Origin of the sequence: Nodosilinea nodulosa PCC 7104 (genome assembly GCF_000309385.1) — a bacterium.
Classification (GTDB): domain Bacteria; phylum Cyanobacteriota; class Cyanobacteriia; order Phormidesmidales; family Phormidesmidaceae; genus Nodosilinea; species Nodosilinea nodulosa.
The window spans coordinates 3,716,507-3,774,177 of record NZ_JH976537.1; the positions used below are offsets into that span (position 1 = coordinate 3,716,507).

At 56.6% G+C, this 57,671-nt stretch carries 47 protein-coding genes, 1 tRNA gene and 2 pseudogenes (1 of these 50 cut by a window edge); 22 read left to right on the forward strand and 28 right to left on the reverse strand.

Annotation, left to right across the window (positions count from 1 at the left end; genetic code table 11):
• On the forward strand, positions 1-919 hold a 919-nt coding region (locus tag LEPTO7104_RS34295; protein WP_040695516.1), incomplete at its 5' end, for a CHAT domain-containing protein.
• Positions 920-945: 26 nt separating this feature from the next.
• Here LEPTO7104_RS34295 and LEPTO7104_RS43675 read toward each other — a convergent pair.
• Entirely contained in the window at positions 946-1,401 is a 456-nt protein-coding gene (locus LEPTO7104_RS43675; RefSeq protein WP_017299815.1) for a helix-turn-helix domain-containing protein, read from the reverse strand.
• A gap of 144 nt (positions 1,402-1,545) precedes the next feature.
• Here LEPTO7104_RS43675 and LEPTO7104_RS0117180 point away from each other — a divergent pair.
• The 3 genes and pseudogenes from LEPTO7104_RS0117180 to LEPTO7104_RS43680 all read left to right on the forward strand — a co-directional run.
• Positions 1,546-2,987, forward strand: a protein-coding gene (locus LEPTO7104_RS0117180) for an IS3 family transposase (protein WP_225887004.1) whose coding sequence is annotated in 2 segments (ribosomal slippage) — positions 1,546-1,924 and positions 1,924-2,987 — 1,443 coding nt in all. Because the reading frame shifts where the segments join, the coding sequence is not laid out codon by codon here.
• 79 nt (positions 2,988-3,066) lie between these two features.
• The gene (locus LEPTO7104_RS0117185; RefSeq protein ID WP_026072801.1) at positions 3,067-3,981 is read left to right on the forward strand and encodes a tyrosine-type recombinase/integrase; all 915 of its coding nucleotides are present in this window, start codon (positions 3,067-3,069) and stop codon (positions 3,979-3,981) included.
• A gap of 101 nt (positions 3,982-4,082) precedes the next feature.
• Positions 4,083-4,235: pseudogene (locus LEPTO7104_RS43680) on the forward strand (dihydrofolate reductase family protein); the annotation flags it as partial.
• 524 nt (positions 4,236-4,759) lie between these two features.
• Here LEPTO7104_RS43680 and LEPTO7104_RS38435 read toward each other — a convergent pair.
• The 4 genes and pseudogenes from LEPTO7104_RS38435 to LEPTO7104_RS0117225 form a co-directional block, all read right to left on the reverse strand.
• Positions 4,760-5,359 carry a hypothetical protein gene (locus tag LEPTO7104_RS38435; protein ID WP_071527274.1) on the reverse strand — a complete coding sequence of 200 codons (600 nt, stop codon included), beginning with the start codon at positions 5,357-5,359 and terminating at the stop codon, positions 4,760-4,762.
• A 21-nt stretch (positions 5,360-5,380) separates the two neighbouring features.
• Positions 5,381-9,691 carry an RHS repeat domain-containing protein gene (locus LEPTO7104_RS38440; protein WP_083887087.1) on the reverse strand — a complete coding sequence of 1,437 codons (4,311 nt, stop codon included), beginning with the start codon at positions 9,689-9,691 and terminating at the stop codon, positions 5,381-5,383.
• Between the two features lie 431 nt (positions 9,692-10,122).
• A pseudogene (locus LEPTO7104_RS40215) lies at positions 10,123-10,218 on the reverse strand (IS5/IS1182 family transposase); the annotation flags it as partial.
• A 255-nt stretch (positions 10,219-10,473) separates the two neighbouring features.
• Positions 10,474-10,854, reverse strand: a complete 381-nt coding sequence (locus tag LEPTO7104_RS0117225; RefSeq protein WP_225887005.1) for a DUF6876 family protein — start codon at positions 10,852-10,854, stop codon at positions 10,474-10,476.
• 224 nt (positions 10,855-11,078) lie between these two features.
• Here LEPTO7104_RS0117225 and LEPTO7104_RS0117230 point away from each other — a divergent pair, with 224 nt between their 5' ends.
• From LEPTO7104_RS0117230 to LEPTO7104_RS40220, 3 genes are all read left to right on the forward strand, one after another.
• Positions 11,079-11,672, forward strand: a complete 594-nt coding sequence (locus LEPTO7104_RS0117230; protein ID WP_017299827.1) for a hypothetical protein — start codon at positions 11,079-11,081, stop codon at positions 11,670-11,672.
• A 410-nt stretch (positions 11,673-12,082) separates the two neighbouring features.
• Positions 12,083-12,265, forward strand: a complete 183-nt coding sequence (locus LEPTO7104_RS0117235; protein ID WP_155523675.1) for a hypothetical protein — start codon at positions 12,083-12,085, stop codon at positions 12,263-12,265.
• Between the two features lie 137 nt (positions 12,266-12,402).
• Entirely contained in the window at positions 12,403-12,771 is a 369-nt protein-coding gene (locus LEPTO7104_RS40220) for a hypothetical protein (protein WP_155523676.1), read from the forward strand.
• A gap of 98 nt (positions 12,772-12,869) precedes the next feature.
• Here the strand turns inward: LEPTO7104_RS40220 and LEPTO7104_RS0117245 are convergent, their stop codons facing one another.
• The 8 genes from LEPTO7104_RS0117245 to LEPTO7104_RS34305 all read right to left on the reverse strand — a co-directional run bounded on the left by LEPTO7104_RS0117245 (position 12,870) and on the right by LEPTO7104_RS34305 (position 23,693).
• Positions 12,870-14,024, reverse strand: a complete 1,155-nt coding sequence (locus LEPTO7104_RS0117245) for a site-specific integrase (RefSeq protein ID WP_017299830.1) — start codon at positions 14,022-14,024, stop codon at positions 12,870-12,872.
• A gap of 178 nt (positions 14,025-14,202) precedes the next feature.
• Positions 14,203-14,275: transfer RNA gene (locus LEPTO7104_RS0117250), tRNA-Thr, on the reverse strand.
• A 46-nt stretch (positions 14,276-14,321) separates the two neighbouring features.
• A complete protein-coding gene (locus LEPTO7104_RS0117255; protein WP_083887088.1) occupies positions 14,322-15,788 on the reverse strand; it encodes a cation:proton antiporter in 1,467 nt (488 codons plus the stop codon).
• Between the two features lie 102 nt (positions 15,789-15,890).
• Complete coding sequence (locus LEPTO7104_RS0117260) at positions 15,891-16,703, reverse strand: carbon-nitrogen hydrolase family protein (protein WP_026072803.1); 813 nt, start codon at positions 16,701-16,703, stop codon at positions 15,891-15,893.
• Between the two features lie 121 nt (positions 16,704-16,824).
• The gene (locus tag LEPTO7104_RS37095; RefSeq protein ID WP_017299833.1) at positions 16,825-17,577 is read right to left on the reverse strand and encodes a hypothetical protein; all 753 of its coding nucleotides are present in this window, start codon (positions 17,575-17,577) and stop codon (positions 16,825-16,827) included.
• Positions 17,578-17,712: 135 nt separating this feature from the next.
• Positions 17,713-19,350: an acetolactate synthase large subunit gene (locus LEPTO7104_RS0117270; RefSeq protein WP_017299834.1), complete on the reverse strand. Its 1,638-nt coding sequence runs from the start codon at positions 19,348-19,350 to the stop codon at positions 17,713-17,715.
• A gap of 92 nt (positions 19,351-19,442) precedes the next feature.
• Positions 19,443-20,834 carry an NAD-dependent succinate-semialdehyde dehydrogenase gene (locus tag LEPTO7104_RS0117275; protein ID WP_017299835.1) on the reverse strand — a complete coding sequence of 464 codons (1,392 nt, stop codon included), beginning with the start codon at positions 20,832-20,834 and terminating at the stop codon, positions 19,443-19,445.
• Between the two features lie 303 nt (positions 20,835-21,137).
• Positions 21,138-23,693, reverse strand: coding sequence for a putative bifunctional diguanylate cyclase/phosphodiesterase (locus LEPTO7104_RS34305; RefSeq protein ID WP_017299836.1), 2,556 nt, complete (start codon positions 23,691-23,693; stop codon positions 21,138-21,140).
• 1,104 nt (positions 23,694-24,797) lie between these two features.
• Between LEPTO7104_RS34305 and LEPTO7104_RS37100 the strand changes: the two genes are divergently transcribed.
• Positions 24,798-25,841 (forward strand): septal ring lytic transglycosylase RlpA family protein, encoded by a 1,044-nt coding sequence (locus LEPTO7104_RS37100; protein WP_017299837.1) that lies wholly within the window; start codon positions 24,798-24,800, stop codon positions 25,839-25,841.
• 71 nt (positions 25,842-25,912) lie between these two features.
• Here LEPTO7104_RS37100 and LEPTO7104_RS0117290 read toward each other — a convergent pair whose 3' ends face one another.
• Complete coding sequence (locus LEPTO7104_RS0117290) at positions 25,913-26,965, reverse strand: Rieske 2Fe-2S domain-containing protein (protein ID WP_017299838.1); 1,053 nt, start codon at positions 26,963-26,965, stop codon at positions 25,913-25,915.
• A 170-nt stretch (positions 26,966-27,135) separates the two neighbouring features.
• On the opposite strand from LEPTO7104_RS0117290, the gene LEPTO7104_RS0117295 reads away from it, so the two are divergent.
• Complete coding sequence (locus LEPTO7104_RS0117295) at positions 27,136-27,444, forward strand: hypothetical protein (RefSeq protein WP_017299839.1); 309 nt, start codon at positions 27,136-27,138, stop codon at positions 27,442-27,444.
• 24 nt (positions 27,445-27,468) lie between these two features.
• A complete protein-coding gene (locus LEPTO7104_RS0117300; protein ID WP_017299840.1) occupies positions 27,469-27,672 on the forward strand; it encodes a hypothetical protein in 204 nt (67 codons plus the stop codon).
• 105 nt (positions 27,673-27,777) lie between these two features.
• Here the strand turns inward: LEPTO7104_RS0117300 and ftsH are convergent, their stop codons facing one another.
• The 6 genes from ftsH to LEPTO7104_RS42395 all read right to left on the reverse strand — a co-directional run bounded on the left by ftsH (position 27,778) and on the right by LEPTO7104_RS42395 (position 35,028).
• Positions 27,778-29,646: an ATP-dependent zinc metalloprotease FtsH gene (gene ftsH, locus LEPTO7104_RS0117305; RefSeq protein ID WP_026072804.1), complete on the reverse strand. Its 1,869-nt coding sequence runs from the start codon at positions 29,644-29,646 to the stop codon at positions 27,778-27,780.
• 153 nt (positions 29,647-29,799) lie between these two features.
• The gene (locus tag LEPTO7104_RS0117310; RefSeq protein ID WP_017299842.1) at positions 29,800-30,090 is read right to left on the reverse strand and encodes a YkvA family protein; all 291 of its coding nucleotides are present in this window, start codon (positions 30,088-30,090) and stop codon (positions 29,800-29,802) included.
• Between the two features lie 196 nt (positions 30,091-30,286).
• A complete protein-coding gene (locus LEPTO7104_RS0117315; RefSeq protein WP_017299843.1) occupies positions 30,287-31,687 on the reverse strand; it encodes an aldehyde dehydrogenase family protein in 1,401 nt (466 codons plus the stop codon).
• Positions 31,688-32,014: 327 nt separating this feature from the next.
• The gene (locus LEPTO7104_RS0117320) at positions 32,015-33,199 is read right to left on the reverse strand and encodes an iron-containing alcohol dehydrogenase (RefSeq protein ID WP_017299844.1); all 1,185 of its coding nucleotides are present in this window, start codon (positions 33,197-33,199) and stop codon (positions 32,015-32,017) included.
• 351 nt (positions 33,200-33,550) lie between these two features.
• Positions 33,551-34,876 carry a type III glutamate--ammonia ligase gene (glnT, locus tag LEPTO7104_RS0117325; RefSeq protein WP_017299845.1) on the reverse strand — a complete coding sequence of 442 codons (1,326 nt, stop codon included), beginning with the start codon at positions 34,874-34,876 and terminating at the stop codon, positions 33,551-33,553.
• A gap of 23 nt (positions 34,877-34,899) precedes the next feature.
• Complete coding sequence (locus tag LEPTO7104_RS42395) at positions 34,900-35,028, reverse strand: hypothetical protein (RefSeq protein WP_017299846.1); 129 nt, start codon at positions 35,026-35,028, stop codon at positions 34,900-34,902.
• A gap of 294 nt (positions 35,029-35,322) precedes the next feature.
• On the opposite strand from LEPTO7104_RS42395, the gene LEPTO7104_RS34315 reads away from it, so the two are divergent.
• From LEPTO7104_RS34315 to LEPTO7104_RS37105, 4 genes are all read left to right on the forward strand, one after another.
• Positions 35,323-36,051 carry a type 1 glutamine amidotransferase gene (locus LEPTO7104_RS34315; protein ID WP_017299847.1) on the forward strand — a complete coding sequence of 243 codons (729 nt, stop codon included), beginning with the start codon at positions 35,323-35,325 and terminating at the stop codon, positions 36,049-36,051.
• A gap of 105 nt (positions 36,052-36,156) precedes the next feature.
• The gene (gene glnT / locus LEPTO7104_RS0117340) at positions 36,157-37,521 is read left to right on the forward strand and encodes a type III glutamate--ammonia ligase (RefSeq protein ID WP_017299848.1); all 1,365 of its coding nucleotides are present in this window, start codon (positions 36,157-36,159) and stop codon (positions 37,519-37,521) included.
• A gap of 223 nt (positions 37,522-37,744) precedes the next feature.
• Positions 37,745-38,503 (forward strand): FecR family protein, encoded by a 759-nt coding sequence (locus LEPTO7104_RS0117345; protein WP_225887006.1) that lies wholly within the window; start codon positions 37,745-37,747, stop codon positions 38,501-38,503.
• Entirely contained in the window at positions 38,484-41,606 is a 3,123-nt protein-coding gene (locus LEPTO7104_RS37105; RefSeq protein ID WP_017299850.1) for an EAL domain-containing protein, read from the forward strand. The genes LEPTO7104_RS0117345 and LEPTO7104_RS37105 overlap by 20 nt, the downstream gene beginning before the upstream one ends.
• A 313-nt stretch (positions 41,607-41,919) precedes the next feature.
• Here the strand turns inward: LEPTO7104_RS37105 and LEPTO7104_RS0117355 are convergent, their stop codons facing one another.
• The 4 genes from LEPTO7104_RS0117355 to LEPTO7104_RS0117370 all read right to left on the reverse strand — a co-directional run bounded on the left by LEPTO7104_RS0117355 (position 41,920) and on the right by LEPTO7104_RS0117370 (position 45,862).
• Positions 41,920-43,263: an acetamidase/formamidase family protein gene (locus LEPTO7104_RS0117355; RefSeq protein WP_017299851.1), complete on the reverse strand. Its 1,344-nt coding sequence runs from the start codon at positions 43,261-43,263 to the stop codon at positions 41,920-41,922.
• A 219-nt stretch (positions 43,264-43,482) separates the two neighbouring features.
• On the reverse strand, positions 43,483-44,982 hold the full coding sequence (locus tag LEPTO7104_RS0117360; protein WP_017299852.1) for a glutamine synthetase family protein: 1,500 nt from the start codon (positions 44,980-44,982) through the stop codon (positions 43,483-43,485).
• A 113-nt stretch (positions 44,983-45,095) separates the two neighbouring features.
• Complete coding sequence (locus LEPTO7104_RS0117365; protein WP_017299853.1) at positions 45,096-45,581, reverse strand: PIN domain-containing protein; 486 nt, start codon at positions 45,579-45,581, stop codon at positions 45,096-45,098.
• The gene (locus tag LEPTO7104_RS0117370) at positions 45,578-45,862 is read right to left on the reverse strand and encodes a UPF0175 family protein (protein ID WP_017299854.1); all 285 of its coding nucleotides are present in this window, start codon (positions 45,860-45,862) and stop codon (positions 45,578-45,580) included. The genes LEPTO7104_RS0117365 and LEPTO7104_RS0117370 overlap by 4 nt, the downstream gene beginning before the upstream one ends.
• Positions 45,863-45,949: 87 nt before the next feature.
• Between LEPTO7104_RS0117370 and LEPTO7104_RS0117375 the strand changes: the two genes are divergently transcribed.
• Positions 45,950-46,543 (forward strand): hypothetical protein, encoded by a 594-nt coding sequence (locus tag LEPTO7104_RS0117375; protein ID WP_155523679.1) that lies wholly within the window; start codon positions 45,950-45,952, stop codon positions 46,541-46,543.
• Positions 46,544-46,594: 51 nt separating this feature from the next.
• On the opposite strand, the gene LEPTO7104_RS0117380 is transcribed toward LEPTO7104_RS0117375, so the two are convergent.
• Complete coding sequence (locus LEPTO7104_RS0117380) at positions 46,595-46,966, reverse strand: XRE family transcriptional regulator (RefSeq protein WP_026072807.1); 372 nt, start codon at positions 46,964-46,966, stop codon at positions 46,595-46,597.
• Positions 46,967-47,304: 338 nt separating this feature from the next.
• Between LEPTO7104_RS0117380 and LEPTO7104_RS0117385 the strand changes: the two genes are divergently transcribed.
• Both LEPTO7104_RS0117385 and LEPTO7104_RS0117390 read left to right on the forward strand, forming a co-directional pair.
• Positions 47,305-48,978: a peroxidase family protein gene (locus LEPTO7104_RS0117385; protein ID WP_017299857.1), complete on the forward strand. Its 1,674-nt coding sequence runs from the start codon at positions 47,305-47,307 to the stop codon at positions 48,976-48,978.
• 210 nt (positions 48,979-49,188) lie between these two features.
• A complete protein-coding gene (locus tag LEPTO7104_RS0117390) occupies positions 49,189-49,569 on the forward strand; it encodes a DoxX family protein (RefSeq protein ID WP_017299858.1) in 381 nt (126 codons plus the stop codon).
• Positions 49,570-49,608: 39 nt separating this feature from the next.
• Here the strand turns inward: LEPTO7104_RS0117390 and LEPTO7104_RS0117395 are convergent, their stop codons facing one another.
• A complete protein-coding gene (locus tag LEPTO7104_RS0117395; RefSeq protein WP_026072808.1) occupies positions 49,609-50,322 on the reverse strand; it encodes a substrate-binding periplasmic protein in 714 nt (237 codons plus the stop codon).
• Between the two features lie 173 nt (positions 50,323-50,495).
• On the opposite strand from LEPTO7104_RS0117395, the gene LEPTO7104_RS0117400 reads away from it, so the two are divergent.
• The 5 genes from LEPTO7104_RS0117400 (at position 50,496) to LEPTO7104_RS0117420 (ending at position 56,794) form a co-directional block, all read left to right on the forward strand.
• A complete protein-coding gene (locus LEPTO7104_RS0117400) occupies positions 50,496-51,392 on the forward strand; it encodes a phytanoyl-CoA dioxygenase family protein (RefSeq protein ID WP_017299860.1) in 897 nt (298 codons plus the stop codon).
• A 327-nt stretch (positions 51,393-51,719) separates the two neighbouring features.
• Positions 51,720-53,144 carry an acyl-CoA dehydrogenase family protein gene (locus LEPTO7104_RS0117405; protein ID WP_017299861.1) on the forward strand — a complete coding sequence of 475 codons (1,425 nt, stop codon included), beginning with the start codon at positions 51,720-51,722 and terminating at the stop codon, positions 53,142-53,144.
• Positions 53,145-53,496: 352 nt separating this feature from the next.
• Entirely contained in the window at positions 53,497-54,495 is a 999-nt protein-coding gene (locus LEPTO7104_RS0117410; RefSeq protein ID WP_017298187.1) for an IS110 family transposase, read from the forward strand.
• Positions 54,496-54,572: 77 nt separating this feature from the next.
• Positions 54,573-56,501, forward strand: coding sequence for a primary-amine oxidase (locus LEPTO7104_RS0117415; RefSeq protein ID WP_017299862.1), 1,929 nt, complete (start codon positions 54,573-54,575; stop codon positions 56,499-56,501).
• Positions 56,502-56,578: 77 nt separating this feature from the next.
• The gene (locus tag LEPTO7104_RS0117420) at positions 56,579-56,794 is read left to right on the forward strand and encodes a ssr2422 family thylakoid membrane protein (RefSeq protein ID WP_017299863.1); all 216 of its coding nucleotides are present in this window, start codon (positions 56,579-56,581) and stop codon (positions 56,792-56,794) included.
• A gap of 35 nt (positions 56,795-56,829) precedes the next feature.
• Here LEPTO7104_RS0117420 and LEPTO7104_RS0117425 read toward each other — a convergent pair whose 3' ends face one another.
• Together LEPTO7104_RS0117425 and LEPTO7104_RS0117430 are read right to left on the reverse strand one after the other, a co-directional pair.
• On the reverse strand, positions 56,830-57,291 hold the full coding sequence (locus tag LEPTO7104_RS0117425; protein ID WP_017299864.1) for a TspO/MBR family protein: 462 nt from the start codon (positions 57,289-57,291) through the stop codon (positions 56,830-56,832).
• Positions 57,292-57,497: 206 nt separating this feature from the next.
• Positions 57,498-57,671 carry the final stretch of a heavy metal-binding domain-containing protein gene (locus LEPTO7104_RS0117430; RefSeq protein WP_026072809.1) on the reverse strand. Its footprint extends 648 nt past the window's final position, so 174 of the gene's 822 nt are visible here — the last part of the coding sequence; its start codon lies beyond the right edge, outside the window — the gene reads right to left on this strand; its stop codon occupies positions 57,498-57,500.

Genomic DNA, 57,671 nt, shown 5'->3' on the forward strand with positions numbered 1-57,671 from the left:
CCAGGCACTCGATGCGCTGGTGATGGCCCCGGTGCGAGCGGCACTGGGCAGTACTACAACGGTGTTTCTCTCCCCTGACGGTGCCCTCAGCCTGATTCCCTTTGAAGCCCTGGTGGATGAATCTAACCAGTACCTGGTTGAGACCTACCAGTTCCGCTACCTCACCTCGGGACGTGACCTGATGCGGATAGCCAATACGGCGGCCAGCGACAACCTGGCGGTGCTGATGGGCAACCCCACCTATGGAGTTGCCGGAGCCCTAGTGGCCCAGGCCGATACCGATGACGACCCCACCCGCGCCATTGATTTTGAGAACCGTATTTTTCCGGCGCTACCGGGCACTCAGGTAGAGGTAGAGCTGATTGCACCCCTACTCCCCAGCCCCTTAGTTTATACCCAAACCAATGCCACCGAAGCGGCCATCAAGCAGCAGGCTGAGCCCAGCATCTTGCACATCGCCACCCATGGCTTCTTTGAACCTACCGAGGACGCTGCTAATCCGCTGCTGCAATCGGGGCTAATTTTGGCCGGGGCTGCTGATGGTCAGAGTGGGCCTGACCAAGACGGCATTCTCACCGCCCTGGAGGTGACGGGGTTGAACCTGCGAGGGACTCAACTGGTGGTGCTCTCAGCCTGCCAGACCGGGCTGGGAGCACTCTCGACGGGGGAGGGGCTGTACGGCTTGCGGCGGGCTTTGGTGCTGGCCGGTGCTCAGAGCCAGGTGATCAGCCTGTGGAAGGTGAGCGATGACGCGACCCAAAAGCTGATGGTGGCGTACTACCAGATATTACTCTCGGACACCCCCCGTGATGTCGCGTTGAGGGAAACCCAGTTGGCGTTTTTACATAGTGAAGACTACAGTCATCCCTACTACTGGGCGGCCTTCATTGGCTCCGGCGACTGGCGGCCTTTGGAGTAAAAGGCGCTCGACAGTGCAACCCATGATTAGTGTCCACAATATCCTTTCCCACACTCCGGACAAAACTTTGCCCGGAGCAGCACCAGCTCACCACAAGCACAAGTACTCACCAGCCCCTCCCCGCACCGCAGACAGAACTTCGCATCAGCAAACCCCCATCGACTATCGGGTGAAGTGCCTGGCACCCAGCACCGGAGACAGATCTTGTTTGACTGTGACATTTCGATCGCAGTCCCCGAACCAGCAGCCCGGAGATACTCAACCGGCACCTGAAGCGCCGTGGCGATCCGAGCCAGCACCAAGCCTTTCAGCTTCTGTCCCTTTACCTGACCGCTCTCCAGTCGAAGGATCGTAGTGAGATGCACCTGGGCGCGGCGGGCAAGCTCAGTCTTGTTCATGCGCCTGGCCTCCCGCACTCGCGCCATATACTCACCGAGTGGTTCCCCCTGGGGGCTGATATCGAGAGGCGATGATGCTGCCATGGCGGTGGGAGAGTTAGAACGCCAGGCGCGGAGTAATTCCGCTTTCTACTCCGCTCTACATACCCACTGTGACAACAATAGATGAGACAGCTTAGCCAGTCCCAATTAGAGTAGAAGGAACGGTTATCCCGCATGTCAGACTCTATGCAATCGCAGCTCTTGAATCCTGAAAACAATGGGAAAGCCGCCCGTCTAGATCCCGAAGTTCTAGAAAAACCTGTCCGCCGTCAATTCACCGCCGCTTATAAGCTCGAGATGGTACAAGCTGCAGATCGGTGCACTGAGCTGGGTCAAATCGGGGCCTTACTGCGACGAGAAGGGCTGTACTCATCGCAGTTGAGTACCTGGCGCAACCAGCGACAACAGGGGCAACTGCAAGCGCTGGCCGATAATAAGCGGGGCTGCAAAGCCACAATTCCGCATCCGGTTCAACAAGAGCTGGCGCAATTGCGCCGAGAGAATCAACAGCTGCGCCACAAAATGCAGCAGGCCGAACTGATCATCGATATCCAAAAAAAAGCTTCGCAGTTAATGGGGATCTCTCTGAGTCCTATCCATTGCGACGAGCCCGACTGAACCGTGCTGCTGAGACCCTGGCGCTCGACGTGGGCGTTGCCCCGGCTTGCCTGGCGTTAGGCGTCAGTCGAGCCACCCTGTATCGTCAGCGTAGCCCGTCCACGCCGTCTGCCCCTAAGGTTCGACCTAAACCGCAGCGCTCCCTGTCTGTGGCAGAACAGCAGCAGGTGTTAGCCTGGCTCAATTCAGAACGATTTATGGATTGTTCGGTGGCTGAGGTCTACGCCACGCTCTTGGATGAAGGCATCTACCTCTGTTCGATACGGACCATGTATCGACTGTTGGCCGCTGATGGCGAGACCCAAGACCGGCGTCAGCAACGCCAGCATCCCACGTATACCAAGCCAGAACTGTTGGCCACCGCGCCCAATCAACTCTGGTCTTGGGACATCACAAAGCTCCGTAGCCACCAAAAATGGACGTACTTTCAGCTCTATGTGATTCTCGATGTCTTCAGTCGCTATGTCGTCGGCTGGATGGTGGCGCATCGCGAATCGGGCGCGTTGGCCGAGCGCTTGATTCGACTCACCTGTCAGAAGCAGGCCATTGAGCCGGGGCAGTTGACGCTCCATGCTGACCGGGGTACGTCAATGACCTCGAAGACGGTCGCGTTCCTGCTCTCTGATCTGGGCGTGACCAAGAGCCATAGCCGTCCCCAGGTGTCCAATGACAATCCGTTTTCGGAGGCGCAATTCAAAACCTTGAAATATCAGCCCACGTTTCCCACACAGTTTGGCTGTATCGAAGATGCCAGGGCCTTTTGCCAACACTTCTTTGCCTGGTATAACCAAGTCCATCATCATGGGGGCATTGGTCTATTGACCCCTGAGGTGATGCATTCAGGCCAAGCTGACGTCGTCACTCAGCAACGACAAGCCGTTTTAAACACGGCTTATCTCGCCCATCCTGAGCGCTTTGTCCATCATCCGCCCACTCCACCCGTGGTGCCCAATGCCGTTTGGATCAATCCACCGATAGCAGCTCCTAACAGCCAGGCGGTTCCACACTAATTTGTTTTTAGTTTCTGTCTCATTTTTGTTGACACATTCCGCATACGGCATAGTGATGCCGCTAGCAATAGGGATGTATATGGCCACACTTCACACCTTGGCGCGGGTCGCCAGTGAGCTGCTCGACAGCCCCGATCTCTCCCCAAGGACTAAAAAGCTCTACGAAGGAATCCTTACTGGGTTTGTCGCCCAGTGCGGCAGCACCTGGGTGGAGCAGGCGAGCCGCCAGCAGGTTGAGGCGTACTTGAGGGGCCTCAACCACCTAAGCTTTCGCACCCACCAACTGCACCAGACCGTTATTCACCGGCTGTTTCGCTTTGCCATGGAGAGACAATACACGGACAGAAACCCGGTAGCACTTATCAAGCGCCGCAAGCCGGATCCGGCTAAGGACGAGCACAAAAGCGACGAGGCTGTGAAATACCTAACCCAGGAGCAGCTCCGCACCCTGATGCGTGCTGCAAGCACCAATCCTCGACTCAATGCGCTCCTGTGGCTTCTTTATGAAAGTGGTGCTCGAATTGCGGAAATTCTGGCGTTAAAGCTCAAAGACATAGACCTGGTGGAGCGCCAATTTCAGGTCATCGGCAAGGGCAACAAAAAACGGCTGTGCTTCTTTGGGGAACTGGCAGCCGGTGCGCTCAAAGACTATATCGAGCAGCACCGCCAGAGCCCCTACCCTGCGCTATTCACCGAACGACTTACGCGATCATGCCAGGTGCGTCCCCTTTCCTACGCCATGGCGTACCGAGACTTAAGAGAGGCGATCGACCAGTACAAGTCACTCACAGGCACCCGATTCCACGACCTACGCCACACCTTTGCCACCGAGCGAGCCCAGATTGTCCCACTGGAAGTCTTACGGGCACTGCTCGGCCACGAGAAGATTCAGACGACGCTCCTGTACCAAAAAATCACTTCGCGGGTGGCCAGAGAAAGCGCCCAGGAGGCGCTCGACCACCTAGCGAAATCATGGAGCGGTAACGCCGCCTAATGTTGCGTTGTTAGGGCCGCCTGCAGGACGTTCAAGACTATGGCCAATAGTCTACAAAGTAGAAAGTAGGTAAGTCCGGTGTCTGCCATTAACAGTTACCGTTGACCTTTAGCACCAACGTCACCTTTGGCGGTTGCGTCGACCACCAAGAGGGAATCGCCGACGACGAGACACATGCTTTCTTGACCTGCCTTATGGACGAGAGATGGGGAATACTGTGCGGCCACGTCACCTACGAGATGATGGAGAGCTACTAGACGGCGGTCGCCCCCTGGCCTTATCTGCTGCACCTCCAAAAGCGCAGAAGCACCGTTCATCAAAGAACTCAACACCTACAAAGTAAACTCCCAAACCAAAAAGAGGCATCACTACGGCTGGATAGAAGAATTCATTTATGCGTTTCTAGCCATTGCGACTGGAAACGCTTGTATATGGAATTAGGGGCCTATGCTCAGCAGCGATATACGGTCGGAGAAGAAGAAAGGATATATCTTGCTGGATAAGCGAAGACTGGGCAAGGGTAGATTATGAGTAACGATAGTCTTGTGTATTCCAGTCCCTAAAATCATTTTATATCTAGGATCCTATAAGGGCATTACTACTTCGATAGAGAGCTTTAAGTTCGTCACTATTGAAATAATTTTCAAGATGTATCATGATTACCATTCCTCTATCCTACAGTGCTGCTTCACGGCCAAATTCTGTATGAGACCTATGCCACTTTATGATCAACAAAATATTGAGTGAATTTAATTACGATATTCTTTGGCTTGAACACTTAGAAGGCTATAAAACGTACTAAGAGCAAGCAGTAATGAAAATCTTGAAGAACTTTCCATGCTACTTCATACTCACCTGAGTCAACTTTGCAGCATAACCTATTTCCAATGAAAGCATTCTTTTTAATTCCATAAGGTTCGGTCAAATCATCGCTTCCATTTGAGGCGGCGTGAATAAGGTTCAATCGCTTATTTTCTGTATTAAATCTTCCAAGTGAGAACCACCCTTCACTTTGATCAACTTCGGCGTTTAGAAATTCTTGTGATGGCGCTAGGTCTAAGCTGTAAACACCAAGAAAGAGTATTTTTCTGTTATACAGTAAAGGTACCCATCTACTGGAGGGGACATCCTCATCTGCTCCAATTACAAGTCCCCAAGAGCTATCAATATCTAATGGTGAGACTGTATCTTCCGTTTGACAAGCCACGTCGTAATCAGTTTGTGAATATCGGCCCGTAGCCGCTATCAATTCACTCCTTGCTTGTGCACTAGATCGAGCATCGCCTCCCTTCCAAAGTCTTAGTGCTTCATCAGGCAGAATCAATAATGGCCCACCGTCATTGACAAACCGCATGTATTGATAAAGCCAAAAGTCCATAACAAGTCTTCCTTTGAAGTTTCAAATAACTTCGCAGATTTTAGGATTCTGTGCACAACGAGCTTGCTGCATTATCTGCTCAACTTCATCAAATATGTTATCTGATGAAAGAATACATCCTAATATGCCGAACAATCCAGATCCACGCTTTATGATCTGGCGAACATACCCTCCTTGAATACGGCTACAGTTCAAACATTGAGGGTACAATCTTTGAGGTCCATGTCTGGCTGGATCGTAAACTTGACTGGGAGGCTGATGATCGGGAATGAAGCTCCCTTGCTTGGTTCCTGGAGTTTTAGACCCGCAAGTATGACAACCTGATTTTCGTCCAATTTCATTAATTTGGCGTCGCTGTTCAGTCGTAAAATCCCTTGAAGTATCAGGGGCTGGAATAGAATCCTGTGCAAAAGTGCCTGGCTTGAGATATTTGTTTGGATCCCTTGGTTCATCTCCGAGATCATCAAAGAAACTAATTGGATTAGCATCTACATAAGAATATAAGTTCTTACTTCCTTCATATCCCAGTGGATCACGGCTTAACCACCGTTTTACCTCTGTCTCATACCATCGCTGCCCGCAAAGCATAATCTGTTGGTCAGTGTAACAGCCAAACTGTCCAACAAATTTAAAGGGGTTGCCTATGCTTTCTGTTTCCTTTGTAATTTTCCCGTACGCCTCATACTGATAAGCTGCAACAACTTTTCCTCGTCGGTCAGTCACCATCGCAGATTCTGCGCGTGGTCCACTCCCTACCCAGTAGCTCTGCTTCTCAGGCAAGTGTCTTAAAGAAACAAGCCCATTGGCACCCCAGGTGTAAATACGTTGAGGCACTCCTTCCTTGGTTACTTCACCAAGCAGAAGATCACCGAAAAATACAAAGAAGCGTTTCTGATTTCCCTCCTCCCGCGAAATCCGTAAGCCGTCCTCGTTATAGCCATACCGGATAACCTGGTTCTCAATGGTTCGCTGTATCAGCTTGCTTTTGGAATCCCAAACAAACTGTTCGTCTTGCAGTTGGGTCAGGTTGCCATCAGCATCATAGGCAACTGTTGCACCAGCCAGGTTAGAGATTTTGTTAGCAGCGTCGTAGACGGCAAAGGGTTGCCCATCAAGTGTTGTCAGGTTTCCAGCGAGATCATACCCGTAGCTACGGGTTCCTGCTGGTCCCTCTTCACGCGTCACTCGGTAAAGTTCATCGTATTGATAGCGAATCGAGGAAGAACCCGGTGATTGCACCTCAGTGATTTTTCCGGTTTTGTCTCGCTGCATTGAGAATGAGAGGGGCTGAGCTGCTTCACCTCCAGGAAGTTGATGAATAATGGAACTTAGCCAGCTACGTTGTGGATCATATGTATAAGTTGTGACCGTCTTGTTCTGGTTTTTCTGCTCGCTCAATCTTTTTTTACTGTCATACTTGAAGCGAGTAGATTCGTTAAAATTGTTAGTGACCCTGGTAAGCCTTCCTGCTCCGTCGTACTGATAGAGCCAGGAAGCCGCAATCGCATTTCCACTTTTCCAGATGAGTTCCTGGAGTAAGCCATCTGGGAAGTATTTTGCCTCCAGTACCTGGGGAATTGTCAAACCAGATGTTGTGTAATCGTAGGTAAGAGAGGTAATACGACGGGACGCGTCATAGCCGTAGCGTGTAGTGCCAGTTAGATCTGTAACTGACTCAACTAACCCGTCAGCCGCATATCTGAACGTTGTGGTCCCTTCAGGACGATTGATAGTTTTCACTTGCCCCAAAGCATCATACGTATACGCCGTCACCTGCCCTCGGCTATTGGTGACAGAACGAATACGTCCTGCCTTATCGTAGGCATAGGTTTCTTCAGAGCCGTCTGGGTAAATCATTCGAGCAAGTTCACGGGCTGAACCAAAGCCATAGCGTGTCTCGTTACCTCTCGCATCGATAAATTTGGTTACATCGTCATCGCTATCTCGAAGGAACGAGAGTGACCATCCCAGCGGTCCTGAGATCCGTTTCAATCCTCCACATGCCTTACAGAACTCATAGGCATAGCGAGTCCCCAGCTCATCAATAGTTTGATCAAGGTCTTGCCCCTGATAAAGCCGTTGATAGGAACTTCCATCTCCAAAAGTACGCGCTATTTCTCGGTGAAGTGCATCAATTTTGGAGGATACGGTTGGGCTTTCAGTGGTATCTCTCCAGATGAGGAGGTCGCCAAGCTTTGAATAACTGTCAAACAACGTGGCCTTACCACTGCCATCGGTTACTCGTCGTGGTAACCCAAGGAATGTTCCTCGTTCGTTATAGTCAATCCGTGTTACTCCTTGAGCTGAACCGTTTGGTGGACGAACTTCTGTTACTTGCCCAAACTTGTTATAGGTAAATTGCCACGACGCACCAGAGCCATCGGTGATCTTGGTAGGGTTATGAGGAAAAGCGGCATTTTCGTAGGCGTATTGAAAAAGGATCCCACGATTGTCTTCAATCCGAAGCGGATTAACTCCTTGGTATGTAAACCGTTGGAATGCGCCTCCTTGCGATACTTCAGTAATTAGCCCGAGGTCGTTGTAGGTAAAGATGGTTGTTGTGGCACCATCTGAAATACGGGTTGGATTATGTTTATTGTCGTACTCAAGGGTGAAGACTGATGGTTCTCCTGCTCCTGCGAAAGAAGGAGTGATGATTCGTCCTACATCTCCCTTTGCTGTGAAGTCAAAGAAAGTAGTTCCTCCTTTCGCGTTCGTTTGAATAGTTCGACGGGCATAGCCGTCAGAAGCAGTTTGGTTGTACCTAAGCCCCGTTGTCTTCGTTCGAGTTGTAATGTTTGCTAAGGGAACGTCGATATCAAGGTTATTAGACCGACCTATGTCATAGGAGAATGACAAGGTTGAATCGGGGTTTTCATCCTCAACGATCGCGGTTAATAAGCCGCGAGCATCATAGGAAAATCCAATCACGCTTGCCCGACTCCCATCACTATTTCTCGCATCAATTTTGGCAAGAAGGCCTTGAGGAGTGTATGAGAGTCTAGTAATAGCACCTCCACCATTCTCATTCACCTCGACGATCTTGTTACCCTGCCAGCTAAATTGAACTTGCCTCTTGGTGTTGGTATCGGCAACATTGCTCAGCTGATTGTTGGTGTAGTTTAGAACCTGTTCATTACCTGCGGGATCTACAATTTTCTGAAGGTTTCCAGACTTACCAAACCTATAGGTGAAATTTCCTGCACGTTCTACATTGTCAGGAGCTCCAGCATTACGTAGTTCATATTTCTCACCAACTTTGATCAGTTGTCCATAAGCGTCTGTGGGTGGTGCAAGGGAGCCGCCCGGATCACCATAGTCGAGCCGAGAGCCGTCTCCATCTATTAAGAGAAGATGCTGTGTGCGATCGCGCCATGTCTCATTACGTAGATGTATATCGTAGGAGAATGTCGCATTCCCCATAGGACGATCGCTTTCAACTACCTGCGTGTTGAGATGAATATCGTTTCGCAGTGGATACCCACGAGTCGCTATTGGGTCAGGCCAGTTGTACTTGTAGTTGCCTGTTCGCCGATCAGGAGCTTCTAGGCAATCCTCGGCACCTGGCTCTGGCTCTCGGCTTTGGAATGAAACTTGAACAACAACTTTTGATTCAGTAAGCACAGAACCACGAACATCGGAACCATAGCAGAATGGGTAGTAAAAGTCAGAGCCAGATCCCGCAAAATAGTTAGCTACTTTGCAATAGTGAGCACCAGGATACTCAGGAAATGTTATGGAACATTTCCCTTGAATTTCTCCTTCATATACACGTTTATAACTCCAACTTGATTCCCCATATTCTTGCTGGTTTCGCCCATCTTTCTGAAAATAGCTAGAATTGTTGGTTCCCGTACCAAATACCCTTCCTGAAACATCAACCGTGTGACGTGCTTGATGTTCTTGTGTAACAGAATACTTGCCGATTCCATCGAGTAAAAACACGTCTACAGCGTCATTAACACCAACTTTCCAGAACCAATCCCCACCGGTGCAAACAAAATAATCGAGGAAAGAACCACCTTCATCAAGTACCTTTGCTTTTTGCGAAAGTTCGTAGGAATTTTCAGACACCTGCACTATGGAGGAGGCTTGTCGAAACGGTTCTTCAAAGAGATTGCTCTCTCCATCTCCTGGAGCAAGAAGGCGATCATAGGAGCGTGTAGCTTCTTTAGGAGAAGGTCTTAAATCGAAGCTACCTTGGACTCGGTAAAGAACTTTTGGCGGAGCTACCTCTATGGCTATTGCTGGCTTAGAAAAAGCAACCATCGGCAATAGCGTAGCAAGGGAAAGCACAATGAGTGCGAGAAATGCTGTAAGGAAACGCTTCATGATGAGAGGCTAGCGCAGGTTTATCATATCAATGATTATCAGTCGAATACGACTGCACCCCCTTAGTGGTGTAGAAAACTCCTGAAATCCTTATGGATAAAGGATTTTCGCCGAGACAGCAGATTTGGGATTTCTCAAGAGATCGAACGAAGGCAATGGGTTTCAGAGGCCATTTTGGCCGCATGTGCCGTCCATCATGAGACTCAAAAAAGTTTTCTGCACCACTAAGCTGTACCCCAGACACTTCCCACCTCATACGAATCATATCAGTTGAAAATGAATTTGCATCAACTAGAGAAATCCCCTTAGGGCAAATTGGCATTAATAGGATGGGTTTTCTGGGTTTAGTTAAGTCTGCTTGAAATGAAGCTGTTATAAAATTCAATTAGGCTGAGAGCTGATTTCTGAAGCAGATCTTAAGCTGCTTTGCGTCATAGCATGAGACGAATGAGTGCCCCATAAATCATGGCTTCGCTGGTCTCGGTGTAAACCTCATAGTCCTTATTCAACCGTCGATAGCGGTTCAACTTACAGCAGCTGGTCTAGGTACCCTAGGTTTTTCTGAACCCAGTTAAGCGCTTCACTCATAAGCACAGGGCACCAGGGGATATATAATCCCTCGTACGTTTGAGCACCGCTCGCCTGGCCTTCCATTGCTTGGCTTGCTCTGTAACTGCTCAAAAAGCCAACATGAACATAGTACAAATCATGCAGGGGTCACGTCCGAAAACCTTCCGTCCATGCCCCTACACATCTCGATACACCCTGACAAAGCCTCGCAGCTAATATTCAGATGGTAGCAAGAGCACTCCTCCGTGACAGTAGATAGTAACTGATTGGAGCGGAAAATCTGTAAATGGGATCTCCTGAGTGACAGCTACATCATCTGAATCGCGCTCGCAGATGAGTAGTGCCGAGCGATCTAGATTTACCGCCAGCTTCCAGAACTGAATCTGCTGAAGCATGCGATCATCCCTGATTCGCGGATCGAACTGCCAAGATGCGATCGCATCCAGCAACCAGTAAGCACCTCCCCGCTCAGCCAGGTACAACACTCCATCTGTATACAAAAGCCCCAGTGGATGAGGGTACCACTGAGATGTTCCGGTGAACTGATAGAGATCGCTCTCAGTCAGTCGATACTCACTTTCGCCTTGGGTCACGGGAAAACTTCCTCCGTAGATATCAACGTCCACAGAGGGCATGGAGAACCTTTGGTTAAAACCGTTGGCACTTGCCCTGCATGGTTTCTGCCCCATGCATAAGCACCGTCTACCCATGGCTATCGGTTTCGGGAGAAAGCATACGAACCGACAAGACCTGGGTTCAAGAGATTTTTTATTGACGCATCAACTCATTGATCTACCTTTGAGGCCAAGAACGCTCTATGACCAGAACGAGCATAATGAGCAGTGGTATCGAACCCGGCATCTTGGCTGACCTACTTATGGTGGCGATCACATTCATTGCCACAGTGGCGAATATCCTATTGTGGTTTACGACTCGGGCCACTCTGAAAATCTTAGTGGAGCAGGTTCAGCATCAAGCTGCCAATAGCTACAGCGTGGCCCAAGGAGATATCGTCAGTGCCCATCGGGAGCTTTTCTTCGGCATCCTCAACAACCCACCGCTATTGGAGAGTTTCACCAGGGCCAACAGTCTCGATAGGAAGACATGGGAAATTGAGAAAATCTCAGAGTTTCTGATCAACCAAGTGCTGATCGGTTACATCAATTTCAAGAACAGAATTATCAGCGATACCCATTTTGAGGGATTTAAGCGCGATGCGCGATCGCTGTTTCGCTACCGGACCGTGTGCCAACACTGGGCGCGAGTTAGCGACGTTCATTCAGAAGACTTTCGCCAATTTGTAGAAGCAGAGTTACTTCCGCCAGCGAGCACCGCCCAAGAAAAAGTGGCCCCCCAGAGTAATGGGGAGCCACCCGACAATCAGGGCTTTTCAAACATTAACCACGAATAAACGCAATGAGCTCTGGGGTTAGTTCAACCACATCCTCATGGTCAGCGAGGGTGACACCGTCTCGGGCTACACCGCTTAGGCGACTACCTTGGACGAACATCCGGCCTTGCTCATCGCTGTAGAGCGCTGGGCACATGCCACTGTTGCACGGAACAAAAAGCGTTGAGAGCTGCTGGGAACCAGACATGGGAATTCCTCCTGGAAAAACGTGGGAATGACAAACGAACACAGGATCCCGAACTGGCCTATTTCTCCTCACCCATGGCCAGAGGTTAAGGCGTATCGCCTTGCGCGTCATGATAACATAGTGGCATCAATTGGATGCCAAGTGATTCTATCGGCATCAAACGCTTTCCTCTCATAGCCCAGGGATACCATGGGGGGTAGAGCCGTACTAGGGTTGATGCTTTGTGAGCCAGCGCGATCGCATCTCTGTTGATGTCAGCGATATTCGAGAACGAGTCGAGACCTGCCGGGATGATGTGGCTTGGACAGAGCTACCGCTTGCAGCAAAACTCCGCGTTCTCATTCGAGAACGGCTGGAGCAACTTGAAGAAGGGAATGAAACTAAAGATTCAAAGGCTCAAAGCTAAGTTCAGCGAGCCCTGTTCTCGGTGGTTGTGATCTACGAACTTAAAATCTTTACTGAAAGCTAAGAAGTCCTCAGGGTACCCTGTGAACAGGATCGAGCTTAGACCTATACCAGCGTGACCAGGGGAGAATAGGTAAAATGACTGATGATGAGTTTCACCGTGACCTAAAAGAGGTTATCTACGGCCCCAACGAGCCAACTGATTATGAAGATTTCCCTGAAGATGATGGCGCGGTTGCTGAGTATGAAGAAAGGAAAAGAAGATTGGAACGCGATGAGCGAGAGCATCTGCCAATAATGCTTGGTTCAGTCTCGTCAGACCTGCGAACAATAGCATCTTCGCTCGATAAAAATGGTGACGATGTCAATCGGAAAGAGATATTAGAAATATCAGAGAGATTAGATGAAATTGCCAGTGTTATGGGAGAAAGAATAAGAGGCGAGGAAGTTCCACCTCCTCCAGTCACGACTCAATCCAATCCAACCTATGGAGATATTCCTTTCTAACTTTTATCTACAGAGAAAGGTTATTGGATTATCAATATCTCTTTCTCTGGATGTTGTCATTGATTAAGCCCGAATCCTTCCAACTTTCACATATTAGGTCACAGCTCAGGCACCTGGATATGGTCAGTTGGTTTTGCGTAAACGCGATCAATCATCTCAGCTGAATTTCCTACCCACTTCGCGATCTGGATGCTGGGGATGTCAGCCTCCCGGCACAAACTACAGAAGGTGTGTCTTGTCTGGTACGGGTTTCGATATTCAATATCGGGCAGAGTAGCCAGGACAGCCGCCCACCCTCTTGTGGTGAAGTTACCCCAGTCGATGTACTTCCCTTTGGGGCTGGGGAACACCAGCTCCTTGGGCTTTGCCCCATCTGGCTTGATCCCCTCCAGCAGCGACTGAAGCTGGGCGTTAATGGGGAATTTTCGGGCCTTCTGGGTTTTAAGCCCTTCTTTTAAGACGAGGCCTCTGCCGTCGTAGATGAGCGCCTGCTCAAAGGTAATCATTGATTTCCCGATATGCTTCCAGTAGAGGGCGAGTGCTTCAGATGGACGGCACCCAGTGAGAAATAGGAACTGCATCAGGGGAGCGTAGTAACTGTAGTAACGGTTTGTCTCAAAGGCAGCAATGATGCGGTTGCGCTCATCACGGGTAAAAGGGTTTATCTCTTCTTCCTCAGTGCCCGCTTTTTTAAGTTTCACCTCAGCCTGCATTCCATCAAAAGGATCAGCCAGATTTAGGAGTCCAGCTTTTTTGGCCCATCGACAGCACGATGACAGGTGCATCATGAGACGCTTTGTGGAGTCGGCAGGCACGTGCCCATTCATCCAGTCAAAGATGAGCTGCGACTCCTCAGGATGTTTATGCGGGCACCGGTCGAGATGATTAGCGACCCAGCCGTACATACGGATGGTGGCTGGAGACTTCCCCTTCTCCCTCGCTGCTACATACTGCTGCCAGAGGGCTGAGAGTTTGGGTGTAAGAACGGGTGTAATGTCTGGTGAGTCGATGCTCAACGACGGCCCGGCCTTGTACTTCGCCAGAGATTCATCGAAGTGCCCGGAGAGCATATCCAGCTCCATCTCGCGAGCCTTCATTTCTGCGAGCTTTCGGTTTGTGGGGGTATCGGACAAGCCAATGGAGACATAGTGCCGCTTGGCACCAAAGCGGAATCGGAGCTGTAGCCGGTTGTGGGAACTAATGACCTTAACCGAACCCTTGGAAGCCTTACCAGTGGGGGTACTGGAGTACATGGGAGACACCTCGCCAGAACAGTGGTTGTCTTACACCCGATTTACACCCAATTTACACCCAAACTTGGCTAACCCTCCCCGATCTTTACATATTTTTAGTACATGGGTTCCCCCTCAGGCGGCTTGCCTGAAAAAGCAAACCCCCTGAAACCAAGCAGTTTCAGGGGGTTTGGGGATAAGCTGGTGACAAGACTCGAACTTGCGACCGGCTGATTACAAATCAGCTGCTCTACCAACTGAGCTACACCAGCAAAGGCATACTCAGTATAGCAATGTCGCTGCCCTGCTTTATAATCTTCAAGACGCCTCTGGGGTAGACTCTACCTCCTCAGCAGTGGCGATCTCAGCCGCAGGCTTAAGCGCATCTTCGTCATCTTTAAACACTACTCGCAGCAAAGGCGGGGCCAAGAACGTGGTGAAAATGACCATGACAATGATGGCTGCATCAAGAGATTCAGTGAGTACCCCACTAGCAGCCCCCACCCCGGCGAACACTAAGCCTACCTCGCCCCGTGGAATCATGCCGACCCCGACCGCCAGGCGGTTTATGCCAGGTTGACCAAAGATGGCAAAACCCGCTACTACCTTGCCCAAAATGGCCACCACCACCAAGAATGAGGCAATGATTAGCCCAGCCCGGTTGGCCGGTTCCAGGGGATTGAGCACGCTTAAATCAGTGCGCGCTCCTACGGTAATAAAAAAGATCGGCACTAGCATGTCAGCAATGGGGCTGATTTGCTCTTCCAGCTCCTTATGCTTTGTGGTTTCGGCTAAAATGAGGCCCGCCGCAAAGGCACCCAAAATGGCCTCAAGCTGAATGGCTGCGGCGATGTAGGCCAGCACAAAGGCAAAAATCAGCGAGCTGATGAGTACCTGCCCACGGGTATTCATCTGATCGACCACCATGACAAAGTAGGGGCTAAGCAGGCGGCCAACCAGAATTGAACCCACCAAAAATGCCGCTGCCCCAGCGATCAGGTACACCACATTGAGGATTTCGATTTCGCCAGTTTTAGCTAGGCTGGCAACCACGGCCAGCACAATGATGCCGAGCACGTCGTCGAGCACGGCAGCGCCAATGATAATTTGGCCTTCCTTAGAGCTAAGCTGCTGCATTTCTGCCAGCACCTTGGCGGTAATGCCAATACTGGTAGCGGTTAACGCGGCTCCAGCAAACACGGCCGGGATAGTGTCGATGCCGAAGATCGCAATCAGCCCCGCAGTGCCAGCGGCAAAGGGAACTACGACCCCCACAACGGCTACCATGGCGGCCTGGGGACCCACGCGAATCAGCTCTTTGAGGTCAGATTCTAGGCCGATTTCAAACAGCAGGATAATCACCCCCAGCTCAGCCAGGATGGAAATGACCTCGCTCTCCCCCTGAAAGACCTTCAGCAAGCCCTCCGGCGACTGGCCAGCCGTCATGCCTACCAGATTCATCAGGAGCGACTGCACTTCGCTGCCACCCTCGGGAAACACAATCAGGTGCATGGCCGAGACGCCGACAATCACGCCTCCCACCAGCTCTCCTAGTACGGCGGGCAGGTTGATGCGGGTACAGAGCTCACCGCCAATCTTAGCGGCTAGGTATATCACAATCAGGCTCAGCAGCACGCTGGCCAGCACCAGGGGCTCTAGCTCCGCATCTGCGTCTGCTTCCGACACTTGCGCAAGCCACGGTATAAGGCCAGATGTGAAGGGAGACAAAGGGATTGAAAGATTAATCAGGTCGCTGCCGATGAGGGCACTCATCCAATATGCCATGCAGACCGCTACAACTCGTCCCATACAATGTACATGAGATTTCTCCCCGTAAAGAGTTCAGGAGGATCGTTCCAGCTATCCTTTTAGTCTCTGTCAGTTGCCCTAGGGAAAGACCCGGTGGGCTAAAGACGGCATCTGGCGGCGCACCTGGGCGATGCGGTCGGGATTGATTTCGGCGATCGCGACGCCTTTTTCAACCCCAGCATCGGCCAGTACCATGCCCCAGGGATCAATAATCATGGCGTGCCCGTGGGACTGACGGCGAGAGTTGTGGAAGCCGGTTTGGGCCGGGGCAATCACGTAGCAGGTATTTTCGATGGCGCGGGCCTGCAGCAGCACCTGCCAGTGGTCTTTGCCGGTGAACTCGGTAAAGGCGGCGGGCACGACTAAAACCTCGGCCCCCTGCTGCGACAGGTGGCGGTACAGCTCTGGAAAGCGCACGTCGTAGCACACCGATAGCCCCAAAATGCCAAAGGGCTTGGAGGGAAACACATCGGGCAATAGGTGGCCAGAAATAACCGTGTTTGACTCGCGGTAGGTGTTGCCGTCGGGCAGATTGACATCGAACAGGTGAACTTTTTCGTAGCGCAATAGCTCCTGGCCTTCGGGGGAGACCAGCAGCGCGGTGTTAAAGACTTTGCCTTCCTTGGCCGGAACCGGATAGCCGCCGCCAATCAGGGTGACCTGGTAGCGCTGGGCCATGGTTTTGAGAAAGGCCTCGCTGGCCTGGCTAATGATGTCGGCCTGGGCAATTTTGGCCGCTTCGTCGCCCAAAAACGAGAAATTTTCGGGCAGGCTGACCAGTTCTGCTCCCTGGCGCGTGGCTAGGTCAATTAGCTCTTCGGCCTGGGCCAAGTTTTTGGCCAAATCTGGCACACTGGTCATCTGTACGGCGGCGGCCCGATACGCTCTCATAAATTACCTGACTGGAGATGGAGAAACCTGGAACGGCTACGTTCCCTACGCTTTAATTTTATTCGCTCGGGGGAACGGTTTACCTGGTCGGGCCAAAACAGTCTGGGCAACGCCGAGCGCTCTAAGGCTCTGTGACAACGCTGATGGAAAGGGCCTCAGGATCGGTGCTGAGGGTGATGGGAGCACTGGCGGGCAGGGGGCGGGGGCGATCGCTCTGGGCGGCCCGCAAACCCTCCAGCAGCCACGGCTGAGCCGCTGCCTCTGGGGCGGTCAGGGCCAAAAACTGGCTGGCGTAGACCACCTGGGCCATAGTCAGAGAAGTACTATTTGCGCGGCGGGGTAACACCAGGGTGGCCCGATCGCCCGTCAGCTCCACGGTGGCTAGGCCATCGGCGGAGTGCCCTACGGTGCGGTTGGCGGGTCCGGGGGTAAAGGTAAAAGCCGATTCGCTGGCGGCCAGCGCTGTTTGCAGATCGCTGGCGGTAGGGGGCTTAGGGGTAGAATTGGCCTTGGCCTGGCGATCGCTGGCGATCGCCCGATTGCCGCGATAGTCCTGGGCTTTGGCCTGGGCCTCGGCGTAGTTGGGGGCATCGGTGGGGATGCGCTCTAGGGCGGCGATCGCCTGCCCCCACAGGTCGGCTACCCGCTGCCAGTCGACTTTGGTTTGGGCCGTTTGGGCCGCCACCGCCGCCTGCCAGCCCAGGTCGGTGCCCTGCTGCCACGGCGACGCCAAACTGTGGCTAGGGGCTGGCTCAGATTCAGGCACAGAGGCGCTGCCCTGGCGCAAGTAGGAGAGGCCAATCAGGGCGATCGCGATCGCCCCCACGCCGCCAATACTCCAGGCCAACGGCGATTTCGCTAAATTGAGCACCATAAAAACCTCGCGCCTCAGCGTAGACACTTAGGTTTTCAGGGTTGCTGCCCCATCAACCGGGCAATTTTGGAATGGGTTTAGGCCCAGCCCGATGAGCGCTGGGCCAGGCAAGGCTGCCTTCAACCGCAAAACGACCTAGATCAGACAGCTCAGATCGCCCGCCTTCTGGCTAAACAGCAGGTTTTCGCGGTAGTCCACGGGGCAGTCGATCACGGCGGGCACATTGTCCTCCAGAGCCGTTTTCAGGGTGGGGATAAAGTCTTCGGTTGCCTCAATGCGGTAGCCCTTCAGGCCCATGGCCTCGGCCAGTTTGACAAAGTCGGGGTTGGTGAAGTGAATATAGGTTGACTCGCCGTAGTAGTTCATCTGCTTCCACTCGATCAGCCCGTAGCCGCCGTCATTGAAGATGATGGTGACAAAGGGCGTGCCCACCCGCAGGGCCGTTTCTAGCTCCTGGCAGTTCATCATAAAGCCGCCGTCGCCCGTGACCGCCACCACCTTGCGGTTGGGGTGCACCAGCTTAGCCGCCAGCGCCCCCGGCAGGGCAATGCCCATGGCCGCAAAGCCGTTGGAAATCAGGCAGGTGTTAGGGCGCAGACAGTGGTAGTTGCGGGCCATCCACATCTTGTGGGCCCCCACGTCAGAAATCACAATGTCTTCGGGGGCCAGCACCTGGCGCAGGTCGTAGATCAGCTTTTGGGGCTTGATTGGAAAGCCGTAGTCGTCGGCGTACTGCTCGTAGTCGGCGCGAATTTCGTCCCGCACCTTGAGGCTAATGGGTTCGGGGTGGCCCTGGCGCTTCACCCGCTTGAGAATTTCCTCCAGGGAGTCAGAAATGTCGCCAATTACTTCCACCTTGGGAATGTAGCTGCTGTCGATTTCGGCCTGGGTGAGGTTGATGTGCAGAATGGGCAGCTTGCCGTCGGGGTTCCACTTCTTGGGCGAATATTCAATCAGGTCGTAGCCCACCGCAATGATCAGATCGGTCTGCTCCATGGCGCAGGTGATGTAGTCGCGCTGCTGTAGGCCCAGCGACCACAGCGCCAGGGGGTGGGTATAGGGAATCACGCCCTTGCCCATGAAGGTATTGGCGACCGGAATGTTGAGCTGAGTGGCAAACTCGGTCAGGGCCTCGCTGGCGCTGGCGCGAATGGCCCCGTTGCCGACCAAAATCATCGGGTTGCTGGCCTGGGAAATGGCGATCGCCGCCTGCTGAATGCTCTGGAGAGAGGCGTAGGTCTTTTCTTTGCTGTCTTTGCGCAGGGCCAGGCCCGTCACCTCCATTTCGGCAATGTTTTCGGGCAGGTCGATGTGGACGGCGCCGGGCTTTTCAGACTGGGCCAGCTTGAAGGCCTTGCGGACAATTTCGGGGGTGTTGCTGGGCCGCACAATCTGGGCGTTCCACTTGGTAACGGGGGCAAACATCGCCACCAGGTCGAGGTACTGGTGCGACTCAATGTGCATGCGATCGGTGCCCACCTGGCCAGTAATGGCGACTAGCGGAGCGCGATCGAGGGTGGCGTCGGCTACGCCGGTCATTAAATTTGTCGCCCCTGGCCCCAGGGTTGATAGGCACACCCCAGCCTTGCCGGTCAGCCGCCCGTAGACATCGGCCATAAAGGCCGCCCCCTGCTCGTGGCGGGTGGTGATGAACTGAATGGAGGAGCGCTTGAGGGCCTGGAGGAGCTGGAGGTTTTCTTCTCCCGGCAGACCAAAGATATATTCGACGCCTTCATTCTCAAGGCACTGGACAAGCAATTCGGCGGTATTCATAGCGTGATTTGGGGGTGTAGATAGTCGAGAAACAGAGGTGAATGGCAGGCGATCAAACGGTTTATCAGGTAGAAATCAGGTGATCTAGCGGGCTATTTAACCCACACACTTTTGACGTTGACAAACTCGTGAATGCCCTGGCGACCTAGCTCTCTTCCGTATCCTGAGCGCTTGATTCCGCCAAAGGGTAGGCGTGGGTCAGACTTCACTAAACCGTTAATAAAGACTGCCCCGGCCTCTAGCTCGGCCATCATCCGTTCCTGCTCGGCAGCATCCTGGCTCCAGCCGCTGGCCCCCAGCCCAAAGGGAATGTCATTGGCCCGCTGAATCGCCTCGTCGAGATTGGCGACTCGGAACACCAGCGCCACCGGGCCGAAGAACTCCTCCTGGTCGGCGGGGGTGCCGGGGGGCAGGGCGGCGAGAATAGTGGGCGGAAACCAGTTGCCATCTTGCAGCTCAGCAGGCAGCTGGGCCTTGAGGGCGGCGGTGTTGCCACCAATTAAGGCGGTTCCCCCCGCTGCCAGGCAGGCGCTGACCTGCTGCTCTAGCTCGGCGGCAATGTCGGGGGTGGACATCGGCCCCACGGTAACGCCCTCGTCGAGGGGGTTGCCGACGACGAGGGCGGCAAATTTTTCGGTCAGGCCCTGCTCAAACCGCTCGGCAATGGATTCGTGGACGATAAATCGCTTGGCGGCAATGCACGACTGGCCGTTGTTGAGCATGCGGGCGGTGGCGGCGGTGGCGATCGCCCCCTCCAGATCGGCGCTGGGCATGACGATAAACGGATCGCTGCCGCCCAGCTCCAGCACCGTTTTTTTGATCTGCTGACCGCAGGCGGCGGCCAGGCTGGCTCCGGCGGGCTCGCTGCCGGTCAGGGTGGCGGCTTTGATGCGGTCGTCGGTAACCAGCTGGGCAATGCGATCGCCGCCAATCAGCAGGGTTTGAAACGCCCCCTTCGGCAGCCCCGCCTTCTGAAAAATTTCCTCGATCGCCAGGGCGCACTGGGGCACGTTGGAGGCGTGCTTGAGCAGCCCCACATTGCCCGCCATCAGCGCCGGAGCAGCAAAGCGAAACACCTGCCAAAACGGAAAGTTCCACGGCATTACCGCCAGCACTGGCCCCAGGGGCTGGTAGCGCACAAAGCTGCGGCTGGCGTCTGTACTGGCGGGTTCGTCGGCCAAAAACTCGGCTCCATGGTCGGCGTAGTAGCGGCACACCAGGGCGCTTTTTTCCACTTCAGCCACGGCCCCCGCCAGGGGTTTGCCCATCTCCAGGGTCATCATTTTGGCGTAGGCGGCTTTGTTGTCGTCCAGCACCTGGGCGGCCTGGCGCAGCCAGGTGGCCCGCTGGTCAAAGGTTGTCTGCCGATAGGCGGCGAAGGTTTGAGCGGCCAGGGCGAGCTTTTGCTCAATTTCGGCCTCGCTGAGGGCTTCAAACTCCTTCAGCACCGCTCCGGTGGCGGGGTTAATACTGGCTATGGGCATGATTTGACCTCCTGTTGGTCAGCTGAGGTCGGCGGCTCGCCCGATCGCACCACAGCCAAACTACCCCAGAGCGCGGCGGTAACGCTGCGCCTGTAGATAAACCAGCTGGGTCTAAATCTCGACAACCCAGACTTGTCGGCTAGTGGAATGTGTTAGCTCTTGGCACGAGCGTAGCTTTGGTCGCCAACCTCTAAAACTAAGTCTCTTCTAACTGTGCCCTGAAGCACAAAAGGCTATTCTCCTATCCTATTACTTCTGCACAAAACATAGTGTTATGTAACGATGACCAAACATCGCCGATTTTCAAGCTTTTTGAGCCTCGCCCGGCATGCTCCTTCCAGGCCAGGGCGAGGGATTGGCCAACAGCGCTGTGGCCGCCTCTCGCCCCAGCGGCTGAGAAAATAGGTATCCCTGCCCCCGCCTGCAGCCCATCGCCCGCAGCCGATTGAGCTGGTTTTGGGTTTCAATGCCCTCGGCGACTAGATCCATGCCGAGGTTGTGGCCCAGGGTAACGATGGTCTGCACGATTTCGCGATCGTCGTCGCTCTCATCCATCCGGCCCACAAAGGATTGATCAATTTTGAGGGTATCGGTGGGAAAGCGGTGCAGGTAGCTCAGCGAGGAGTAGCCGGTGCCAAAGTCGTCAATGGCCAGCTTTAGCCCCAGCTGCTTGAGCCGATGCATCAGGTCTACGGCGCCATCCACATCGCGCATGATCATGCTTTCGGTAATTTCGAGCTGTACCCGACTGCCGACCAAGGCCAGCTCCCGCAGGGTGTCGCCAAACTGGTCGACTAAATCGGCCTGGTGAAACTGTCGCCGCGACAGGTTAATGCTCATGGTCAGCGGCTGGTCAGGAAACTGCTGCTGCCAGGCTTTGAGCTGGGTGCAGGCGGCCCGAAAAATCCACTGGCCCAGGTGCACAATTAGCCCAGTTTCTTCGGTGACCTGGATAAACTGCCCTGGGGACACAAAGCCCTCCTCCGGTCGGTACCAGCGCACCAGGGCCTCAAACCCGGCGATGCGTCCGCTCTGAAGGCAGACGATGGGCTGAAAGTGGAGCAAAAACTCATTGTTCTCGAAGGCGTTGAGCAGGTGGCTCTCCAGCTCCAGACGGCGCACCGCCTCTTCGTGCATGGTGCTGGCAAATACCTCGTGGCGGTACTCGTGTAGCGCCTTAGCCCGGTACATGGCAGTGTGGGCATCGCGCAGCAGGTCCTGGGCGGTGGGTGGGTGATCTCTATGGGCCATTGCCACCCCCATGGAGCTGGTCACCGAGAGCCGCCGCCGGGCAATGGAAAAGGGAATCGATAGCTCGGTTTGCAGTCGGCTGAGCCACTGGTCGACGCTGGGCTGGTCGTGCACCGGCAGCAAAAAGGCAAACTCGTCGCCGCCCACCCGCGCTAGCTGAGCCGAAGGGGGCAGAAACTGCCGCAGCCGCTGGCCGATGGTCTGCAGCACGCGATCGCCCATCAAATGCCCAAAGGACTGATTAATTAGCTTGAAGCGATCGATATCTAAAAACACCACCGTGATCGCGGTGCCGGGATAGTGCTGCAATGCCCGCTGCACTTGCAGCAAAAATATGTCGCGCCCCGGCAGCAGGGTGAGCTGGTCGTAGCTGCTGCGGTACAGCGCCTTTTGGGTCAATACCAGCCCCATCGCCAGCAGAAAGGCGGCTACCGGCTCTACGGTGGGCACCCAGACCAATTGGGCCAGGGCTAAGCTGCTGAGGCCCCAAATGCCCACCACGGTGGCTCCGCTCAGCATTAGCAGTATCGTTGGACGGCGCACGGTCCAACCCACGACCCCGGCCAGCAGCGTCCAGCCCAGCAGCCAGAGAAACTCGCCCCACTGGGGCAAAAATCGGTAGAGGGCGGGCTGCCCTGCGATCGCGTCGAGCATCTGGCTAATGCTCTGGGCATGCACTTCAACCCCAGACATAACAAACTGCGACGACTGATCCTGGCTAAATGGGGTAAAAAACTCGTCCTTGAGGCTAGAGGCCGTAGAGCCAATTAGCACAATTTTGCCCCGCACCCAGTCCGGGGGAACGGCCCCAGCCAGCACCTGGGTAATGGTCAAACTCGGAGCTGGCTGGTAGGGGGTGCGATACTTCATCAGCACTTGATAGCCCCGGTTGTCGATGTTGACGTAACCGCCATCGGCCGCCATCAGAGCCGGAAATTCAGCCTTGCCGATGCGCAGCAAATCGTCCTGGCGATCGACCTGAAACGCTAGGTCAGAGTGGTAAGCCAGCACCACCCGGAGGGGAAACGAATAAAACGGATTTTCTGGGTCTGAGACGTAAAGCAGGCTGCGGCGCAGGACGCCATCCGGGTCAATCGCCAAATCGTTGAACCCTGTCTGGTCCGGAGGCCAGGTGGCGGGGGCCGGGACCTCAATGCCATCGCCCTGCTCACCCACGTTGAAAATGCCAATCACGTTGGGAGCCGTGAAGGCCTGGGCTAAAGCCGCCTGCCCAGGCATATCCTGGGGGGTGTTGCGATAGAGGTCTAAGCCCACCACCGCAGGTTTGTAGCGCTGTACCTCTGCGATGATATTGGCCACAACCTGGTCAGAGAGGGGCCAGCCGTAGGCCTCCAGATCGGCCTCGGTAACTTCTACCAGCAGCAGCCTCGAGTCTGGAGATCCCTGGGTCTGGAGCCGGGTGAGCAGGTCAAAGCTCGACATTTCGAGGGTTTCAAACAGCTGTAGCCGCTTACCCGCAGACACCATTGCCAGAGCCAGCAGGCTAGAAACCAGCACCGCTCGACTGCCAAAGTTAATCGGTTTTGAAAAAAAGGAAACCCACTGATTAAACTTCTGCCCAAAGGGCCAAATCCGGAAATGCACCATGGATGAAACCGGCGACGGTAGAGGTGACAATGGCAGGCATTGACTTAAATCCCTGAATACACAGCTATACAGGGCATAATCAACGCTATCCGGAAATCGCCAGCGATCAGATTGTCTCTAGCTTCCTCCACAGACCGCTAGGCCTGCCAAAGCCACAGGCTTTAAGCCATAGTGTCATTGTGTGGCTCGTTCACCCAGTGGGTGCCGCCCCCTCTCCGCTGCCCCGGAAACTCATCGCGGGAACCGTTGGCCTGGCAGTCGTTCCCTAAATGGGGCCAGTGCAGTAGTAGCAAAGTTAACACACTGATTGCCACTATCATGACTGTGCCACTGGGCCAGATAAATACTCGTATGAGCGTAGCTTTCATCGCTGGAACCCAACCTACAGTAGTGACAGAACTCCTGCCCCCTGTTGGACTAAGGTGCGCTTATGCGGCCTCGGTAACGCTTGGGGGTATAGTGTGATTCTTCACGTTAAAGGTTTTATTCGATACCTTGGCGGCCAGGCTTTCACTGAAGCTTTATGGTCGGATAAAGGGCCGTAAGCTTTCCTTAATCTCCGGGCGATCGCCAGGCAGGCTTTTTCATCCCCCAGGGGTGTCTTGGTTGCCCTTGGGGCAGATGACAAGCCGAAAGGCATTAAAAACTTGTTAAGGGAGAGCTCTAGCGCTCTATTCCCCGGATATGCTAGACGCAAGATACCTCCTAACTGCGTCTCCAGCCCCATCCGACCCTTATTGGTGTCACTCGGTGGGGCTGCTACTTTGTCAGGCCGCCTTAGGACGCCTCTGGGGCGGTTGTTGGTAGGCAGAGGCCTTGACTAAGCAACTTTTCTAGATGGCTGTGAGCTTTGCCTGGAGGCGGGCCTACCCTAAAAGCCTCCCCAGAAATGTCGTTGCATATACAAAAAATAGGTGTTAGGCTGAAAAGCTATTCGTGAATTAGCGAATAGTCTTGAAAGTCAGCTTTTTTTGCCCTGACAGTCCAGCAAGCACCGCTGTCGGGGTTGCTGCTTTCTTTTGCCCATGGTTTGAGCTTGTCGCTAGGCCTGCCGCTGGCTAGGCTGCGTGCGAGCTGTGGGCGTTGATCTCAGCACACGCATAAATGACGTTATTTGGTCTTTTCTGGGTTGCCTTTCTACCGTATTACCTCAATCAGCCCGACTTCATGGCCCTGCGAATGGCTAACGTCTACGCAGCGGATCATCTAAAGCATAAGTCGACGGTAGATCTTGGCGTGTTACCCCATTCCTCTCTATCTCTACAGGGGGCGGTGAGCCAGCCCCTCGGGCTGCAACCTCAGCTGGCTTGGCCCCCGACTGCCCTGGTGGATTGGCATCGCTGGAGTGCGACCGCTGCCGTTGCCGTGATTGCCCACGGCGATCATGCCAGCGGCGGCGCTGCGCAACTCACCCCACCCGCTAGGTTTTGCAGCGGCTCCACGGCTGTTCAGCCCGATGACTCAGCGACGGGGTTTACCATTCGGGTCAAAGGTGTGCCGATTGGTCAGGTGTCATCTCGTCAGGCGGCAGATCGGATTGCCGATCAAATTCGCCAGGCCGTACCTGTTTTAGAGGCTCACCCGGAGCGACTCACCCCCAGCCTGAGCCAGCACCAGGCGGCCGCTCAGGTGAGCGGCAAAACCGTGTTTGTGTTGCCCGATCTGGCCCAGGGCGCCGATGCCTCCAAGAATGAGCAGCCTGCCCTGAAGGCGACTCAATGGGTCAACAACCTGCGCTTGGCCTTTGGGGTGGCGCCGCTTGACCCTAGCCAGGTGCAGATGGTGGCCCACGGGCTGGGCGAAACCCGCCAGACCTTTAGCGGTGTTGCGTCTTGGTATGGGCCATACTTTCACGGGCGGCAGACGGCTACGGGCGAAACGTTTAACCAGAACGACCTCACGGCAGCCCACAAGACGCTGCCCTTTGGCACCTACCTCAAGGTGCGTAACCAGCTCAACGGCGCCACCGTAGTGGTGCGCATTAACGATCGCGGTCCGTATATCGGCGATCGCTCCCTTGACCTCTCCTACGCTGCCGCCCAGTGCCTTGGCAGTGACCATACCGGGGTAATTCCCTACCAGGCAACGGTTTTAGCGCCGGGATTTCCCCATGCCTGGCGTGAGGATGTAGTCGCTAAGCTGCCTTAGCACCCTTAATCAGCAGAACGGCCATGGAGTGAGCGGCACCAGAGTCCGGCAGGGTTTACTTTAGGGCCTTGCTAGGCTCGCCACTTGAGCAGCTGGGTCTTAACGGGGGTGACAAACTCGCGGTCTTCAGCCTGGGAGCGCTGGTACTCTTTTTTGAGCTGGTAGTACCACCGGGCCAGGGTGTCGGAGTCTTTGATCAGCCGCAGCACGGTCTCGTGCTTGAGACCTTCCTGCTGCTTGATCACCACATCGCGGTCCTGGCCCAAAAAGGAGCGAATCATCAGGGGCAGAATGGGTTTGAGCAGAGCGCCCCAGGGCAGATCCCAGTAGAGCTCGAAGGTGACGTCGGTCTGGTCGTCGGTGAGCGGTGTCACCGTAGTTAAGTTCACCACCCGGTGCCTGGCGGTCGTGGTTTCTTCGGTGCGCACGCCGGGTAGGTAAAAGATAATTTCGTTGTCGGGCACGCCGCCGATCAGCCAGTAGCCGTAGCCCATGCTCTCGCCCATGTGGTGCTTGCGCATGGTAAACCCGTAGGTGGAAGGGTCAAACCATTTGATTTCGTCGTTGAGCTTGCCCCCGCGCCACCACCAGGAGCGGTGGACAAAGGGCGAGTGCGCCGGGTCCATCAGCCCCACTACGGCGTGGTCGATGTAGCAGGGAAAGCGCATGGTGTAGGTGACGCTGGGGCGCACGTCATTGCCAAAGCCGGGAACGCGAGGAATATCGAAGCGGGGGGGCTTGGGGTTGGCAGGGTCGCTCATATAAACCCACACATTGCCCTGCACCTCTTTAACCTCGTAGCTGTTGACGTCGAAGCGGCTCAGATCCATCTGCTGGTCGGGCATCAGCGAAGGAATCTCGGTGCAATGGCCGTTTTCGTTGAATCGCCAGCCGTGGTAGCAGCACTCCACCTCGGTGCCGTCGAAGCGACCGCAGCTGAGGGGCACCGCCCGGTGAGGGCAAATGTCGCGAATGGCAAAGGCTTTGCCCTGGCGGGTGCGGCCAAACAAGATCGGCTCGTTGAGCAGGGTTTTGGCTACCATTTTGCCCGCCTTCAGCTCGTGGCTCGGCATGGCGTGGTACCAGATATTGCGCAGCAGGTAGATGTCGTTAACGGCAACCACAGGTCTTCAAGGAGGTTAAGGATTGAGGCGACTAATACTGTAGCAGAGGCTTGGTAGTGGCGAAGATCTGGCGTGGGCCAGTTCGTAGCATATCTCGCAGCTGCGCCTCTACCTAAGGCGGGAACCATAGCTTTAAAGGCTTACTTCACGACTTACTCTGGCGATTCTCCATGCTCTCTGACGAACAGCGTGCCAAACTTGAGGAAGGCATCACCCAAAATGCCAGACACATTTTTCGCCAGGCTCCAGGTCACTTTTCTGAAGATACTCCTGCTACGCGTCAGCTCATAATTGAAACAGCTCTTAACCCGCTTTTTTACCAAGGGCAAGACAAGTACAAGACTCAGTGGTACAGCCAAACCTTGGATACGGGAAGTCAGGTCTGGGTTCAAGTCAGAAACGGCAAAATTCGCAATGCTGGCATTAACCTAACGGCAAGACCTTGGAGACTTGATACCGGGTTTGCGGGCTTATCATAGTAAAACTACTCACAATGTAACCCCATGGGAAACTTAACCGAGCGGCAAGCGTTTGACGCCATGGTGCTCTTTCTAGAGCAGGTTTATGAACGTACCGAGTCCGATGATATTGCGGGTCTGTTATCTGACTTAATATTTGCTGCCGACAATCAAACCGCTGACCCTGCCGCCTGGCAAGACTGGTTGGCGTGCCTTCAGAGGGTTACGCCGGTTCACCTTTCTCAGTAAACCCTTGCGAAAACCATTTTTTTAGCTGCAAATGATTGAAGATTGTCCCAGCTTCACAATCTGCTGAGGCAATCTTCGTCAACTGTCGACCACTCAGTTACCCCCTTAGGCCACCGATTGGGGTTCCTGCACCTGCTTGAGCTGTTCGCGCAGGGGTGCGCCTTCGATCACCTCAGTCTCTAGCAGCTGCTGGGCCAGGGTTTCGAGCAGCTCGCGGTTCTGCTTAAGAATGCCCAGGGCGCGCTGGTGGCCCTCTTCGACCAGGGCTTTGACCTCTTCGTCGATCGCCTTGGCGGTCTCTTCGCTGATTGGGCGGCGGGCGTTGGGCATGCCGTTCTCAAGGAAGGCGTTGCGCTGGGCGCGATCGTAGGCCAATGGTCCTAAAACCTGGCTCATGCCGTAGGTGGTGACCATCTGCTCTGCCAGGTCGGTGGCCCGCTGCAAGTCGTTAGACGCCCCGGTAGTGATGCTGCCGAAGATGATTTCTTCCGCCGATCGCCCCCCCAGCAGGGTAGCAATTTGGCCCTTTAGCTCGGTCTCATCCCTGAGGAACCGATCTTCAGTGGGCAGTTGCAGGGTGTAGCCCAGGGCGGCCATGCCGCGCGGCACGATGGAGATTTTTTCGACCTCGTCGGTGCCGGGCATCATGGCCCCGACCAGAGCGTGGCCGACTTCGTGGTAGGCAACGATTTTCTTTTCCTTGTCGTTGAGCACGCGACTCTTTTTCTCCAGGCCGGCGACCACGCGCTCGATTGCCTCGCCAAAGTCTTCTTGCTCAACCACGGTGCTATTGCGGCGGGCGGCCAGCAGGGCGGCCTCGTTGACCAGGTTGGCCAGATCGGCTCCGGCAAAGCCTGGGGTGCGGGTAGCGGTCTGGCGCAGATCGACGGTGTCGGCCAGCTTCACATCCTTGGCGTGGATTTTGAGAATGGCTTCACGGCCTTTGACATCGGGGCGATCGACCAGCACCTGGCGATCGAAGCGACCGGGGCGCAGCAGGGCGGGGTCGAGGGTTTCGGGGCGGTTGGTGGCGGCCAGCACGATTACCGTGGTATCGCTGGCGTCGAAACCATCCATTTCGGTCAGCAGCTGGTTGAGGGTTTGCTCGCGCTCGTCGTTGCCACCGTAGAAACCGTTGCTAGAGCGCGACTTGCCGATCGCATCCAGTTCGTCAATGAAAATGATGCAGGGCGACTGTTTCTTGGCCTGATCAAACAGGTCGCGCACGCGGGAAGAGCCGACCCCAACAAACATTTCCACGAATTCTGAACCCGAGATGCTGAAGAAGGGCACCCCCGCCTCGCCCGCGACGGCCTTGGCCATAAGGGTCTTGCCTGTTCCCGGTGGGCCAACCAGCAGCACGCCCTTGGGAATTTTGGCCCCCAGATCGGTGAAGCGCTTGGGGGTTTTGAGGAAATCGACCACCTCTACCAGTTCGGTTTTGGCCTCTTCGACCCCGGCCACATCGTCAAAGGTGACTTTGCCCGTGTCCCCCTCCACATAGACCTTGGCCTTGCTTTTGCCGATGGAGAGTGCGCCCTGGGGGCCACCGCTACCGCGAGCTATAAAGAATCGCCAGACCCCGATAAAGATCAGCGGCGGAATCACCCAGCTCAGCAGGCTGCCAAACCACTGGCCCTTGGGCGGCGGCACGGCGGCAAACTCAACCCCGTTGTCTTCGAGCAGCTGGGGCAGCTGTAGGTCAAAGATCGGCGTCGTGCTGTAGACATCGCCCGGTTCGCCCGTGGTGGGATCTTTGATCTGGTAGCGAATTTCGTTTTGCCCTACCGAGGCCCGCATTACCTCTTGCTCTTGGATGCGGTGGATGAACATGCTGTAGGGTTCGCGGGAGGTCTGGTTGCCAAAGACGCCGGAGAACACAATGTTGAGTAGCAAGAGGCCGGTTGCGGCCCAGAGGACGATGTTGGCGATCTGGCGCGATCGCGGCGGCTGAGGATCTTTTTTAACAGGCATAGCAATTTTGGATTGGCGATTTTGGATTTTTGAATTTTGGCGGGGCGATCGCCCAAACAGAAAGGGGATCAACCGTAGGGTGGGCTAGGCCATCCCAGTCTTGGCGATGGGCGATAACTTTAAGAGCTGTAACCCACCCCTAAAAAATCTCATCTAGTTAAAATCTACATCTACAGTGGTTTTGGTGGCATCAGGAGCATCGGACCGCAGCCCAGACTGCTTTTTGTTGGTCAGCCCCGACAGCACGATCTGCGACATGGCGGCAATAAAGATCGAGGCTACCGCCGCGTCATCGATCCAGCCGAGGATGGGGATGAAGTCGGGGGAAATGTCGATGGGGCTGAGCAGGTACAGCAGGGTGGCACCAGCCAGCAGCCAGCGGTACTTGGGGTGCTCAAGGGTGCGCTTATACCAGTCGTAGAAGGCTTGAACGGAGGAGTTCATGGGGGGCCGTTGAATGCGATGGCTTTATGGTGCCACGGAACCCCTGGTTTACCCCTTGGTGGATTGCCGCCCGATGGTAGGGGCGAGGGCCGAACCCTGGCAATTTGGGATTTTGGATTTGCGATTTTGGATTGATCGTCAGACCTTAATCAGACTTAGCCCTTTGCAACCCGCCTCGAAAATCCAAAATCTGAAATCATCCTGCTCGCAAATGCCAGGCCCTTGGCTGCAAAAACGTATAGAGTCCTGCCAGCGATAGGGTTGTGCCCAGGCCTGAGTGGCCGCGACCGCTCCAGGGCAGGCGGGGGCTGACGCGATCGCAGCAGTTCCAGTACGCACTCCCAGTCTTGAGCTGGCTGAGGATTCCTACAGCCCGCTCCCGATCGGTCCCATATACCGCCGCCGTTAGCCCGTAGGGCGTATCTTGCATCAGCGCGATCGCTTCGCCGTCGCTGGCCACTCGCTGAATGCCGATCACCGGGCCAAAGCTCTCCTCCTGCATCACCGTCATCGTGTGGTTGACCTCGGTGAGCACCGTGGGGGCAAAGTACCAGCCGCGGCGATCCACCCGCTGCCCGCCACAGTGCAGGGTGGCTCCCTTGGCGATCGCATCCGCCACTTGGTCAGCCAAAATATCTAGCTGAGGTTTGCGACTCACCGGGCCGAGGTAAGTGGCTGGATCGGTCGGATCGCCTAGATTGAAGCCTTCCACGGTTTCCATAAAGACGTCTAGGAACTCCTCATAGACATCGGTATGGACATAGATGCGCTCCACCGCACAGCAGCTCTGACCGTTGTTGTAGAAGGCTCCATCCGCCAAACCCGCCGCCGCCACCGCCACATTTGCGGCAGCGCCCACATAGGCCGGATCTTTGCCGCCCAGCTCCAGCTGGGTGCGAATGAGTTTTGGCGCTGCCGCCACCGCAATCTTTTGACCCGTAGCGTAGGAACCCGTGAAAAAGATGCCGTCGATGGGCTGCTCTAGCAGAGCTGCTCCGGTCAGGCCAGCGCCGACCACCGGAATGAAGATGTCTTGGGGAATGCCGGACTCGTGGAGGAGAGAGGCGATCGCATCCCCAGTCAACGCCGCCAGCTCCGATGGCTTGTACAGCACTGCATTGCCCATCAGCAGCGCCGGAATAAACACATTCCCCCCGACAAAATAGGGATAGTTCCAGGCCGAAATATTCGCCACCACCCCCAGCGGATCGTAGCCAATCACCTCCTCCAGCATCCCCATGCCCGGCAGCGCCGCCGCTGGCTCCGAGTAAACGCGCTCCGGGGCGAGAACTTTAGCCGCATTCTCGACGAAAAAATCAATCCGCACTGGCACCGCCAAAATCTCGTTGCGAGCCTGGGTGATGGGCTTGCCCGTCTCCGACGTCAGCAGCGCCGCCAGCGTATCGACCTGCTCCACCAGCAATTCCCGAAACCGCAGAATAGACTTGACGCGATCGCCCAAAGGCAACGCCGCCCACCCTGGCTGCGCCCGCCGTGCCCTGGCATACTTTTCCGCTACCGCCGCCCCATCATCGGCCGGTATCTCTTGAATCAGCGCTTCGGTAGCCGGGTTAATGATGGAAAGAACGTCAGCCATGGTGATAGGAAGTTCTAAAAGTGGTAGGTAAGGCCAATTAATGGATCTGTTTTCGTCTGGAGCAGCTGGTGGGCAGAGCCCACCCTAGGGCGCCTCAGGTCAATTGCAGAGCAGGACAGATAACTTCGCAAAACAGAGGTTTAAACCGATGATCGATCACTCCTTTCCGTGAGGTCCAGGACGACGGAACGTCCTGGACGAAGGGGGCTGGGGGCTGCGAAATGCCCCCAGCAGCAGATTTGGCTTTGTTCAAAGACTTTCTCAACAGCGGTTGGTTATGGCGCAAGACAATGGTGCATCGCTGCGCGGATGCACCCTACGGGATCTCTAAAATGCATCTTGGTAAATGGCATAAAAATCCTCCTCAGCCACCGGACGAGGATTCAGCGGATGACACCCATCCCTAATCGCCACCGCCACCAGCGGATCAAGACCATCGGATTTCACCCCCAAATCGCCCAGCGAAGCCGGAATGCCAATCGCCTCCGACAACGCCACAATCCAATCCACAAACTCCTGCCCATCCGTCGCCCCCGGCTGCACCACCCGCGCCATCCGCAAAAACCGCTCCGGCTCCGCCGACAGGTTAAACCGCATCGCCGCCGGCAGCATAATGCCGTTCGCCAACCCGTGGTGGGTGTCGTACACCGTCGATAGCGCGTGGGCACAGGAGTGGGTGACGCCCAGGCCTTTTTGGAAGGCGATCGCCCCCATCATCGAGGCATTCAGCATTCCTCCCCGCGCCGCCAAGTGAGCCGCCGCCGTCACCTCATCAAAGCTTTCTCCTGTGCCAAGGCGCTGAGCAAAGTCCACACAAGCCTTCAGATTCTTGGCCACCAGATGAATACCCTCCAGGGCAATACCATCGCAGAGTGGGTTAAAGCCCTTGGCCAAAAACGCCTCGATCAGGTGCGTTAGCGCGTCCATGCCCGTAGCGGCGGTAATTTTGGCCGGTAGCCCCAGCAATAACTCGGGGTCGGCCAGCACCACCTGGGGCAGCAGCTGCGGGTCGAACATGATTTTCTTGGCGTGGGTCTCATCGTCGGAGATCACCGCACTGCGGCCCACTTCGCTGCCGGTGCCTGCCGTGGTGGGCAGGGCCACGATGGGCGGAATCGGCTGATCGATGGGGCGGGTGCTGTTGCCGTCTTCGTAGTCGAAGAGGTGGCCGGGGTGGTTGGCCATCAGAGCGATCGCCTTGGCTACATCCATCGGCGCACCGCCGCCCACTGCCACAATGCCGTCGGCTTGGTGGGCTTTCCAGGCCTCTACTCCGGCATTGACTTGGGAGACAACGGGGTTGCCCCAAACGCCGCTAAAGGTGGCGGAGTCAAAGGCAATGAGAGATTCTTCTAATGCTGGGAACCAGGGCAGTTGGGCAACATCTTTATCGGTGACGATGAGAACGCGCTGAATGCCCAGGGTGGTAAGTTCGGCGGTGAGTTCGTGGCGTGCCCCTGGCCCAAAGCGAATGCGGGTGGGGAAGTTGTAGGTGTGAATAGTAGAAGCCATAGCAGATTTACGTCCTTAAAACGAGGAACCGTAGGGTGCATCCGCGCAGCGATGCACCATTGTCTTGCGCCATAACCAACCGCTGCTGAGAAAGTCTATTAACAAAGCCAGGCCTGCCGCTGGGGGGATTTCGGTCCCCCCAGACCCCTACGAGAAGGACGTTCCGCCGTCCTTCACCTCACGGAAAGGACTTACCGATCATCGGTTTAAACTTCTGTTCTGCGAATGCGCCTGTTCTTCTCTGCGATCAATCTGGGACAGCCGTAACGATCAATCTGGGACAGCCGTAGGGTGGGCACTGCCCACCATTTACCTAGTGGGGGCGAATGCCATTCGCCTTCACCAACCCCCTTAAATATTCACGTACTGGTTCATTTCCCAATCCGTGATTTGGGCGTTGAAGGCGTCCCATTCCTTGGCTTTCATCTCTAGGAAGGTTTTCGCGCCGAGTTCGCCCATCATCTCCATCAGGAGCGAGTCTTGCTTGAGGGCTTCCACGGCTTCGTAGAGGTTTTTGGGCAGGGTTTGCAGGTTGGGGAATTCGTCGCCGCGGGCGAAGAGGTTTTCGTCGATGCGATCGCCGGGGTCGGTCTGGTGTTTAATGCCGTCGAGGCCCGCTGCGAGAATACCAGCGGTGGCCAGGTAGAGGTTGACGGCTCCGTCGATCATGCGGCACTCGAAGCGGCCCGTGTCGGGAATGCGGATCAGGTGGGAGCGATTGTTGCCGCCGTAGGAGATATAGCGCGGGCTCCAGGTGCTGCCGGAGGCGGTGCTGCTGGCCCCCAATCGGCGGTAGGAGTTGACCGTGGGCGCGCAGAGGGCGGCCAGACCTTTGCCGTGGGCCATTACCCCGCCAAGGAAGTTGTAGCCGAGGGGCGACAGGCCGCCCGCGTCGGCTCCCTCGGCAAAGGCGTTGCTGCCGCCCTGCCACAGGCTGTTGTGCACATGGCCGCCGTTGCCGGTGATGTGGCTAAAGGGTTTGGGCATAAAGGTGGCGATAAAGCCGCGCTGCTCGGCCAGGGTTTTGACCATGTATTTGAAGAACACGTGGCGATCGCACGTTGTCTTCGCATCGCTGTAGGTCCAGTTCAGCTCAAACTGGCCGTTGGCGTCTTCGTGGTCGCACTGGTAGGGCTCCCAGCCCAGGTCTTCCATGTAGGTGACCACCGTGGAGATCAGGTCAAACTGGCGCATCAGGTTGAGCTGGTCATAGCAGGGGCGCTCGGCAGTGTCCTTGGGGTCGGCGATCGCGTAGCCCGTCTCGGTCTTTCTCAGCAAAAAGAACTCCGCCTCGACCCCGGTTTTGAGGCTGTAGCCCAGCGCCGCCGCCTGATCGATCGTCTGGTTAAGCATCATCCGGGGCGCGGCGGTGAAAGGCTTCCCTTCGTAGTACACATCGCTGGTCACCCAGCCCACCGTCGGCTCCCAGGGCAGCTGAATCAGCGAGTCGGGGTCGGGCACCGCCGCAATTTCCGCCGCCTCTGGCCCCAGCCCCAGATTCGACGCAAAGGAGCAGAAAAACGCGCCGTCTCTCTCCACCGGGGCAATCTGAGCCGCAGGCACCAGCTTGGCCCTGGTGCCCCCCAGCAGATCGGTATAAGACACTAAGAAAAACTTGATGCCGAGGGCCTTGGCCTTTTCCGCCAGACTCTGGGTTTGGGCTAACGTGCCGACCATAAAACGACTCCGAGAATTTTAGCCTAGTAAAACAGGCTGACGAAGGGGCTTTTGTAGCTGTAGATACGAGGGGAGGTGGGCAGATACGGGAGTAGGCGGGCCTGAATCGGCGCGGCAATCTGCTCGGCCAGAGTAGTTGCGGCGATATCCAAAGCACATCGCCCCGAGTCTCAAAAGGTCAAATTCCGGTGGTGAATGCGATGCGTCCGCCTCAACCCGGGCCAGCCAGGCAGGATTGAGCTATGGGTAGGACAAACGTCACAGTTTGAGCAAATTGTTTGCCAATCTAGAAAAATTCTGGGATAACTTGATATAACAAGTTTGCCTCGGTCTCCCCTCGGTCTTCTAGGACGCGTCCACACCAGGCTGTATCGTTACGGCTGAACGAGACTGCCCCCAAGCGCGGAGCTAAAGCCTGGGACTTACACTTACGGATACTTTGGCCCATGGATATTCTGGTTGTTCAACATGTTGAGGCAGATCCGGTCGGCATCCTGGGCCGATACCTGGAAGTGAAGGGAGCCTGGCTACACACCTGGCTGGTGCCCCAGCGCTCGACTCCGCCCCAGGGGCACTACGACGGTTTGATTGTGCTGGGCGGCCCCATGAACGCCTGCGAAGACGAGAAGTTCCCCCACCTGGGGCGGGTGATGGAGCTAATTTGCGAGTTTCACCGTCAGGACAAACCCGTGCTGGGCATCTGCCTGGGGGCACAGCTGATTGCCCGCGCCTTTGGCAGTCGGGTCTACCAAAATGAGCGGCCAGAACTGGGTTTCACGCCGCTGTTTCCGGTGGCGGGGGCGGCAGAGCCCTGGCTACAGGACTACCCGGCGGGTATGCCGATGATGCAGTGGCACTTCGACACCTTTGATCTGCCCGCCGGAGCGGAGCTGCTGCTCACCAATGCAGTCTGCCAAAACCAGGCCTTTCGCGTGGGGTCTAACACCTACGGTTTGCAGTTCCATCCCGAAGTTACGCCCGAGATTGTCATGAGCTGGATGGCCTTCAAAACTGAGTGGATTGAGGCCAACTACCCCCATCTGTTTCAAGAACTGCGAGAGCAGCTGGTGTCGCACTGGGTGCAGTCGGCTCAGTTTACCGAAAAGCTGGCCAATGCCTGGTACGACCAGGTGGTGGCCTCGGCCCAGACGGCGGCGCTGCTGCGCCAGGGGTAACCGGGGTTTGCAGGCAAGCTGCTGTAATCTCTGACGGCTGCTTGTCGAAGCCTAACTCGCTCCCGACTGCCGGGGAGAACCGTGTCGTTTTGAGGTTTGCAGGCTATGGCGTATCCCAATGTTGAACCCCTTTCCCCAGAGCTTCAGGCGCTTTTGCACAGCCTGGAGCAGCAGGGGGTAAAGTATGCCCTGGCCAGCTTTGTGGATATTCACGGCATGGCCAAGGGCAAGGTGGTGCCGCTGAGCCACTTCGATCGCATGATGCAGGGTTCTGAGCTATTTACCGGCGCGGCCCTCGACGGCGTGCCTCAAGAGATCAACGACGACGAAGTGGGCACCATGCCCGACCCCGCCAGCGCCACGGTGCTGCCCTGGAACCCAGAGGTGGTCTGGTTCGCCAGCGATTTGCACCTGGGGGGACAGCCCTTTGAGGCCTGCTGCCGCACCATTCTAAAACGAGGCCTGGAGCAGGCGGCGGCCATGGGCTATCGGTTCAACCTGGGCATTGAAACCGAGTTCTTTATTCTGAAGGACACCGAGGATGGGTTTGGGCCAGTGAGCGATCGCGACACCCTGCCCAAGGCCGCCTACGCGGTGCCCACCCTGCTGGATAACTACAAGATCCTCGACGCCATTGTCAGCGCCATGAACGGCCTGGGTTGGGATGTGTATTCCTTTGACCACGAAGACGCCCAGGGCCAGTTTGAGACCGACTTTGCCTACTGCGACGCCCTGACCATGGCCGATCGCCTCACCTTCTTTCGGCTGATGGTGAAGGAACTGGCGCGGGAGCAGGGCTACTTCGCCAGCTTTATGCCCAAGCCCTACGCTAACCAGACCGGCAGCGGCGCCCACTACAACATGTCGCTGGCGGATCTGGAGACCGGCAAAAACCTGTTCGAAGACCCCAGCGACCCCTGCGGACTCTCGAAACTGGGCTACCAGTTTATTGCCGGGGTGCTGCGGCACGCCAAGGCGATCGTGGCGGTCACCTGCCCTACGGTGAACAGCTACAAGCGACTGGTGCGCCAGGGCAGCATGTCGGGCTTTACCTGGGCACCCGTCTACATCTGCTACGGCAACAATAACCGCACCAACATGGTGCGCATTCCCATGGGCGGGGGCCGAGTCGAGTGCCGCGCCGCCGACATTTCCACCAACCTCTACCTGGGGGCGGCGATGGTTTTGGCCGCCGGGCTGGAGGGCATTGCCGAGGGGCTAGATCCCGGCCCGCCCCACACCGAAAATATGTATACCTACTCCCTAGCCGAGCTGGCGGCCATGGGTGTTGATACCCTGCCCCGCACCCTCAGCGAGGCGGTGGAGGCCTTTGCCGCCGACCCCCTGAGTGAGGCGGTGATGGGGCCACTGATGTATAAAACCTACGTTGACTTCAAGACCCAGGAGTGGGAAGAGTACCACAGCCACGTCTCTGACTGGGAGATGCGGCGCTACCTGAAGTTTTTCTAGTGATGTGGGCGGCTGAGATGGCCGTCAAGCCTCAAGAATTACTGCGTGGGCCAACTTATATAAGCTGTATAAATGCAGATCATGGTAAAAAATACACATGATCAATCATTTACCACAGCCGATGGCCTATCCTCCACAGAATCGTCACCGAAAGTCCCGGCGCTGGGTTCTGAGTTTTGTCAGTATTATCGCGGTTGTATCAGTATCTTTTGCCGCCTGGTCTTTGCCCGTACGGGTGGAGCGGGGGCTGTCGGTGCGCCAGATTCAGGGGGAGGTAACTGTGCTGCGGCCCGGGGGTGCAGCCCCCGCCGCGATCGGCAACAGCCTCACTGCGGTGGGCGATGGATTGCGTACGGGGGCGCGATCTTCGGCGGTCTTAGCGGTCGATACCGACGTGGGCTTCTTAGATGTTTCGGAGCGCACCGAGCTGCGCATTAGCGCCCTGGAAATGGCCTCCGATGGAGGCCGTATCACCCATCTCGATGTGTCCCAGGGGCAGGTGCGTACGCGGCTGCGCCACTTTACCCACGAGGGATCTGAGTTTGAGATTCAAACCCCTGGCGGCATCAGCGGGGTGCGAGGAACCGAATTTGGCGTCAGCGTGCAGGGAGATGGCAAGACCGGCATTGCCACCCTCACCGGGGCGGTAGACACCACCGCCGCCGGCCAGACCGTGGGCGTACCGGCAGGGTTTCAAAACCTGATGCGCCCCGGTGAACCCCCCACCCAGCCAGTGCCTCTGCGAGATGACCCCGGCCTGGAGTACGAGCGACAGGTGGTGTTGGAAAACAACACTCGCTACGTCATTCTGACTGGTCGAGTGGACCCCGTAAATACGGTCTTTGTGGATAGTGTTCCTCAAATTGTCGATCGCCAGGGGGAGTTTCGCCTCAAGCGCCTGGCGACGGCCCGGCTCCGCGTCGAGGTTTTGGTTATAACGCCCCTTGGCCGCCAGGAAGTCCATGCGATTTACCTTCTCTAGCCTGTTTCGGCGAGGGTTAGAACCGCTACTGTTGTTGGGCATTGCCGGTTTGCTGGTGATGAGCGCCAGCGAGCTGGGGCTGCTGCTGCCCCTGGTACAGGCAGAGTATCAGCTGCGCTTTCGCCTGCGGGGGCCGCGTCCCTGGGCCAACCAGCTGGTGCTAATTGCCGTTGACGACCCTAGCCTGGATACCCTGGGGGCGTTTCCCTGGCCGCGCCGCCGCTACGCTGAGCTGCTGCAACGGTTGCAGGATGCGCCGCCTCGGGTGGTGGTGTTTGACCTGCTCTTTAGCGACCCCAGCCCCGACGACGGCCTGTTTGCTGAAGCGATCGCCGCTCATCCCGCCGTTGTTTTGGCCTCCGCCTGGGATCGCAACGGGCAGCCCCTGCGGCCGACGCCCCCCCTGGCGGCGGCGGCCCTGGCCAGCGGCCACATTTTGCAGCATCACCAGGGGGGCTATATCCACAGCGTTGAGCCGATGATGGGCGGCCAACCGGCCCTGGCGGTGGCGACGGCAGAGGCCCTCAGCCTGACCCAGCAGGCGATGCCCTTGCCGCCGCTCGATCGCCCCCTGTGGGTCAACTGGCCTGGCTCAACCGCCGATTTGCCCACCTACTCCTTTGCCGATGTGCTGGCGGGGCGGGTGCCGTCCCAGGCCTTTGAGGGCAAGGTGGTGCTGATTGGGGCCACGGCCCTGGGCCTCGATGACTGGGTGACGCCCTTTAATGCCGATCCCCCTGCCAGTGGCGTGTATTTGCACGGGGCGCTCATTGACAATCTGCTGCACCAGAGCTGGCTCAGGCCGGTCTCGGGAGGCTGGGCCGGGGCGTTGGCTCTGGCCCTGGGCCTGGTGGTCGTGCTCCAGGGCCAGGGCCAAAACGAAGCCTCACCTCCGGTGGATTCTCGCCGAATGCGCCTGTCGCTGGGTCAGCAGGGCGCGCTGGTGGGCGGGCTGCTGGTGGGCTGGTGGGGTCTGGCCCTGGCGCTGTTCGGCGCCAACTTCTGGCTGCCGGTGGTGGGGCCAGAGCTGCTGCTGGCGGCGGCGGGGGGCATCGGCATGGGCCAGCAGATGCTGCGCCAAAATCGCTGGCTGCGTCAGATTACGGCGGGTTTGCGCCACCGCCACGGCCCGGCCCTGGTGCTGCCCAGGGCCAATGCCACCCAGTCGGCGGTGGCGCGGGAGAGGCCGCCCGCCGAGCCCGACGCGGGGCCGGATATTCCGGCCGAGTTGGGGGCCGAGTTGGCAGCTGACCTCTTTGCAGGCGGCCCTTCGGGGGTGGCTCAACTGGTCGAACTGACTCAGCTACTGGGGCGATCGCAGGCGATTCAGGCCGCCATTGCCCGCAGCTTACCCCTGGGCCTGGTGGCGGCGGCAGCGGATGGCAGCGTGTGGTTTGCCAACCCCCTGGCCGCCGAATGGCTGGGTTTGGCGGCGGGGGATAATCTCAATACCAGCGCCCTGGCCGCCTGGTTTGACGGGGAAACCTGGGCGCAGCTGTGGCAGGTGGTGATTGGCGGGCAGCCGGTGCCCTCCCAGGTGAGGCAGCGGGGCGATCCACCCCAGCACCGCTGGTACGAACTGCGCCTAGAGCCCCTGGCCGCCGACGCCAACATCCCCGCCGACTGGCCCCGAGGGGCAATCGTGCTGATCGAAGACATCACCTACCGCCAGCACATGGAAACAGAACTGCGGCGACTGAACGACGGCCTAGAAGAACAGGTCCAGGCGCGCACCCGGCAGCTAGAGCACCTCAACCGATCGCTGCACGAGCAGATTGCCGAGCGGCAGCAGGCCCAAAACCAGCTGGCCTACGAAGCCCTGCACGATGCCCTGACCGGACTGCCCAATCGCCGCCAGTTTCTCAACCACCTCAGCGCCCAGTTTGGTCAACCCGATGGAGAACTGTTTGCGGTACTGTTCTTAGACTGCGATCGCTTTAAGCTCATCAACGACTCCTTCGGCCACTGGATCGGGGATGAGCTGCTGAAGCGGGTGGCCGCCATCGTGCAGGATTGCGTGCGCCCTACCGATGTAGTGGCCCGCTTTGGCGGCGACGAATTTACCATTCTGCTGACCACCCTCGACCAGGTAGACGACGCGATCGCCGTCGCCCAGCGCATTCGCCAGCAGTTTGCCCAACCGCTGGCCATTCAAGAGCACCAGCTGTTTACCAACACCAGCATTGGCATTGTCCTGGGCGGTTCCCAGTATCGCCATCCCGACGAGCTGCTGCGCGATGCCGACACTGCCATGTACCAGGCCAAAATCAACGGTCTTGGCTACGCCCTCTTTGAACGCGGTATGCACCTGGACGTGCGGCGATCTTTGCAGATTGAAACCTCCCTGCGACTGGCCTTAGACCGGCAAGAGTTTCAGCTCCACTACCAGCCGATCATCAACCTGGCTAGCCAGCAGCTGATCGGCTGTGAAGCGCTGCTGCGCTGGCTGCACCCAGACCGGGGGCTGCTTTTGCCCAGCGAGTTTTTGACCATTGCCGAAGATTCTGGGCTGATGGTGCCCATCGGCAGCTGGGTGCTGCAAGAGGCCTGTAGCCAGATGCAGCGCTGGCGCCGCCGCAGCCTAATTGTCGAGGATGCGGTGGTGAGCGTTAACCTATCGGCCACGCAGTTTTTACAGCCCAATTTGGTCTCAATCATTGATGACATTTTGGTTGACAGCGGCTTGCCCCCCGCCAACCTCAAGCTCGAAATTACCGAAACCGTCGTGATGGAAAACCCTGACCAGGCCGTGCAGATGATTCAATCGCTGCGCGATCGCGGCATCCGCCTCAGCATCGATGACTTTGGCACCGGCTACTCATCGCTGGGCTACCTGCAACAGCTGCCCGTCGATATTCTCAAAATCGATCGCAGCTTCATCGTCAATATTCACCAAAGCTCGCAGCAGTACGGCATTGTCGAAGCGATCATTCGCCTCGCTACCCACCTCAACATTCAGGTCATTGCCGAGGGTATTGAGCATTTTCCCCAGCTGCGATCGCTCAATCAGCTGGGCTGCGAATACGGCCAGGGGCACCTGTTTTCTCGCCCGCTCAGCGTGAGCCAGTTTAGCCAGTACCTGCGGCGCGGGACAGAGGAATAGGGGCCTAGCATGCTAAGCCCCTATGGCGTGCCTGATTGTGAACTGGGGTTTCCCAAATCGGATTTCGTGGATAGCAGCCGACGGGTAGGGTAGGGCATTTCTCAGAGCCAGCGTTCGAACGTTTGAACGTTCTCAACGTCTCTCAGTGCCCTAACTAACGTGACGAAGGCTATAAATGACCGCCCCCAGCCTGGTGCCCATTGCCGGAGGCAGAGCCTCCGACGAGAATCTCAATGCAGAGCACTGGAACAAGGGGCAGCGAATACCGGACTGGCACTGGCGTTCTGGGTGCTGGCTCAGCGCTCCGGGCCGCTTAGCTCACGGCGGGCTTGGGCTTCACGTTGGCCGGGTCAAAAATGCCCTTGGGAATAATGCCGTGTACGCCCCAGTTGCCGTCCACCACCTGGGTAATGGCGAAGTCGGCCCCCACGGTAATTAGCGAAAAGGCCTCGTCTTCGCTCAGGTTCATGCCGTTCATCAAAAAGTCGCGCAGCTTGGCGGAGCTATCCTTCAGCGCCGGGTCGAGGGACGACAGTGTGTAGATTTCCTTCTGAGCGTCTTCGCCCAGGGCCTCCAGGTAGTTGGGGTAGGTAAAGCCGTGGACAATCCACGAGTCTGGGGTTTCGAGCAGCGGGTAGTTTACCCCCTCCAGAATGGTGCCCGCCAGGTCGGCTTTTTTATGGAGCACAAACTGAAACAGGCCGGTAATCGAGGTTTCAATGGCGGTGCCGTCCAGCTCTGAGTCGCCCTGGGAGGCGTGGGCATCGCCGCCGGAGAACAGCGCACCGGGTACGGCAACCGGATAGTACATGGCGGTGCCGATCGCAATGTTGCGGTCATCCAAATTGCCCCCAAAGTAGCTGGGCGGAATGGAATCGACCACATCGGCCTCGCTGGGGGCCACGCCCATGGAGCCGAGGTGCAGCCGCAGCGGCACTTTTACTCCTTCTAGCGTCTCTTCGATTTCGGTAACGGTGTCGTGGTTGACCACCACGCCGGGATAGTCGATGGTTTCGTGCACCTTGCCGTCGGGGCTGGTTTGGGGCATCCACTTAAACCGATAGGCGGCGGTGGCGTAGTCGTTAGCAGGGTCCATCTCGTAGATGGTGATCACTTCGCGGGGCTTGGGTTCGGTTTTCAGGTTGTCGTACTGGAAGCCCCACCAGGCGGCGGCATTAGACCCGAAGGTTTTGCCCCCGTACTTGGGGTTGCCGCTGGGCCGCAGCATCAGATCGACAACTTTCACCTCCAGCAGGTCGCCGGGTTCGGCCCCGCACACGTAGACCGGGCCGGTGAGAATGTGGACGCCGGGGCCGCGATCGCTCACCGTTTTCTCCTCAGCGGTCCAGTGGTAAATCGCCTCGATCGCCGGGTCGCCGGAAATCATGCGATCGAAGTCGTCGCCCGCGTGGTGGGTAATGGTTTCCAAAGTGACATAGTCCTGGGAATTGACCGTAATCACCGGAGCCAGATTTTTGCTGTAGTAGCCCCAGTGCACGGTCTCGGGGCTGGCCGCCACCCTGTAGTGGCGGGGACTGGCCGCAGCACTGCCACAGCTGGTGGGCACGGTACTTTCGATGGGCGGTACGGCAGCGCTGGCCTGGGTCATGCCCATGGGCAAAAAGCTAGCCCCAAAACAGAGAACGACCGTAGCCATGAACAACGACGGCCAAATCTTAGGCCACCGTTTTTTGCGATTTTCAGACATTTTTTGTCTCCTGAAAGGATTTACGCCCATAGGCTCTTTTATGCTCATTGAGATAGTGACTGGCTTCTGTATAGTAGGCAACGCTATTGTTTAGATAAAGCACTGCAATGTTAAGCCCGGTAAGCCCCGCCCACCCTCTCACCCATCTACCCCGTCACCCATCTACCCCTACGGCAGGCAGTCCATGTAGTTCTCCATGTCCCAGTTGGTGGTGGTGGCCAAAAACCGCTCCCACTCGTCGCGCTTGTACTGGTCGTAGAGGCGGTACATCTCCCCCGGCAGCGCCGACTGGATCACCTCGTCGGTGGCCAGCGCATCCAGCGCTTCCCCCAGCGACATCGGCAGCTTTTTCACCTGCTTACCGCTGTCCATCGCCTCGTAGATGTTGCGCTGCTCGGGCTGACCGGGGTCGATTTGGTTGCTGAGGCCGTCGTCAAAGGCCTTGAGAATGGCGGCGGCCATTAGGTAGGGGTTCACCATCGAATCTACGGCGCGGTACTCAAACCGACCCGGGGCCGACACCCGCAGGCCGCAGGTGCGGTTCTGGTAGCCCCAGTCGGAGTAAACCGGAGCCCAAAAGCCCGCATCCCACAGGCGGCGGTAGGAGTTAACCGTCGAGCAGCCGATCGCCGTTAGGGCAGGCAAATGCTCGATCACGCCGCCAATGCAGTGCAGCCCCACCTGGCCGGGAATGCGCTTGGAGGTGCCTTCCACAGGCATAAACGTGTTTTCGCCGCCCTGGCTGTAGGTGTAGTTGCCCTCTAGACCGGGCAGGCTCTCGAAGCCAAACATCTTAATGGCTGTATCGCCGCCCCGCCACAGCGACAGGTTGTGGTGGCAGCCCGAGGCCGACACCCCCATAAACGGCTTCGACATAAAGCAGGCGATCAGGTTGAACTCGCGGGCCACCTGGGCACAGATCTGACGGTAGGTGGTGAGGCGATCGCAGGTCCGCACCGCATCGTCAAACATAAAGTTAAGTTCCAGCTGCCCTGGCGCATCCTCATGGTCGCCCTGGATCATGTCCAGCCCCATGGCCCGCCCGTACTCAATCACCCGCAAAAACACCGGACGCAGCTCCTCAAACTGGTCGATGTGGTAGCAGTTGGGCTTGGTAACGCCGCCGTTGGGCTTGCCGTCGGGGCCTTTTTTCAGCCACATCATCTCCGGCTCGCAGCCGTGGCGCAGCTGCAAGCCGTGCTTGGCCTGAAACTCAGCGTGGATGCGCTTAAAGTTGCCGCGACAGTCGCCAGTCAGAAACGCCGCCGCATCCACCTCCTCTTCGCGGTTGCGAAAGCAGACGCAGTAGACCCGCGCCACCCGCTTATCCCACGGCAGCTGGCAAAAGGTTTCGGGATCTGGAATGGCCACCAGCTCCGCCGCTTCCGGCCCATAGCCCAGGTACTGGCTGCGGCGATCCATCGCCAGGTTGACCGTGGCCCCGTAGACCAGCTGAAAGCCGCTCTCAGCGGTGGTTTCCCAGTAGTCAGCGGGGATGCCCTTGCCGACAATGCGCCCGGTGATGGAGACAAACTGGTAGTAAATATATTGAATGCCCAATTCGTCGATTTTGGTGCGCACCTGCTTGACTAGCTCGGCGCGCCCCTCGGCGTAGACGTAGCGCTCTAGATCGGTTGAGGTGTCAGTCCGCGTTAATACTCCAGTCACCGTGAGACCTCCTAGGGTTGCAGCGCAGCAAGAATGGTCTCAGTAAAGCCAACTTGTTATGACAAGTTTGTAGCCGTTGATACGTGATGCAGAGCCCAGCGTCGTAGCTAGCTCTATTCCTCTCCAGCCAGTCGCTTAACGGTTTGCGTCAAACCACCATCCATGCGAAAGCCAGCCGCGAGAAGTTGGTTCAATAAAGGCGTCACTGTTTCAACTAAGCCTCGACGTTTGGCCAAAACGAGAATGCCCAGAGTCCCGATATGCGGTATTTCTCTGGCCTGAGCAATCCGCCGTCCCCTAGCTTCGTCTATGAGCAATAGATCAGCCTGGCGCTCAAGAACGAGCACGATCGCCTCACTCTCGCCTGCGTCTAATCTCTCTCGCAAAAAACTCACGGCAATTGAATCAGACACGCCGACAACCTCAATCCAAGATGCTGCTTTAACCTCCCTTGCCCCGGGGAGATCTGTCGGTAAACAAACGACCTCTTGTTGAACCGCAGTTGGAATGACCAACTCGCCATACAAATCTTGGAGTAAAAACAGGTGCTCAATTCGCGCCAGGGCGATAATTGGCCCTGCATTGGAAACAACAATCACTCGGTCAACTGCTCCATCAACGCTTCTGCAGCAGCAATTTCGGCTTCTAGCTCAGCGACAGATTCAGTAAAATAAGGCACCTGGTGCCGAGCTAGAAGTTGAATGAAGTCCCACTTGGAGATGGCTAAGATCTCTGCGCCCTTGCCCGCAGAGACGCGCCCCTGGCGAAACAGCTCTAGCGCAACCAGCTCAAGCACCTGATTGGCCAGCTGTTTTTCGGGAATGTCTAAGGCTCCTAACAGGTCTCTAGGCAGTCGTACGCTGACGGTTAGATCACTCATGGGTTGTGTTTGACCGTAGGAGGTTCTTTGTATAGCATAAGGAACCTCTCGCCAAAATGCACCCAGAAGGTCAATAACCTCGAAACAATGAAGCTTGCTAAAAGTATTGACAGAGACTATCGAAGTCTAAGAAATTACTTCCACAAAAAATTTGAATTGATGGAGATCGCACTTACAGAAGATGAGGCAGCACCAACTGTAGCAGAAGATGCAGATGCGGACAAATCACAAGCAGCCTATCATGGATTTTCTCATCTCATTAAGCCTGACATGCTGATGAACACATACAGTTATTGGGAGTTTTGGGCTAAAAATCTGTGTGATTATCAAAAATACAAACGAGACTTGCCTCAAATATGCAGGAGAACTAAGGGCAAAAGTGCTCTTCAAGTTTTTCATGAGTATTTAACTGGATATGTCGGCATCGACCTTTCTGCCGTGCAGGATAGCCGTGATCGCATTGATGATCTTCGAAGAGTGAGAAATAAGTTTATGCATAATGGAGGCTATATTTCTGACAAAGAAGAAGATGAATATTGCCTTATTGAAGGAATATCAATTAATATTTTTCCTTATAAAAAGGAAGGATTAATGTCTTCCCTCATAACAATAGAATATGCTTTTATATGGAGTACGCTCGATCATGCGAAAGTATACCTCTATACAGCAGCGATAGCGTAGTAATGTGCTGCATAAATTTTGCCCTCATGAGCAAAAGTATTCTATTTTCGCTTAGGGTAAATCTATCAAATTCGCGTTAGGATCTTGGATTGGGGCCTGAAGCGCCATAGGGCTATCCAATCCAGAAAAATTGGTGATTTTGACTGAGCCTTCGGGGAAGCGAGCAATAATTTCTAGCTCTCCACCCATGGCTTCGATGTGGCTGCGGAGGGTTGAAATATAGGCATCGGCGCGTTTTTCCATTTTGGCGATCGCAGGTTGGTTTACCTTCAATATCTCAGCCAGCATTTTCTGAGATAGCCCCCGAGCCTGCCGAATCTCTTGTAGGGGCATCTCTGCGCGCATAGCGGCAGCCTTTGCTGTTACACGCGCCTGTGATTTCGGCGTCATGCGAGATCTCAGCTCTGCAAATTTCTTAGCCATCGAGTAAGCCCTCTTCTCGCTGTTGACACCGCTACTGTGGGGGAATCTCAGGGACGGTCCAAACTCCTCCAGGAGTTGAACGGATGCCGCTATAGACTCTTTCTCACTGTTTAATAGCGTTTCCCACCATTCCCCAAATTCGTCGGCGTATTCTCCCAGACCATGGAAGCAGGATATTCCTTCGATGGAATAATTCAAATCTAGCTCATCCTCTCCAGGTGGACAAGTCTCCTGTCACCTGGTCAAGGATTAGCATCTCTTCAAAAATCGTCCCGCTGGGTTGTCATCGCCTACGATCGCAGCAACGGCTGTGAAACGTTGCTAAGGAGTAGAACCCCATGGCTTCAGGACGGGATACCTCAAGGGATGGCTGGATCAACAAACTTCAGACCCTGGCGCTGACCAGGTTTAAGTGGTTTTGGGCTTTTGTGCAAAGCAGCCCCGTTCTGAGCCGCTTGGCCAATAAGGTTTTGATTAACAATGCCATCTATAAGGTGCCCACGCGCCCCAATGCCTTTAGCCTAGTGACCCTGGAGCCGTTTATTCCGGGAACCGACGACCAGAGATTTGCTGCGGTTGAGGGATATGTCACCGGAAAAGGCATCCCCAAGCAAACCGATGTCTACACATCTTGGGAATCGCTCAGCGATCGCACCTACACGGGCCGCCATCTCCCTCCCGATCCAGACTTCAATCGAGACGGGAATTTGCCAGAACTCGATGACCTGGCCGTTTTGTTTAAAAAAAGACGCGACGCAGATAATCGTCCTGTCACCATCTATTCCGAAAAATCGACGCTGCTGTTTCCCTACTGGGTGCAGTGGTTTACCGATGGTTTTCTGCGCAAAGATGGCCGCAACCCGCTCAAAAACACCTCTAATCACCAGATCGATCTCAGCCCGGTTTATGGTCTAACTCCGGCATCAACCCACATGCTGAGACGCTTTGAGGGCGGCAAACTCAAGAGCCAAATCCTCAATAGCGAAGAGTATCCGCTGTTTTACTACGCAGATCCTGAAAATGGGATTGTCAAGCCCGAATTTGAAGGCCTGTACGATCCCCTGAGCGATGAAAAAAGGCTTGACCCGGCGCTGAAATCTAAGCTGTTTGCCATGGGCGTTGAGCGGGCCAACGTGCAGATTGGCTACGTAATGCTAAACGTACTCTGTCTGCGAGAGCATAACCGACTGTGCGAGGTCTTAGCAAAGGCTTACCCCGCCTGGGATGACGAGCGCCTTTTTCAGACGGCCAGAAATATTTTGATGGTTGTGATCATGAAAATTGTGGTGGAGGAATACATCAACCATCTGACGCCCTACAACTTTAAATTCTTTGTCGATCCGCCGTTGTTTACGAAGGAGAAATGGTATCGCACCAACTGGATGACGATGGAATTTAGCTTGGTGTATCGCTGGCACAGTGCCCTGCCAGACAACCTTATCTATAACGGTCAAGATATGCCTATGGTTACCAGCCTGTGGAATAATCAAATGGTGATTGATAGGGGCCTGGGCAGCCTATTTGAGGAAACCTGCACCCAGCCAGCGGGGCGAATTGGTTTGTTTAATACCGATGATTTTTTAATCGCAGCGACTGAGCTGGCCAGCATTAGACTGGGGCGTTTGGCTCAAATGGCTAGCTATAACGACTATCGCGCCATGGCTGGCTACCCACGGGTTACCGATTTCAACCAAATTACCAGCGATCCAGAAGCGCAAACCCTGCTGAAAGCCCTGTACGGAAATGTCGATAGAGTTGAGTTTTATGTTGGACTGAACGCTGAAGATGTGCGAGACAATTCAGCCCTAGCCCCCCTGATTGGGCGACTGGTTGGCATTGATGCGTTTTCTCAGGCGTTGACCAATCCACTGCTGTCAGAGCGAATTTTTAATGCCCAAACCTTTTCTCCTGTGGGCTGGGAAATCATTCACAGCACCCGCAGCCTGGCTGATTTGGTCAACCGCAATACTCCCCGGCAGGAGCAGCCCTACAGAGTGACATTCTATCGATAGCGGCGATAGCGGTTTGGAGCAGTCTCAACGGCTAGGGCAGTGGCCAGCGCCGCCGGGGCAACCGCTTCTAACGATGAAACCGTGACCAGAAGGCGGCCCTCAAGGGGAACATTTTCCCTTGGGAAGACGCAGCGTGAAAGGATTTTTCTGCCTCCCCCAGGTTGGCTGCCCAGCTTAGTTGAGATTCTTTTATTTGCAGAGTAATTCAGTATGCATCGGTTCAAGAAAATCTCGAAATATCTGATGGCTTTGTTCTATATTTTTGCCGGGACCAACCATTTTTTGAACTCGCCTTTTTACGTGAGCATGATGCCGCCGTACCTGCCGTGGCACTCATTTTTAGTGGCGCTGAGTGGGGTGTTTGAGATTTTGCTGGGAGCGCTGCTGCTGCTGCCGCGCTATAGCCAGCTGGCGGCCTGGGGGCTGATTGCGCTATTGATTGCGGTATTTCCGGCGAATGTTCACATGGCAACCCATGGGGAGCTGTTTCCGGCCATTAGCCCGGTGCTGCTGTGGGTGAGGCTGCCATTGCAGGGCGTCCTCATTGCCTGGGCCTACTGGCACACGCGCCCAGAGGCCGAGCCGCAGTAAATCTCGCAGTGATCTCAGGGGCAGCCCTGGAGGAATGCCCTACCCGAAGGGGAATGGTTTCCAGGGAATCCACTCGGCCCAGAGGGTGGCCATGGTGCCATCGGCCTGGGCGGCGGCGATCGCGCCGTTGAGGGCCGCCTGCAAGGTTGGGTTGGTCTTGGGGGTGGCGATCGCAAAGGGCACCCGCGTCGGCAGGGTAAAGGCGATTTCCAGGGAATCATCCTCCTCGGCGGCGACGACCAGCACCAGCTCATCGTCAATCAGCGCGTCGATGTCTCCGGCCCGCAGCGCCGCCAGCATTTCGGGCAGCACCTGGTCGCTGCCGGGGTAGGGTACGGCGATCGCGCCGGGAAACCCCTCTACCAGAGCAATGTTGGTGCTCTCAGCCAGTCCGCCCACCCGCTTACCGGCCAGATCTGCGATGGCGGCAATGCCGCTGTCTTGTTTGACCAGCACGGCCTCGTCAAACAGGCCGTAGGGCTGGGTAAAATCGACCACCTGCTGGCGATCGGGGGTAATGGCCTGGTTAAACCACACGACATCGTATTTGCCGGTGGACAGGCAGGTGTAGAACTTGGCCATGGGCAGGTTGTGCCACACCGGGGTAAGGCCCAGCTGCTCGCAGAGGTGTCGCGCCAGCTCTGGTTCGTAGCCGGTGCGCTGGCTATCGGCGGTGAGAAAGCTCATGGGGCGGGCGTCAAAGTCGCTGGCGGCGATGTGCAAAATGCCGGGCTCAAGGGTCAGACTGGTCAAAGATTCGGCTTGGGGTAACGGGGGACACATAATCTTTGGGGGGAGAACTTATTATAACAAGTAGATAGGGCACCCCTGAATTTGTCAACTAAGTTGAGTTCAAAGCGGCTTTTCTATCTAAAAATTGCCTGGCCGCCCACCGTGTTCCCCTGCACCTAAACACCCTGTTTGCAATGGACTATCAACCCATTCAGCTATCCCCAGAGCAGATTCAGCAGTTTCAAAACGATGGGTTTTTGATTCTGGAAAACTTTCTGCCGCTGGAGTTTACCCAGCGCCTGGCCAGCCGCCTGGAGCCGATGTTCCACGGCGAGTTTGAAACCGGCATTTACCCCGACGAGTGGCACTGGCGGCCGCGCATGAGCCTGCCCGACATCACCCGCGAGATCTGCAACGGCTGGAAGAGCGATCGCACCATCGCCAGCCTGGTGCTCTCGTCAGAAATTGGTCGCCTCAGCGCCACGCTGGCCGGGTGGGAGGGCGCCCGCATTGGCCAGGACAGCCTCTGGATGAAGCCGCCCGGTGCCCAGGCGATCGCCATGCACCAGGACGGCGTCTACATCGACTTTCTCGAGCCTGCCCAGATGATGACCTGCTGGGTCGCCCTCGATCGCGCCACCGCCGCCGACGGCACCCTGATGTACGCTCGGGGCTCCCACAAGTGGCCAATCACTGACGTAGTGGGCGAGTTCCACGCCCCCACCAAGGACTACCGCTGGGCCATGCTGCAAGCGGCTGAAAATGCCGGAGTTCCTGAGCCTGAGCTGGTTGTGGTCGATGTGCCCGCCGGGGGCTGCGCCTTCCACCACGGGCGCACCTGGCACGGCCTTGGCCCCACCACCCGCACCGAGGGCATGTTCCGCAGCATTGGCCTGCACACCATTCCCGCCGCCGCCCGGTTCCACCCCACCAACCCCCAGGGCTACATCTATGGGCGCTACAAGCGGGTGGGCGATACGGAAATGGACGAGAGCTTTTTCCCCATTCTGTGGCGCAACGACGGCTACCGCAGCCCGCACCTGGCGAGCTATTGCGAGGATCCGCTGGGGGCGGCGATGGCGATCGCCTGACGATTTTGGATTGGCGATTTTGGATTTTGGATTGGTGGCCCAATTCCCTATGAGGCAGAAGGCATTGCGACAGAAGATCCCCTCCTGGGAGGGGCAGGGGTGGGTTAGCCCAGTCTCTGGAAACCCACCCCGCCCTCCGGGCACCCCTCCCAGGGTGGAGGAGTTGTCCAATTCCCCGAGTGGTGGGTTACGGCCATAGCCAAGGCGATCGGTTCACCCACAGTTGGATTTTCGGCCTAACCCACCCTACCCCTCTTCCCTACCTCCCTCACCTTCCCCATCCCCCCCACCTCCCTTACCCATCCACCCTGTTACCCATCCACCCCTATGTCCACCAAAACCTGGAACGGTCTCCCCTTTACTGGCCTCAGCGAAGATTTTGACCCCCAGTGGTTGCTGACGCCCGCACAGCAGGAACTCCAGTCGAAGCTGATCGATCTGTGTGCGGCGGTGCTCAGGCCCAATGCGATCGCCTCCGATCGCGGCCTGATCTACCCCCGCGAGAATTTTAAGGCTCTGGCCTCCCTAGGTCTCCTGAGCCTGTTCGTGCCCAAAGAATGGGGCGGTCTGGGCGAGAACCACGTCTGCGCCGCCATGGTAGTCGAAACCATCGCCCGCTACGGCTGCCCCAGCACGGCGATGTGCTACACCATGCACCTGGGGGCGGTGGCGGCGGCGCTGTTTCGTGCCCACGAAAGTCCGGAACTGCAAAGTCTGCTGAAGCGATTGGATAGCGAGGTGCTGATCGGCACGCTGTCCTACTCCGACCCCGAAACCGGATCGCACTTCTGGTACCCCGTTTCCTCTAAGGCCACGGCGACCCCCGACGGCTGGCAGGTGAATAAGAAGGCGTCGTGGACGACCTCGGCGGGGTTTGCCGACTGGTACATTGTGCAGACCACCAGCCCCCATTTCGACGGCGATTTCTCTGACCTGTCGTGCTTTCTCATCTACGCCGATGAGGTGCAGGCCGAGCCTCACAAGTGGGACGCCCTGGGCCTGCGCGGCAACCAGTCGGGCACGCTGCTGGTGGATGGGGTGACGGTGCCGCGCGATCGCATGGTTGGCCCCGAGGGCGACGGCACCGCCTCCAACGACGAAATTGTGGACCCCTTCTTTTTGCTCTGCTCCTCGGCCTGCTGGAATGGGATTGCATTGGGGGCGATCGACATCGCCAAGGCCCACGTCACCCGCAAAAAGCACGTCGATGTGGGCATGCGCGTCGCCGACTACCCCACCATTCAGGACTACTTCGGCGAGGCGATCATGGACACCAGCGCCTGTCGCATGTTCACCTTCTCCATGGGGCAGCTGATGGATCAGCTCACCAACAACTGTGATTGGACGATCCACGCCGACATAAGCGCCCTGCCCCGCGCCGCCTACCTGCACTGGTACTGGCAGATCAAGTTCGAGGCTGCCAAGAACGTGGCCCACGTCTGCGACAAAATGCTCCACGCCTGCGGCGGCTCCGGCTTTAAGAAAGACATGGAAATCGAGCGCTACCTGCGCGACGGCAAGGCGGGCTGGGTGATGGGGCCGACCAACGAGGTGCTGCGCCAGTTCGTTGGCAAGTCGGCTCTGCTGGGTTTTGACTCGCTCGACTACTGGAACCAGTCGGTGAACGAGCGCGTGCTGCACAACGAGCTGAAGAAAATGGACCCCGACGCCAAGCGCAAGCTCGCCGAATCCCTGCTGGCCGATTTGGCAGAAGCCGAAGAGGCCGCCCCCATTCCCGTCGGTGCCACGTAGGGTGGGCAGAGCCCACCATCACCACCGAAAATCTCCAATTGCTCTTTTGCCCTATTGCTCGAGCGGTGGGTTACGGCCAAATCAGGGGATAAGGGCACAGCACAGCTTTCCTGGGGCCTAACCCACCCTTGTATGTAAGGTTTGGCCCAAAATAGACCTAGGAGTGACTCTGGACGCACCCTAAAGCCCTTTGGAGCTTGCTATGTAGAACAAGAGCCTCCCCCTTTCATTGACCTAGATTGCCGCCAGCAGACTGGACAGTATATTAGGGAGTCCTGAGATTCCCAAGCTGGATAACAAGGATAGCGCTGAGAGCGATCTGCCCCCTTGCCGTCATCAGGAGTATCGAACCATGACTCAAAACCTGATTCCCGTTGGCATTGATGTGAGCAAAGCCACCTTACATGTGGCGATTCTATTTCCAGAGCGTGCCAAACCCCAGTATCAGACCTTTGATAACACCGAAGTGGGTTATGCCGCCTTGCAGGCGTGGTTAATCGAGGCCGGGGTGAAGACGGCCCATGTATGCCTAGAGGCGACCAGTATATATGGCCATGGTGTAGCGACAGCGCTCCACCAGCAGGGCTACCGGGTCAGCATTGTCAACCCGGTGCGGATTCACGGCTACGCCAAAAGCCAACTCAAGCGCACCAAAGCTGATCGCCCTGATGCTACGCTGATTGCCCAGTTCTGCCGTGACCTCAAGCCCAGTGCCTGGCAACCGTCATCAGCGGACATCCAAACGCTACAAGAGTACACCCGCCGTCTCGATGCCCTCACCCACATGCTGACCCAGGAGAAGAACCGCTTGGCCATCAGTTCCGACGCGCTAAAGTCTGATATTCAAGCCCACATCACCTTCCTCGAAGCCCAGGTCAAGGCGTTAAAAAAGCAGCTGCGCAGTCATATCCAGAGCCATGAGCACTTGCAGGCCCAGGCGGACTTGCTGGTCTCCATCGTGGGCATCGGCCCCGATACCGCCGCCCGGCTGCTGGCTGAAATCGGCGATATTCATGCCTTTACCTCCGCTCGTCAGCTCGCTGCCTATGCGGGGTTAACGCCCCAAGAACATACCTCTGGCACATCAGTGCAGGGCAAAACCCGACTCTGCAAGATTGGCAATGCCCGCATGCGAAAAGCGCTGTATTTCCCGGCCATCGCCTTCCTGCGCCATGCCCGAGAACTTCACCCTTGGTGTGAGCGCCTAACGGCGGCGGGCAAAACCAAAATGGCGATTATCGGCGCTGCTATGCACAAGCTCATTCGTATCGTCTACGGCGTGTTGTCCTCAGGTCAACTCTACGATCCTGAAAAGCTGAAACCCCAAAAATCGGCCTTGGCTGTCCCTTGACGATCTCGGGCCAACACAGTATCTACGCATCCACCCATCTACCCATCCACTCAACTACCCATCAAGGAGCGTATCCCATGACCATTGCCCAAGATCGTCCTACCGCGATCGCCGTTGCCCACCCCCTCGAACCCCTCACCCCTGAGGAAATTGCCGTTGCGGTCACGATTTTGCGCCAGGAGAAGTCTTTGGGCGCGACGACCCGCTTTGCCACCGTCACTCTCCACGAACCAGCCAAGGAGACCGTGCTGAACTTTAAGCCGGGGAATCCCATCGCCCGTGAAGCCTTTGCGATCATTCTCGACAACGCCACGGCGCAGACCTACGAGGCGATTGTCTCCATCACCGAGGGCAAAGTTACTTCCTGGCAACACATTCCCGGCGTGCAGCCGCCGATCATGCTGGATGAGTTCATCGAGTGCGAGGAGGCGGTCAAGGCCTGCCCAGAATTTCAGGCGGCGATCGCCAAGCGCGGCATTACCGACACCAGTCTGGTCATGGTCGACCCCTGGTCTGCCGGTAACTACGGCCTGGTTGACGAAGAGGGCGTGCGCCTCTCCCGCGCCCTGTGCTGGGTGCGGGCCAACCCCACCGACAACGGCTACGCCCGCCCCATCGAAGGGGTCATTCCCGTCGTTGACCTCAACAAAATGGAGGTGATCCGGGTCGAAGACTACGGCGTGGTGCCCTTGCCCCCCAGGGACGGCAACTACTCCCAGGAGTACATCAAAAACTTCCGCACCGATCTCAAGCCGCTGGAGATTATTCAGCCCGAAGGCCCCAGCTTCACCGTCGAGGGCCACCAGATTTGCTGGCAAAAGTGGAAAATGCGCATCGGCTTCACCCCCCGTGAGGGCCTGGTGCTCTACACCGTCTCCTACAACGACGGCGGCGAAGAGCGGCCCATTCTCTACCGCGCCTCCCTGGCGGAGATGACCGTGCCCTACGGCGACCCCCAGCCCCACCACTACCGCAAAAACGCCTTCGACGTGGGCGAGTACGGCGTCGGCACCCTAGCCAACTCCCTCAAGCTGGGCTGCGACTGCCTGGGCGAAATCTACTACTTCGACGCCTTTATGACCAACTCGCGCGGCGAAGTGGCTCAGATCGAGCACGCCGTCTGCCTCCACGAAGAAGACTTTGGCGTGCTGTGGAAGCACGTGGACTGGCGCACGGAAGAGACCGAGGTGCGCAGGTCGCGCCGCCTGGTGGTCTCCTTCATCGCCACCGTGGGCAACTACGAGTACGGCTTCTTCTGGTACTTCTACCAGGACGGCACCATTCAGTACGAGGTCAAGCTCACGGGCATGGTCAGCACCGCCGCCGTGCCCCCCGGCGAATCGCCCAAGTACGGCACTCTAATTGCCCCTCAGCTCTACGCCCCGGTCCACCAGCACATCTTTAACGTGCGGATGGATATGTGCATTGACGGCCTGCAAAACTCGGTCTATGAAGTCGATATCGAACCCGAAGAGGAGGAGCACAATCCCTACGGCAACGCTTTCTACGCCAAGTCGACCCTGCTGACCACCGAACAGGCGGCCCAGCGCCTGATCGACCCCATGAAGGCCCGCTACTGGAAGATCGTCAACCCCACGGAAACCAACGCCATGGGCTACCCCACCGCCTACAAGCTGATGCCGGGTGAAAACACCCTGCCCATGGCTAGATCGGGCGCCAGCGTCACCAAGCGCGCCACCTACATGACCCAGCACCTGTGGGTGACCCCCTACGCGGAAGAGGAAAAATTTCCGGCGGGCAACTACCCCAACCAGCACCCCGGCGGCGAGGGGCTGCCGAAGTGGACCGAGCGCGATCGCCCCATAGTCAACACCGACCTGGTGGTGTGGTACACCTTTGCCCACAGCCACGTGCCCCGCGCCGAAGACTGGCCGGTGATGCCGGTGGCCTACATTGGCTTTATGCTCAAACCGCTGAACTTCTTCAACGAAAACCCGGCTAACGACGTGCCCCCCGCTGCCAGCCAGCACAGCTGCTGCAATTAATGCCAGACCAGTGCCTCCGGTCCTCATCGCGTACTATGGGAATACTGGAGTCACTGACGTCTGGGGTGCTGACGCAAATGACCACAACACCGAATCAAGAGCCTAACATTCAGGGGTTATCGGCCCAGATGCAAAGTTTGTCTGACAAAATAGACAAGCTCTCTACGGATATGGAACGCTCTAACGATAAATTTGATGCCTACCAAAAGGGCACCCAGTGGGTGGTGCAGCTGGCGTTTACGCTGATTGCCAGCGCCACCCTCACAATTATTCTCTCAACGGTATTTAAGTAGTACCTGCCACGCGGCGGCGATCGCCATCAGCCAGGTCAGGCCTCATTCGGATTCAGCTGCGCCATCTGCCAGGTGATCAGCGTTCCCACCGGGCTCCAGAGCAGGTAGGGCAGCAGCAGCAGCAGCGCATTGGTATCTACCTGCACCACAAACCAGGCCAGCACCAGGCCAAACACAAACCCCGCCGCCCCGATCGCCATCCCCACCCGCAGACTCCGCAGCTTGCACATGACGGGCGTATAGCTGACAATCAGCAGCTCTAGCAGTGCATATCCCGCCATCAGCCACCAGCTTTGGGTCTGCCGCCAGACGATGTAGGCCGACCAGCCGCCGCAGATAAACACCACCGTCCACACGAACGGAATGGCAAACTCGAACGTCAGCCAGTCGGGACGGCGCAGTTGCTTGAACCACTTAATGTCGCGGGAGCTGAGCAGGCTGGAAGCGGCGGCGATCGCCACCCCCACTAACGCAATCGCCAACCAGGCTGGAATCATCACGCACCTCAAAGAGCCTGCTTTCAACTTAACCAGACCGGAGACACCGCCGCCTCTTACCCGTGACACAACTTCAAAGAAGCGGCGGCCAGTCATGAAACACTGGGCCGCTCAAGGCGGGCTGGTAGCGATGGCGCAGTGAGCTTCCGGCGGCCAGCCCTCTGGCGGCTGGAAGGCCTGTCGATGGCAATCTACTGGCGGCGTCCCTAATCGTTTACCGACAGCATCAGGTGCGGGGTGGGAATGTGGTGATCGGCGCGAATGGGAATCACCGCCGTTCCCACCGTGAAAAACTCGATCACGTGGGAGCTCCAGGAATAGCGCCCCTCGTGTAGCTGCACCCCCACAATGCCCTCGGCCTTGAGGTGGGTGGCCTCGGC

What these genes read in the sequence shown, in the direction of transcription:
- LEPTO7104_RS43675 (WP_017299815.1), bottom strand. Translation starts at nt 1,401, where the DNA reads ATGGCAGCATCATCGCCTCTCGATATCAGCCCCCAGGGGGAACCACTC.
- LEPTO7104_RS0117185 (WP_026072801.1), top strand. Translation starts at nt 3,067, where the DNA reads ATGGCCACACTTCACACCTTGGCGCGGGTCGCCAGTGAGCTGCTCGAC.
- LEPTO7104_RS38435 (WP_071527274.1), bottom strand. Translation starts at nt 5,359, where the DNA reads ATGGACTTTTGGCTTTATCAATACATGCGGTTTGTCAATGACGGTGGG.
- LEPTO7104_RS38440 (WP_083887087.1), bottom strand. Translation starts at nt 9,691, where the DNA reads ATGAAGCGTTTCCTTACAGCATTTCTCGCACTCATTGTGCTTTCCCTT.
- LEPTO7104_RS0117230 (WP_017299827.1), top strand. Translation starts at nt 11,079, where the DNA reads ATGACCAGAACGAGCATAATGAGCAGTGGTATCGAACCCGGCATCTTG.
- LEPTO7104_RS40220 (WP_155523676.1), top strand. Translation starts at nt 12,403, where the DNA reads ATGACTGATGATGAGTTTCACCGTGACCTAAAAGAGGTTATCTACGGC.
- LEPTO7104_RS0117245 (WP_017299830.1), bottom strand. Translation starts at nt 14,024, where the DNA reads ATGTACTCCAGTACCCCCACTGGTAAGGCTTCCAAGGGTTCGGTTAAG.
- LEPTO7104_RS0117255 (WP_083887088.1), bottom strand. Translation starts at nt 15,788, where the DNA reads ATGGCATATTGGATGAGTGCCCTCATCGGCAGCGACCTGATTAATCTT.
- LEPTO7104_RS0117260 (WP_026072803.1), bottom strand. Translation starts at nt 16,703, where the DNA reads ATGAGAGCGTATCGGGCCGCCGCCGTACAGATGACCAGTGTGCCAGAT.
- LEPTO7104_RS37095 (WP_017299833.1), bottom strand. Translation starts at nt 17,577, where the DNA reads ATGGTGCTCAATTTAGCGAAATCGCCGTTGGCCTGGAGTATTGGCGGC.
- LEPTO7104_RS0117270 (WP_017299834.1), bottom strand. Translation starts at nt 19,350, where the DNA reads ATGAATACCGCCGAATTGCTTGTCCAGTGCCTTGAGAATGAAGGCGTC.
- LEPTO7104_RS0117275 (WP_017299835.1), bottom strand. Translation starts at nt 20,834, where the DNA reads ATGCCCATAGCCAGTATTAACCCCGCCACCGGAGCGGTGCTGAAGGAG.
- LEPTO7104_RS34305 (WP_017299836.1), bottom strand. Translation starts at nt 23,693, where the DNA reads ATGGTGCATTTCCGGATTTGGCCCTTTGGGCAGAAGTTTAATCAGTGG.
- LEPTO7104_RS37100 (WP_017299837.1), top strand. Translation starts at nt 24,798, where the DNA reads ATGACGTTATTTGGTCTTTTCTGGGTTGCCTTTCTACCGTATTACCTC.
- LEPTO7104_RS0117295 (WP_017299839.1), top strand. Translation starts at nt 27,136, where the DNA reads ATGCTCTCTGACGAACAGCGTGCCAAACTTGAGGAAGGCATCACCCAA.
- LEPTO7104_RS0117300 (WP_017299840.1), top strand. Translation starts at nt 27,469, where the DNA reads ATGGGAAACTTAACCGAGCGGCAAGCGTTTGACGCCATGGTGCTCTTT.
- ftsH (WP_026072804.1), bottom strand. Translation starts at nt 29,646, where the DNA reads ATGCCTGTTAAAAAAGATCCTCAGCCGCCGCGATCGCGCCAGATCGCC.
- LEPTO7104_RS0117310 (WP_017299842.1), bottom strand. Translation starts at nt 30,090, where the DNA reads ATGAACTCCTCCGTTCAAGCCTTCTACGACTGGTATAAGCGCACCCTT.
- LEPTO7104_RS0117315 (WP_017299843.1), bottom strand. Translation starts at nt 31,687, where the DNA reads ATGGCTGACGTTCTTTCCATCATTAACCCGGCTACCGAAGCGCTGATT.
- LEPTO7104_RS0117320 (WP_017299844.1), bottom strand. Translation starts at nt 33,199, where the DNA reads ATGGCTTCTACTATTCACACCTACAACTTCCCCACCCGCATTCGCTTT.
- glnT (WP_017299845.1), bottom strand. Translation starts at nt 34,876, where the DNA reads ATGGTCGGCACGTTAGCCCAAACCCAGAGTCTGGCGGAAAAGGCCAAG.
- LEPTO7104_RS34315 (WP_017299847.1), top strand. Translation starts at nt 35,323, where the DNA reads ATGGATATTCTGGTTGTTCAACATGTTGAGGCAGATCCGGTCGGCATC.
- glnT (WP_017299848.1), top strand. Translation starts at nt 36,157, where the DNA reads ATGGCGTATCCCAATGTTGAACCCCTTTCCCCAGAGCTTCAGGCGCTT.
- LEPTO7104_RS37105 (WP_017299850.1), top strand. Translation starts at nt 38,484, where the DNA reads ATGCGATTTACCTTCTCTAGCCTGTTTCGGCGAGGGTTAGAACCGCTA.
- LEPTO7104_RS0117355 (WP_017299851.1), bottom strand. Translation starts at nt 43,263, where the DNA reads ATGGCTACGGTCGTTCTCTGTTTTGGGGCTAGCTTTTTGCCCATGGGC.
- LEPTO7104_RS0117370 (WP_017299854.1), bottom strand. Translation starts at nt 45,862, where the DNA reads ATGAGTGATCTAACCGTCAGCGTACGACTGCCTAGAGACCTGTTAGGA.
- LEPTO7104_RS0117375 (WP_155523679.1), top strand. Translation starts at nt 45,950, where the DNA reads ATGAAGCTTGCTAAAAGTATTGACAGAGACTATCGAAGTCTAAGAAAT.
- LEPTO7104_RS0117380 (WP_026072807.1), bottom strand. Translation starts at nt 46,966, where the DNA reads ATGGCTAAGAAATTTGCAGAGCTGAGATCTCGCATGACGCCGAAATCA.
- LEPTO7104_RS0117385 (WP_017299857.1), top strand. Translation starts at nt 47,305, where the DNA reads ATGGCTTCAGGACGGGATACCTCAAGGGATGGCTGGATCAACAAACTT.
- LEPTO7104_RS0117390 (WP_017299858.1), top strand. Translation starts at nt 49,189, where the DNA reads ATGCATCGGTTCAAGAAAATCTCGAAATATCTGATGGCTTTGTTCTAT.
- LEPTO7104_RS0117400 (WP_017299860.1), top strand. Translation starts at nt 50,496, where the DNA reads ATGGACTATCAACCCATTCAGCTATCCCCAGAGCAGATTCAGCAGTTT.
- LEPTO7104_RS0117405 (WP_017299861.1), top strand. Translation starts at nt 51,720, where the DNA reads ATGTCCACCAAAACCTGGAACGGTCTCCCCTTTACTGGCCTCAGCGAA.
- LEPTO7104_RS0117410 (WP_017298187.1), top strand. Translation starts at nt 53,497, where the DNA reads ATGACTCAAAACCTGATTCCCGTTGGCATTGATGTGAGCAAAGCCACC.
- LEPTO7104_RS0117415 (WP_017299862.1), top strand. Translation starts at nt 54,573, where the DNA reads ATGACCATTGCCCAAGATCGTCCTACCGCGATCGCCGTTGCCCACCCC.
- LEPTO7104_RS0117420 (WP_017299863.1), top strand. Translation starts at nt 56,579, where the DNA reads ATGACCACAACACCGAATCAAGAGCCTAACATTCAGGGGTTATCGGCC.
- LEPTO7104_RS0117425 (WP_017299864.1), bottom strand. Translation starts at nt 57,291, where the DNA reads ATGATTCCAGCCTGGTTGGCGATTGCGTTAGTGGGGGTGGCGATCGCC.